Below are 55450 nucleotides of genomic sequence, written 5' to 3'. Positions count from 1 at the left end.
TCAGCGCGGTGGCGATGCTCGGCTACGTCGCGTTCCTGGTCGGACCGCCGGCGATCGGCTTCCTCGGCGAGCACTACGGACTGCTGAACGCCCTCTTCCTGGTGCTGGCCCTGGTGGTCGTGGCCGGGCTCGCCTCCCCCGCCGCCCGCAGCCGGCGGAGCTGACCGCCCCGCTCCACGCGCCTCCGCAAGCCCCCGTGGGGCCCGGGCGCCCCGGCGCGCCTCCCCCTAGGCTTCCCAGGACGGCGGTGGAGGGGGAGCGGATGCGGTACCGAGCGCGCGACGGCGCCCTGCTCCACGTCGACGAGCACGGAGCCGGTCAGGGGCGGCCCCTGGTAGTCGTCCCCGGTGAGCCGGAGCGCCACCCCTCCTACCTCGGCTCGTTCGCCTCGATCGCCTGCACGCGCCGCGTCCTCGTGCTGCACCCGCGCGGAGTGGGCGGCTCCGCGGAGCTGCCTCCCGCTCCCCCGGCCACGACGGCCGCCGACGTGGAGGACCTCCGCCGCCACCTCGGCGTCGACGAGCTCGATCTCGCCGCGCACGACTCCGGCTGCCGCGCCGTCCTGCTCGCCGCCGTAGACGCGCCCGAGCGCGTCGCCCACCTGCTCCTGATCGCCCCCGGCACCGCCTGGCTCGGGATCGACGACCGGGCTGCCGGTCACACGACTCCCGCCGGCTCCGACGACACCGCGGCGATCCGCGACGCTCTGCAGCGCCTCGACTGCCCCGCGGTCGTCCTCGGCGGCGAGGACGATCCGGTGACGGGCATCGCAGCCCTGGAGGCGCTCACCGCGCTCCTGCCGCAGGCGAGCCTGGCCGTCATCGAGTCGAGCGGCCACCACCCGTGGGCGGAGGCGCCGGCCGAGTTCGCGGTCGCGCTGCGCGCCTCGCTCTCGGTGCCGCCGCCCGCTCCTCCGCTCGGCCGCCGGCCTCCCGTCGCCGCGCGCTGAGCCGGGAGCCCGCCGGAGCCGCGCCGTCTATCCTCGACGGGTGCGTCTCGTCATCGCGCGCTGCTCCGTCGACTACACCGGCCGTCTCAGCGCCCACCTCCCGCTCGCCACCCGCCTCCTGCTCGTCAAGGCCGACGGGAGCGTCCTCATCCACTCCGACGGCGGCTCCTACAAGCCGCTGAACTGGATGAGCCCGCCCTGCACGCTGATCACGGGCGACCCTGACGAGGAGGCGCGCGCCGCGGGAGTGACGCAGCAGTGGACCGTCGCGCACCGCAAGACCGGCGACGCTCTCGTCGTCTCGATCCACGAGGTGCTGCACGATTCGGCGCACGAGCTCGGCGTCGATCCGGGACTCGTGAAGGACGGAGTGGAGTCGCATCTCCAGCGCCTTCTCGCCGAGCAGATCGGCCTCCTCGGAGAGGGGCACACTCTCGTCCGGCGCGAGTACATGACCGCGATCGGCCCGGTCGACATCCTCGCCCGCGATTCCTCGGGAGCCGCCGTCGCCGTCGAGATCAAGCGCCGCGGCGAGATCGACGGAGTGGAGCAGCTCACCCGCTATCTCGAGCTGATGAATCGCGATCCGCACCTCTTCCCGGTGACGGGAGTCTTCGCCGCTCAGGAGATCAAGCCGCAGGCGCGGACTCTCGCCGAGGACCGCGGAATCCGCTGCGTGGTGCTCGACTACGAGGCCATGCGCGGCACCGACGACTCCCACACGCGCCTGTTCTGACAGGCACGGCGACAGGCACGGCGAAGACGCGGCGACAGGCACGGCGAAGGCCCCCGCGATCGGATCACGGGGGCCTTCCGCTCACCGGGCGCGAGGCCCGGGAATGCGGCGTCTCACCGGGTCGAGAGCCCGGCGGCCGCTACTTGTGGGCGGCCTGGTAGGCGGCCTGGACCTCGGAGGGGATGCGTCCGCGGTCGGAGACGGGGTGGCCGTTGGCGTTCGCCCACTCGCGGATGGCCTTGAGCTGCTTGGGGTCGCTCTTGGAGGCGGTCGCGACGCTCGTGGCGGCCGCGGGGCGCGAGCCGACGCGGCGGGCGCTCGAGACGAACTTCTCGAGCGCCGAGTGGAGCTCGGCGATGTTGTCGGGGCCGAGATCGATCTCGTAGTTGGCGCCCTCGATGCTGAAGCGGACGGTACCGCCGTCACCGGAATCGATAAGGGTTCCGTCGATATCGTCGACAAGCGTGATCTTCTGGGCCACTTTTCCTCCTGGAGTTCGCGGGACCGGACTGTCTCGACCCGGACCTGAAGAGACATTACCCCCTTTCACAATCGAGTGCGCCATGAATGGCGCCATTCGTCCCTTTCTCGCGCCATGTCGAGGGGAATGTTCAGGATAAGCGGAGGCAATCAGGGCGGAATCGAGCTGTTCGCCACCAGCCGTCGAATAGAGGACACGGTGTCCGCAGACGGCCGTAACGATTCCGGACACCGATCGCGCGCATTCCCGGGAACCGGACCCGGCGATTCCGATCACGCCCCGGTCTTCGTTAGCGTGGAGTCATGGCACGACGAGGCGGACCCCCTGCACGCCCGGCGCGACCCGGTCCGTACCGCAATGCGGAGGCTCGGGAAGCACTGGAGGCGCTCGTCGCCGCTCCCACCGCCGAGGCCGTCGACCGGCTGCTCGAGGCCTGCCTCGACGGCTCCCTCGTGGTCGACGTCACGGGCTCCCAGCCCGGAGGCGTGCCGCACGTCCGCACCGTCGCGACGACCACCGGGGAGCAGGTCCTGCCGCTGTTCACCTCCACGGACGAGGTGCGCACCGCGGTCCCCCGGCAGCAGCATCCGCGGGTGCAGATGCTGGTCCTCCCCGGACGCGAGGCCTTCGCGCTGATCCGCACCGCCGACTTCGTCGCCGTGCAGCTCGACCCCGGCTCGATCGCCCAGGTCGTCACCCGTTCGTTCGTCGAACGGGCTCTGGACGCCGAACGGCCGTAGAGTGTGGCCCCCGGCGGGGCAGCGCCGGCGTCACCCCGTCCTCCGAGGTCAGGAGCCCGCCATGTCCGACACGACCCTCGCCGCCACCGGCCTCGACGCGCGAGCCGGCACCTGGTCCTGCATCCTGTTCGACCTCGACGGCACGATCACCGACTCGGCCCCCGGCATCACCGGCACCCTCGTCGAGACCTTCGTCGAGCTGGGCCGCCCCGTGCCCGCTCCGGCCGAGCTGCTGGCCTACGTCGGCCCTCCGCTGCTCGAGGCGTTCCGCGAGCTCGGCGGGATGACCGTCGAGGAGGCACAGGCCGCGCTCGTGGTCTACCGCCGCCGCTACAACGCGGGCGGACTGTTCGACTCCTCGGTCTACCCGGGGCTGCCCGAGGTGCTCGCGCGCATCGCCGAGGCCGGCGTGCCGCTCTCGCTCGCGACCTCCAAGCCGGAGTCGGCGGCCACGCGCATCCTCGAGCACTACGGCCTGGCGCAGTACTTCACGGTGATCTGCGGCGCCTCCGAGGACGAGGTCCGCAGCGCCAAGGCCGACGTCGTGGAGGAGGCGCTGCGCCGGCTACGCGAGCTCGGCGTCGACCTCTCGGCGCCGGTGATGGTGGGCGACCGCGAGCACGACGTGCAGGGCGCCGCCGCCCACGGCGTGCCGACGATCATGGTCGAGTGGGGCTACGGATCGCCGCTCGAGGCGGTCGGGACGATCGCGCTGGTGTCCGGCGCCGAGGAGCTCGCGGACCTCCTGCTCCCGTGACCTGCGTACGATGAGGGCATGACTGGTCTGGGCGTCGTCCTCTCGTTCGTGCTGTTCCTCGGCGGGATCCTCGTTCTCGGCAACTCGTTCCTGCTGCCCGACATCGCCGGATTCCTCTTCGTCGGCGGCATCCTGATGATCTCGGGATCGCTCGCCGTCGCGTTCCACGTCCTGCCGAAGTCGCAGTAGCCGGGTCGCTCCGGGCGGCCGCCTCCGCGGCTCGCCGCTCCGCTCAGCCCAGCGTGCTCGCGTCGAGGTTGATGACTGCATTGATGTAGACCGCCTCGCCGGCTCCGGCGATCGTCGGGTTCATCCGGAGCAGCTGCTGCACCGGGATCCCGAAGCGCTGCGCGATGTCGAAGAACGTGTCGCCCTGCACCACGGTGTAGCTCACGATGTCCCCCTCCCCGTCGCGGGTCGGCTCGCCGTTCGCCCCGGGAACCGCGCCGTTGTCGACCGCGAAGGCGGTCTCGGGGATGTCCGGTGTCGCGTTCGGCGTGAAGGTGACCGTCGCCTCGGGGACCGGCGCGAAGACCGTGGCCGTCGCTTGCGGGAGCGCCGCCGTGACGGTCGGGTCCGGCACCGGAGTCGGCGTCGCCGTGGCGAACACGGTGACCGTGACCGTCGGAGCCGGAGCGGGCGCCGAGCACCCCGCGAGCGCGAGCACACCGGCCAGTGCCGTCGCTCCGATGACCGTCCTGCGCATGTCCCCCGCCCTCCGCACGCCCCGCGGCGCCCGCTCCACCCTAGGAGACGGGGCGGCCGGGGGCACGTGCGCTGTCGCAGGAGGCCGGTGCTGCGGATCCACCGTCGTGCAGGGAGCTCCGCGGTCGCCGGGGCCGGGTCGGCCTCACCGGGACCGGGTCAGGACGGGGGCTCGGGGAGCAGGCGCAGCCCGCCGCCGCTGTTCGCCGCGTCCATCAGGAGCTCGACCCAGGCCGGGTTGATCGTCGGCTGCCGGCTCCCCGCGAAGTGGAACTGCAGGGCGATGTTCGGGTTCATCCAGAAGGAGTGGCGGCCGCGCGCGCCCTCGGGCATCGAGTCGAGGGTGAGGCTGAAGCGCTCGTCGCGGCGGAACTTCGCGTAGATCACGATCTGGAGGTGGGCCAGGGTCCGGTCCTCGATCTCGATGACGGCGGGAGGAGTGCCGTAGAGGAATTGACCCATGCCGCCAGACTATAGGCCCCCCGGCTTATTACTAGTCCGTCTAGCTATTTCGCTGCGGAGGGTTCCGCGTCGTCCGCTTCGTCCGTATCGTGCCCGTCGCCGTGCTCCGCGTCGATCTGGTCGACGGCCGCGCTCATCCGGCGGAGGAAGTTGACGACGACCTCGGCCTCGGGAGCGTCCAGGTCCTCGGCGATCTCGAGCATCCGGCGGTGCATCTCCTGGAGCGTGGCGCGCACCTCGTCGTCGCTGTCGACGGTCGCCTCCACGACGATCCCGCGCCGGTCGGTCGGGTTGGGCTTGCGCACGAGGTGGCCGCTGCGGACCAGGCGGTCGATGAGGACCGTGGTCGACGCGGACGAGATGGAGAGGTGCGAGGCCAGGTCCTTGCCGGTCACCAGCTCGCCCTTGCGCTGCTGGCGGAGCAGGTACTGGATGGCGATCAGGTCCGTCTCGCCCATCGCCATCCGCTCGCGCGTGCGGCGGCGCATCGAGACCTCGGAGACGCGGTACGTGCGCATGGCGCTCAGCACCTCGACCGCACGGCGGGTGGACGACTCGTCCGGGTACCAGTACCCGGCGCCGCTCCGCAGGCTCGTGTCGCTCATCCGCACATCCTAGACCGGCTGATCACCAGGCCGTCTAGCGAGTCGCCCGCGCCTACGCTGGACCGGTGACCGCCACCCTCGTCGCCAAGGGCCTCTCCGGAGGCTATGCGCACCGCACCCTGTTCGACGGACTCGACCTGACGGTCGCCCCCGGGGACGTGGTGGGCGTCGTGGGGGCGAACGGAGCCGGCAAGTCGACGCTCCTGCGCATCCTCGCGGGCGAGACGGCTCCGCTCGAGGGCTCCGTCGTGCTCTCGCCGGGCGACGCCTTCGTCGGCTGGCTGCCGCAGGAGCACGAGCGCCGCGAGGGCGAGACCGTGGCCGGCTACATCGCGCGCCGCACCGGCTGCGCCGAGGCCTCCGCCGAGCTCGACGCCGCCGCCTCCGCCCTGGCCGACCCCGATCCCGACGGCTCGATCGCGGACCGGTACGCCCTCGCGCTCGACCGCTGGCTCGCGAGCGGCGCGGCCGACCTCGACGAGCGCACCCCGGTCGTCCTGGCCGACCTGGGCCTGTCGCTCGGCGCCGCGGCCGCCTCCTCGACGATGACCTCCCTCTCCGGCGGGCAGGCGGCGCGGGTCGGCCTCGCGGCGCTGCTGCTCTCGCGCTTCGACGTGGTGCTGCTCGACGAGCCGACCAACGACCTCGACCTCGACGGCCTGGAGCGCCTGGAGGCCTTCGTCCGCGGGCTCCGCGGCGGCGCGGTCCTCGTGAGCCACGATCGCGAGTTCCTCGCCCGCAGCGTCACCCGCGTGCTCGAGCTCGATCTCGCGCAGGGCACCAACCGGGTCTACGGAGGCGGCTACGACGCGTTCCTGGAGGAGCGCGAGACCGCGCGCCGCCAGCGCCGCGAGAAGTACGAGGACTTCGCCGAGCAGAAGGCCGACCTGGTCTCCCGCGCCCGCACCCAGCGGGAGTGGTCGAGCCAGGGCGTGCGCAACGCGATGAAGAAGGCCCCCGACAACGACAAGATCCGCCGCAAGGCCTCGGCGGAGTCGAGCGAGAAGCAGGCGCAGAAGGTGCGCCAGATGGAGAGCCGGATCGCGCGGCTCGAGGAGGTCGAGGAGCCGCGCAAGGAGTGGCAGCTCGCCTTCACGATCGGCAGCGCCCCGCGCTCGAGCTCGGTCGTCTCGACGCTGAACGGCGCGGTCGCCCGCCGCGGCGCCTTCACGCTCGGGCCGGTGTCGCTCCAGGTCGACGCGGGCGACCGGATCGGCATCACCGGGCCCAACGGCGCCGGCAAGTCGACGCTGCTGTCGCTCCTCCTCGGCCGCGCCGAGCCGGAGGAGGGCGGCGCCTCTCTCGGAGCGAGCGTGGCGATCGGCGAGATCGATCAGGCCCGCGGGATGCTCGCCGCCGAGGTGCCGCTCGCGGACGCGTTCGAGGCGCTGGTGCCCGAGTGGCCGACCGCCGAGGTCCGCACGCTGCTGGCGAAGTTCGGGCTGAAGGCCGATCACGTCGGCCGCCGCGTCGGCGAGCTGTCGCCGGGCGAGCGGACGCGGGCCGCCCTGGCGCTCCTCCAGGCCCGCGGCACGAACCTTTTGGTGCTCGACGAGCCGACCAACCACCTCGACCTCGTCGCCATCGAGCAGCTGGAGGAGGCGCTCGAGGCGTACGAGGGCACCCTGCTGCTGGTCACCCACGACCGGCGGATGCTCGAGACGGTGCAGCTGACGCGGCACTGGCACGTCGAGGCGGGCGTCGTCACGGAGGCGTGACGCCCGCCGCCGCGTCAGTCCCCGGAGGCGCGGGCCGCCTCGTCCTCGCGCCAGCCGGCCTCCTTCTGCACGTACTCGTTGTCGGCGAACTCCGCGAAGTCGCTCTCGTCGGTGATCCGGCGCACCTCGAGGCGGTTGCCGGGCACCAGCGGGCAGCGCAGCGCCCACTCGCGGGCCTGCTCCTTCGAGTCGACCCCGATGATCCAGAAGCCGTTGAAGAGCGACTCGGTCGGGCCGTAGGCGCCGTCGACGACGGTCGGCGGCTCGGAGGAGAAGTCGACCACGAAGCCGGAGGAGGCGACGTCGTCGGCCAGGCCGTCGCCCGAGAGCAGCACGCCCGCCTCGATCATCGCCTCGTTGTACTGCCCCATCCGGGTGATGATCTCGTCGAACGGGATCGAGGCGTAGGCCTCCTTCGCCGCATCGGTCGCGCGCATGATCAGCATGTACTTCATCGGGTCTCCCTGGGGTCGGTGCGCGGGGGCGCACCGCTCACTCTGGCGCGTCGCGGGCACGAGCGGAACAGCGGATCCGGAGGCGCATCGTCCTCGGCGCGGCCGTGAGCCGCAACCCCCGCGCAGACCCTCGCCGAGCGGCGGAGAATGGCGACGGCCCGTTGCTCGACGGGCGCTCATCGACGGAAGGAACGACCCCATGGTGGATCTCGGAGGACTCGCGGACAAGGCGAAGAACGCCGTGAACAGCGACAAGGGCGAGGAGCTGACCGACAAGGGACTCGACAAGGCGGGCGACGCCGCCGACTCCGCGACCGGCGGGAAGTTCGCCGGCCAGGTCGACAAGGCCCAGGAGGCCGGCGACCAGCACGTCGGCAACGACTGACCGCCGGGCGGCCCTTCCGCGCTGTCGCGGAGGGCCGCCCGTCCGTCAGTCCCGGTCGCCGAGCCCGCGCAGCAGCGCCCGCACCACGGCGACGGAGCGATCGGCCGCGTCGTCGACGTGCGCCTCGAACTCGCCGGGGGCGCAGAGGTCCGAGATCCCGCGGACCGAGACGAACGGCAGCCCGTGCACGTGCGCCGTCTGCGCGAGGGCGACGGACTCCATGTCGGTGGCGAGCGCGCCGGGGAAGTCGTTCCGCACGCGGTCCACGCGGGCGCTCGAGACGAAGACGTCGCTCGAGACGATCAGGCCGCGGCGCACCGGCGGCCCCTCCAGCAGCTCGAGCTCCGCGGCGAGCGCCGCGTCGTCCCCGGAGTAGCGGGCGGGCATCCCCGGGACCTGCCCGAGCGCGTAGCCGAACGCCCGCGCATCGGCGTCGGTCTGCACGTACTCGGCGCCGATCACGACCTCGCCCACGCGGACGTCGGCGCCCAGGCCGCCGGCGGTCCCCGCGCTCACCACGAGCGGCCGCTCGCCGGCCGCCCGAAGGATCGCTGCGGTGAGACCGCCGGCCGCGTTGACGAGGCCGATGCCGGTGCGGACGAGCAGCACCGCGCGGGAGTCGAGCTCGAGCTCCCACTGCAGCGCGTTGCCGACGGCGCGCGGCTCGGAGGCTCTGGACGCGGCGACGAGGAACGGCGCGGCCTCCTCGTCCATCGCGACCAGGACGATCGCCGTGCTCACGCGGTGACCGTCTCCCACTCCGAGCGGTGCGCGAGGAACGTGCGCGCCGCCTCCTGCGCCCCCTCGAGGGAGTGGTTGGCGCCCCAGCCGCACTGGGTCTCGTTGGCGGCCGGGACCTCGTCGGCCTCGGTGATGTCCTGGAGCGTCGCCTCGACCAGGCCGAGCACCTCGGAGAGCTCGGGCTCGCCCGAGAGGAGCAGGTAGAAGCCGGTCTGGCAGCCCATCGGCGAGAAGTCGATCACGCGGTCGGAGTGGTTGCGGGACTTCTCGGCGAACAGGTGCTCGAGCGAGTGCACGGTGGGCATCTCGAGGTGCCCGCGGTTGGGCTGGGTGAAGCGCACGTCGTACTTGACGAGGTGGTCGCCTCCGGGCAGCGTCTTCGCGTCGGCGAGGCGCACGTACGGCGCTGCGACGGTGCGGTGGTCGAGGTTGAACGACTCGACGTTCATGCGCGGCTGATCCACGGTGGTCTCCTTCGCTGGGGGTCCCTCCATTGTCCTCCGCTCCGCGGAGCGGAGGCGGACCCCGGCGGATCCGGCTGCTTCTTCTCCGGGGCTGCGCCCGGATGCGAGGACGGAACGGAGATCCCCGATCGACCGGGCGGAGGGGCGGCCGGAGCGGGGCGGTCGTACGCGGGCGGGTAGCCGAGGGCCATCGAGCCGTCGTTCGCAGTCGTCTTCCCGGTCGTCGTTCCTCCTCCTCGGCGTGCGGGGCGGCGTCCTCGGTCCACTCGACCACGGACTGGTCGGGCACGGAGAGCCAGCGTGCCGTCGCGTCCGACGCGGCGGGGAATCGGGCCCCGGATCGGTGGAGAACGGGCCGCTCCGATCCCTGGGGAGGAGCCTCGGCCGCTCCTCAGAACAGGTCCGAGAACCCCATCGCGACGAGGTTCGCGTGCGAGGTCCGCAGGCAGTCGAGCGCGCTCCGCCCGTAGCACTCGTCCTGCTCGACGAGGAGATGGTCGACGCCGAGCGCGAGGCTCGTCCCGATGATCCCCGGGAAGTCGAGATTGCCCTCTCCCACCTCGGCGAACTGCACGTTCGAGGTGAAGGCGTGCACGGACCACCCGCCGGACATGTCGGCGGGCGGCCCGACCCGGTAGTCCTTCAGGTGCAACAGGGCGACGCGCTCCCCGTACCGGCGCAGCGTCGTCACGGGATCGAGCCCGCCCCGCTGCACCCAGTGCACGTCGAGCTCGAGCCCCAGCAGCGGAGCCCGGTCGGCGACGACGTCGAGCAGGAGGCGGCCGTCGTGCCGCGCGAACTCGTAGTGGTGGTTGTGGAGCAGCAACCGCAGCCCGTCGTCGCGGAGCCTCGCCGCGGCGGCCTGGCAGCGGTCGGCGAAGTCGAGCAGAGCGGCCGGCGAGGCCGCCGCGGAGGCGGGCAGCATGCCGATCCGGACCGTGCGCGTGCCGAGCGCGCAGGCGTCGGCGACGATCCCGGCGAGCCCGCCCTCGAGCGCGGCGCCCGGGGAATCCCCAGGTGCCAGGCCCGCCGAGATCGCCGCGATCTCGACGCCGAGCTCGTCCCGCGCCCGCTGCAGCTCGGCCACGGTGGCCGCCGTCAGCGGGATCTGCGAGATCTCCACCGACCGGTAGCCGATCGCTCGGACCTCCCGGAGCGTCGCGAAGGCGCCCGCCGAGGCGAACGCGTCCTTCAGCATCATCGCCTGCACGCCGATCCTGGTCACGGCAGTCCTCCCGGTCGCGGTGGGGGCCGGCGTCTCCGCGGCCCGGAACGCCCCCGACGGTAGAGGCGCGCCTCCGATCTTGTCAATCGGTTGCCAATACGCGTATGGTCGTGGCACGGCGGCGCTCCTGCCCGCCGGTTCCCGACGACGAGAACGAGGCACGCACCGTGACCACCGCACCCGCGAACCCCGCACCCTGGACCCTCTCCGGCTTCGGCGACGAGATCGACCCCGACCCGGTCGTCCAGGTCGCCGTCCTCCGAGCGCTCGGCGCGCACAGCATCGAGGTGCGCAGCGCCTGGGGCCGGAACGTCGTCGACCTCGACGACGAGCGCCTCGCCCGCCTGGCCGCCGTGCTCGAGCGCGGCGGCCAGTCCGTCTCGGCCGTCGCCTCGCCCATCGGCAAGGTCGACGTCGCCCTCGACCCCGAGCTCGAGGTGGCGCGCCTCGACCGCGTCATCCGCGCCGCGCACGCCCTCGGCACACCGAGCATCCGCGTCTTCTCGTTCTACCGGGGCGAGGGAGTGCCGGTCGAGAGCATCCGCGACGACGTCCTGCTGCGCATGCGCATGCTCGCCGATCGCGCCGAGCGCGAGGGCGTGATGCTGCTGCACGAGAACGAGAAGGACATCTACGGCGACGTCCCCGAGCGGATCCTCGACCTGGTCGAGTCCGTCGGCTCGCCCGCCCTGCGCCTCGCCTGGGACAACGCGAACTTCGTGCAGTGCGGGGTGCGGCCCTTCGACGACGGCTGGACGGCGCTGCGGCCCTACGTCGACTACCTGCAGGTGAAGGACGCGGTGGCGGCGACCGGCACCGTGGTGCCCGCCGGCGAGGGCGACGGCCAGCTGCGCGAGACGCTCACCGCCCTGCGAGACGACGGCTGGACGGGAGTCGCCTCGCTGGAGCCGCACCTCGCGATCACGGACGCCCTCGGCGGATTCTCCGGCCCCGAGTCGTTCGGAGTGGCCGCTCGGGCCTTCCGGGGGCTCGCCTCCTCGCTCGGGATCGACCTGCGATGAGCGTCCGCGCGGCGGTGATCGGCTGCGGCGACATCTCCTCCGTCCACCTCGCGGCGATCGGCACGGCGCCCGGCGCGGAGCTGGTGGCGGTCTGCGACACCGACCCGGGCCGGCTCGCCGCGGCCGCCGAGAGGCACGCGGTGCCGGGCTTCCCCGAGGCGGTCCGGATGCTCGACTCCGTCCGCCCCGACGTCGTGCACGTCTGCACTCCGCACAGCACGCACGCCGCGCTGGCGGTCGCGGCCCTGGACCGCGGCGTCGCGGTGCTCCTCGAGAAGCCGCTCGCCTCCTCCGTCGCCGAGGGCGAGCAGGTGATCGCCGCGGCCGAGCGGGGCGGGGCGCGCATCGGCGTCTGCTTCCAGAACCGCTACAACCCGCCCGTGCAGCGCCTCCGCGAGCTGCTGGCGTCCGGCTCCCTGGGCGCCGTGACGGGTGCAGCCGCGACCGTGCTCTGGCACCGCGCTCCCGGCTACTACCTCGACCGCCCCTGGCGCGGGATGCGGGCCGAGGGCGGCGGCGGGATGCTGATGAACCAGGCGATCCACACCGTCGACCTCCTGCAGTGGCTCCTCGGCGATGTGGTCGCGGTGAGCGGCTCCGCCTCCACGCGCCTGCTTCCGATCGAGGTCGAGGACACCGCCGACCTGGTGCTCACCCACGCCTCCGGCGCGCGCAGCGTCCTCTACGCGACCGTGGCGAACGCGTGGGACGAGCCGGTCGAGCTCCGCCTGCGCACCGAGCGCGCCACCGTCTCGCTGCGCGGTGCCCTCACCGTGCGGCGCGACGACGGATCCGTCGAGGTCGTCCCGGACACGGAGCGCCGATCCGGCGGGCGGTCGTACTGGGGCGCCTCGCACGAGCTGCTCGTGCACGACTTCTACGCCCGCCTCGGCGAGGACGAGCCCTTCTGGATCTCGCCCCGCGAGGCGGCGAGGTCGCTCGCGATCGTCCAGGCCGCGTACGCCCCGAGCGCGCCCGCGCGGATCCCCCACTCCACCCCGAACGAAGGACTCCTCCCATGACCACCGTCCGCCTCGGCATCATCGGATTCGGCGCCCAGGGCTCCTCCTACGCCCGCTTCCTCGCCGACGGCAGGGTGCGCGACCTCGTCGTCACGGCCGTCGCCGACGTCGACCCCGCCCGGGAGGCGGCGGCCGCCGCGCTCGCGCCCGGAGCATCCTTCCACGCCGACCACCGCTCCCTCCTCGCGAGCGGAGAGGTCGACGCCGTCGTCGTCTGCACTCCGCACTACCTCCACCCCGGGATCGGCATCGTCGCTCTCGAGCACGGGCTGCACGTGCTGGTCGACAAGCCGGCGGGCGTCTACGCCGCGCAGGTCGCGGAGCTGAACGAGGCCGCCGCCGCCCGTCCTGGTCAGCGCTTCGCGATCATGTTCAACCAGCGGGCGAACCCGCTCTACCGCCGGCTCAAGGAGGTCGTCGACGAGGGCGGGATCGGCCGGATCCTGCGCTCGAACTGGATCATCACGACCTGGTGGCGGCCGCAGGCCTACTTCGACCAGAGCGCGTGGCGCGCGACGTGGGGAGGCGAGGGCGGAGGCGTCCTGGTCAACCAGGCGCCCCACCAGCTCGACCTGTGGCAGTGGCTGTGCGGAGTGCCGGAGTCGGTGGTCGCGAAAGCCGGCTACGGGCGGTGCCGCGACATCGCGGTGGAGGACGAGGTCACGGTGCTCGCCGATTTCGGCGGGGGCACGACCGGAGTGCTGGTCACCACGACGCACGACCCGATCGGCACGGACCGCCTCGAGATCGTCGGCGACCGCGGCCGGATCGTCGTCGACGACTCCCGGGTCGCGACGATCACCCGGTTGACCGCCCCCGAGCGCGAGGTCAGCGCCGCCCTCAGCGCCGAGGACGTGGGTCTCCTGCTCAGCGGTCGCTACGACACCGCGGGCCTCTCCACGACGGAGCGGATCGAGTCGGCGTCGGTATGGGGCGAGCAGCACACGGCCGTCCTGCAGGACTTCGCGGACAGCATCCTGCACGGCACGCCGCTGCTCGCACCCGGGGCGGAGGGGATCCTCGGGGTCCGGCTCGCCAACGCCATCTACTACTCGAGCTGGACGGGACGCGAGGTACCGCTCGACCTCGACGAGGGCGTGTTCCTGGCGGCGCTCAACGAGCGCATCCGCGAGGAGGGGGCGTTCCCGGAGCGGAGCTGACGGGGCGGAGCCGTGCGGACCCGCGCTGGACGGGGCCGGAGCGATGGGCGGCAGGCCGGCGACGGCGGCCTCCCGGAGCGCGGGCTCCCCGATCCGGCCCGACCCGGACGCGAGCGACGGGCCGGGCGGGCTTCTCGGCCCTGTGGCAGCATGGGCGGCGGACGGCGCCCCGTCCGCCGCCGTGCCCCTCGAGAGAAGACCGCGATCGTGCCCAGCGAAGACGCGCCCACCGGCCCCTCCGCCGCGAGACGCCGCGGCCGCTCCGCGACGACGATCTACGACGTCGCCCGACTCGCCGGCGTCGCCCCCTCCACCGTCTCCCGCGGGCTGAGCACGCCCGGACGGCTGAACGCCGCGACCGAGCAGCGGATCCGCGCCGCCGCGAAGGAGCTGGGCTACCGGCTCAACCCGATGGCGCGCGCGCTGCCGACGGGCCGCACCTCGACCCTCGGGCTGCTGGTGGCCGACATCACCAACCCGGCCTTCTTCCCCGCCGTGCGCGGAGCGGAGCGGGCGGCGTCGCTCCGCGGCTTCACGATGATCCTCGCCGAGTCGCAGGAGTCCGGGGAGCGCGAGGCCGAGGCGGCCGACCGCATCGCCGCTTCCACCGACGGGCTCGTCCTCGTCAGCACCCGCCTCAGCGACGAGGAGATCATCGCGCTGGCCGGGCGCATCCCCGTCGTCGTCCTCAACCGCGTGGTCCCCGGCGTCGCGGGGATCGTGCCCGATCTCGCCTCCGGGATCGACGCCGCGCTCGACCACCTCGCTGCCCTCGGCCACCGCTCCCTCGCCTTCATCGCCGGTCCGCCCGACTCGTGGATGAGCGCCGCGCGATGGGAGCTCCTCCTCGACCGCGCTCCGCAGCGGGGCATGACGGTCGTCGAGATCGGGCCGGGCGTCTCGACCCTCGAGGGCGGGAGGAGCGCGCTCGCGAGGGTGACCGCCTCCGGCGTCGGCGCGGTGATCGCCTACAACGACCTGGTCGCCATCGGACTGATGCGCGCGGCTCAGGAGTCGGGCGTCGCGATCCCGGAGCAGCTCAGCATCATCGGCTTCGACGACATCTTCGGGAGCGACTTCACCTCGCCGCCGCTGTCGACCATCAGCGCCCCGCTGGGCCGGATGGGCGAGCGGGCGGTCCGCCGGGTGCTCGGCGACGAGGAGCCTCCGGAGCGGGCCGACGATCTGCCGACGGAGTTCGTCCCGCGCGCCTCGACGGGGCCCCGCCGCGACTCCTGACCCCGGTCCGCGCCCGGCGCGCCATCCGGTGCGACACCTCTGGCAATCGGTTGACACTCATCGACACCCATACTTGGATGGCCCCGTGCCGACGAAGCTGCTGAACGATCCCGACCGACTCCTGCCGATCGACCCGACGACCCGGGCGATCGCCCGCGATCTCCACGCGAGCGTCGCCGACCTGCCGATCCTCTCCCCGCACGGGCACGTGGATCCGCGCCTCCTGCTCGAGGACCGCCCCTTCGCCGACGCGGCCGAGCTCTTCCTCCGGCACGACCACTACGTCACCCGGCTGATCCACTCCGCCGGGATCGACCTCGGCGATCTCGGCATCCCCGGAGGCGAGCGCCTCGCCGGCCCGGAGGAGGTGTGGCGCACGTTCTGCGCGCACTGGCGGATCTTCGCGGGAACCGCCTCGGGCTACTGGCTCCAGTCGATCCTCGCCGAGCAGTTCGGCATCACCGAGCAGCCCGACGCCTCCACCGCCGACGCCCTCTTCGCGGCGATCGGGGTCCGGCTAGCGTCCGACGCCTTCCGCCCGCGGGCGCTCTTCGAGCGGTTCGGGATCGAGGTGCTGGCGACGACCGACGATCCGCTGGACGACCTGACCGTCCATCGGGCTCTGGCGGAGGATCCGGCGTTCCCGGGCCGCGTGCTGCCGACCTTCCGCCCCGACGCCTACCTCGATCCCTCCACCCCCGGCTGGCCCGAGCGCGTCGCCGCCCTGGCCGCCGCCACCGGAACGAAGGAGTCCAGCTTCCCCGGATTCCTCGAGGCCCTCCGCGCCCGTCGCCGGTACTTCCTCGACCACGGCGCCGTCTCCGCCGACCACGGAGTGCTGGAGCCGCTGACCGTCGACCTCGATCCCGCCGAGGCGCAGTCCCTCTTCGCCCGCGCCCGCGCCGGCACGATCGACGCCGAGGGCAGCCGCGTCCTCGCCGCGCACCTGCTGCTGCAGTCCGCCCGCATGAGCGTCGACGACGGCCTGGTGATGACCGTCCACGCCGGCGTGCTGCGCAACCACGATCGGCCGACCTTCGAGCGCTTCGGTCCCGACACCGGCCACGACATCCCCGTCGCGACCCGGTTCGCCGAGCCCCTCCGCCCGCTGCTGCAGGAGCTCGGCAACGCACCGGGCTTCCACCTCGTCCTCTTCGGGATCGACGAGAGCACCCACTCGCGCGAGCTCGCTCCCCTCGCCGGCTACTACCCGTCGGTGTTCCTCGGAGCGCCGTGGTGGTTCCTCGACGCGCCCGACGCGGTGCTGCGCTTCCGCGCCGCCGTGACGGAGACCGCCGGCTTCTCGCGGAGCTCCGGCTTCATCGACGACACCCGCGCGTTCCTCTCCATCCCGGCCCGTCACGACATGGCTCGGAGGCTGGACGCCGCGTTCCTCGCGCGCCTGGTCGCCGAGGGGCGCATCGACTCCGAGACGGCGAGCGCCGTCATCCTGGACCTCGTCGACTCCCAGCCGCGGAAGGTCTTCAAGCTGTGAGCGGGCACGGCGGAGGAGGCGCGCTCGATCGCGCATCCACGGGCCTGCCGGCGGCTCCCGTCCGCATCGTCCACCTCGGCCTCGGCGCCTTCCACCGAGCGCATCAGGCCTGGTACACGCACGCCGTCGACGACGACCACGAGTGGGGCATCGCCGCATTCACCGGCCGGAGCCCCCGCGCGGCCGAGGAGCTCGCCGCGCAGGACGGCCTGTTCACGCTGATCGAGCGCGGACCGGAGGGCGACTCGGCGACGGTCGTGGGCAGCATCGTCGAGGCGGTCGACGGCGCGGACGTCGCGCGTCTCGTCGAGCTCGTCGCGGCTCCGGCGACGGCGATCGTCATGCTGACGATCACGGAGGCCGGGTACCGTCTCGCCGCGGACGGCGGCCTCGACCTGGACGACCCCGCCGTCCGGAGCGACCTCGCCGCCCTCCGATCGGGAGGAGCGCCGACGACCGCGCTCGGCCGCCTCCTCCTCGGCCTCACCGCCCGGCGCGACGCCGGCTCCGGCCCGCTCGCCGTCGTCCCCTGCGACAACCTCTCCGGCAACGGCCCTCTCGTGCGCCGTGGGCTGCTCCTGCTCGCCGAGCGGCTCGACCCGTCGCTCGCCGACTGGATCGACCGAACCGTCTCGTTCGTGTCGACCTCCGTCGACCGGATCACTCCGGCCGCCACGGCGGCGGACCGGGAGGCGGCGGCCGAGCTCACCGGCATCAGCGACGCCGCGTCCGTCGTGACCGAGCCGTTCCGCGACTGGGTCCTCTGCGGCGGCTTCCCCGCCGGCCGACCCGCCTGGGAGCGCGCCGGAGCCCGCTTCGTGGACGACATCGAGCCCTTCGAGCGGCGCAAGCTGCGACTCCTCAACGGCGCGCACACGCTCCTCGCCGCCACCGGCCGCCGGCGGGGCCTCGCCACCGTCGCGGAGGCGATCGCCGACCCCGCCTGCCGGAGCGCCGTCGAGGCGTTCTGGGCGGAGGCGGCGGCCGGCCTCCCCGCCGGTCTCGACGCGGACGCCTACTGCGCCGCCCTCCTCGAGCGCTTCGGCAACCCCCGGATCGAGCACCGGCTCGAGCAGATCGGCGCCGACGCGACCGCCAAGCTCCGCATCCGGATCGCGCCCGTGCTCCTCGCCGAGCGCGCGGGCGGACACGACGGAGCCGCCTCCCTCCGCGCCGTCGCCGACTGGATCGCACTGCTGCTCCAGGGCGACCGCCTGCCCGACGCGCAGCGCCCCGCCCTCGACCGCGCCCTCGGCTCCGCCCGACCCGTCGAGGCACTGCTGCGGCTCGTCGACCCGCGCCTCGCCGACGACCCGGCCCTCGTCGCCGCGGTCGCCGCTCAGGCGGCCTAGACCTCCACCCCGCCCCTCCGCGCGGCGCCTTCCGGCGCCGTCGGCAACCGATTGCCACCCTCGCACCGTCTCGATGCGGCGCGGATCCCCGACGGGTCCGCGCCCGGGTAAAGGAGCCCGCATGATCCCCCGCACCACCGCGCCCGGAGCGCCCGCCGCTGAGAAGCTCTCGAAGCTGAGCATCGTGGGCTACGGCGCCGGCGACACGGCGAACAACCTCGCCTTCACCACCGCCACGATGTTCCTGCTCGTCTACTACACCGACGTCGCCGGGATCTCCGCGGCCGCGGCGGGCACGCTGCTGCTCGTCGTGCGGATCTTCGACGCGTTCGCCGACGTCTTCGCCGGCCGGGTCGTGGACCGCACCTACAGCAGGCGCTTCGGCAAGTTCCGGCCCTTCCTGATGTTCGGGTCGGTTCCGCTCCTGCTGCTCTCGGCCGCGACCTTCTCCGTCCCGCAGATCGGCGAGAGCGGAACCCTGCTCTACGCCTACCTGAGCTACGCCGCGCTCGGCCTCGCCTACAGCCTCGTCAACATCCCCTACGGCTCGCTCGCCGGAGCGATGACGCAGGTCGGCACCGAGCGCGCGAAGCTCGCCAGCGCCCGCGCCATCGGCGGCGCGATCGTGGGGGCCGGGCTCGGCACCTTCATGGCCCCGCTGGTCGTCCCCGGCGCCGATCTGCAGTCGCTCTTCTCGATCGTCACGCTGAGCTTCGTCGTCGTCGGCTCCGCGCTCTACCTCTTCACGATCCTGACCGCGAAGGAGCGCGTCCAGCGCGACGTCGCGCACGTCACGTTCCGTCAGAGCATGACGACCCTCCGCTCCAACCGGCCGCTGCTCTTCCTCTGCCTCAGCTCGTTCCTGTTCCTCACCGGGACGCTCGCGCTCCAGACCGTGCAGCTCTACTACCTGCGCGACGTGCTCGGATCGGTCCAGCTCTACGCCGCGATGTCGCTGATCCAGCTCGCCCTGACCTTCGGCCTGGCCGCCCTCGTCCCGACGATCGTGCGGCGGTTCGGCAAGCGCAACGCCTACATGGCCGGAGTCGCGGTCCTGATCAGCGGCGGGACGGTCGTCTTCCTCGCCCCGGGCGACGCGGTGGCGGTCGGCTTCGGCGGACTGGTCCTCGCCTACGTCGGCATCCAGCTCGTCAACATGCTCGTCTGGGCCATCGAGGCCGACACCGTCGAGTACGGGGAGTGGAAGACCGGCATCCGCTCCGAGGGCACGATCTACGCCCTGTTCTCCTTCACCCGCAAGACCGGCCAGGCGGTCGGAGGCGCCCTCGCCGCGTACGCGCTGGCCTGGGGCGGCTACGTGGCCGGAGCCGCGGAGCAGAGCGAGCACGCCGAGTGGGGCATCCGCGCCGCCGCCGGCCTCATCCCGGCCGTCGCGGCCCTGCTCGCGGTGCTGATCATGGCGTTCTACCCGCTGACCGACCGCCGGCACGCGCAGATCGTCGCCGAGATCGCCGAGCGCCGCGAGAGCACGGGACAGGCCGCGCCCGTGGCGCCCGGCCTCTCGACCGCCGCGTTCTCGATGGACCGCGCTCCCGGCCGGAACCCCTGACCCGATCCCCCACCACGAAAGGCATCCCATGAAGATCGACAAGGCCGAGGTCGTCGTCACCAGTCCCGACCGCAACTTCGTCACCCTCAAGCTCACGACCGACGACGGGCTGACCGGCCTCGGCGACGCGACCCTCAACGGCCGCGAGCTCGCCGTGGTCTCCTATCTCGCCGACCACGTCGTGCCGCTGCTCCTCGGTCGCGACGCCTCGCGCATCGAGGACACCTGGCAGTTCCTCTACCGGTCGTCCTACTGGCGCCGCGGGCCGGTCACGATGGCGGCGATCGCGGCGGTCGACACCGCCCTCTGGGACATCAAGGGCAAGGCCGCGGGCATGCCGCTCTACCAGCTGCTCGGAGGCGCGTCCCGCACCGGCCTGCTCGCCTACGGCCACGCGTCCGGGCGGACGGACGCGGAGCTGTTCGACAGCATCCGCGAGCACCAGGAGCAGGGGTACCGCGCGATCCGCGTGCAGACCGCGGTGCCGGGACTGACCTCGATCTACGGCATCGCCTCCAACGCCGTCCTCGAAGGCAACGCCGGCGTGCGCTACGACCACGAGCCGGCGCAGCGCGGCGGCCTGCCGACCGAGGAGGACTGGGACACCCGCGCCTACCTGCGCCACGTCCCCCGCGTCTTCGAGGCCGTCCGCAACGAGTTCGGGCCGGAGCTCCCCCTCCTCCACGACGGCCACCACCGGATGACGCCGATCCAGGCCGCGGCCCTCGGCAAGTCCCTCGAGCCGTACGACCTCTTCTGGCTCGAGGACTGCACGCCCGCCGAGAACCAGGAGGCCCTCCGCCTCGTCCGGCAGCACACCACCACGCCCCTGGCGATCGGCGAGGTCTTCAACACCGTCTGGGACTACCAGCTCCTCATCCGCGAGCAGCTGATCGACTACATCCGGAGCGCGGTCACGCACACCGGAGGCGTCTCCCACCTCCGGAGGATCCTCGACCACGCCGCGCAGTACCAGATCAAGTCCGGGATGCACGGACCCACCGACGTCTCCCCGGTGGGAATGGCGGCCGCGATGCACCTGGGCCTGGCGATCCACAACTTCGGGATCCAGGAGTACATGAAGCACGGCGAGCGGACCGACAGCGTCTTCCAGCAGTCGTTCACCTGGAGCGAGGGACGGCTGCACCCGGGCGACGCCCCCGGTCTGGGCGTGGAGCTCGACGTCGACACCGCCGGGAAGTACCCCTACGTGCGCGCGTACCTGCCCTTCAACCGACTCGCCGACGGCACCGTCCACGACTGGTGACCTGCCCCCCTCCGCCGAGGCGATCCCGGACCGTCGCGGGGGCCACGACCAGCGGGCCCCCTCGACGGTCCGGGGTTCCCCCGCTGAGCAGAGGCCGGTCAGGGCACGAAGCGGTAGCCCATGCCGGCCTCGGTCAGCAGGTGGCGCGGATGCGCGGGGTCGGGCTCGAGCTTCTTGCGCAGCTGGGCGAGGTAGAGGCGCAGGTAGCCGGTGTCGGTGACGTGCGCGGGGCCCCAGATCTCGGCCAGCAGCGAGCGACGGGTGACCAGCTTGCCGGCGTTGCGGATGAGGATCTCGAGCACCTGCCACTCCGTCGGAGTCAGCCGCACGGAGACGCCGTCCCGCGTCGCGCTCTTGGCCACCAGGTCCACGGTCACCTCGCCGATCACGACCAGCGGCTCGCCGTCGGCCGGCTGCACCCGCCGCGAGAGGGCCCGGATGCGCGCGAGCACCTCGTCCATCGAGAACGGCTTGGTGACGTAGTCGTCCGCGCCGGCGTCGAGCGCGCCCACCTTGTCGGCCGCGCCCGTCCGTCCCGACACCACCAGGATCGGCGCGCTCGTCCAGCCGCGCAGTCCGTGGATGACCTCGACCCCGTCGAGCCGTGGCATGCCGAGGTCGATCATGTAGAGGTCCGGATGCTCGTCCACCGCGCGGTTGATCGCCTCGGTGCCGTCGCCGGCCGTCACCACGTCGTATCCGCGGGCGGTGAGGGTGATGCGCAGGGCGCGCAGGATCTGCGGGTCGTCGTCGGCGATCAGGATCTTCATGCGGCTCCTCCGGAGTCCTCGTGCGGGGCGGCGCCCGACCCGCCGTCGTGCGGGGCGGCGGGAGCGACGTGAGCCGCAGGAGCAGCGGGAGCAGTCTCCGGCGCCAGCGGCAGCGTCACCACCATCGTCAGCCCGCCCCCCGGAGTGTCCTCCGTCTCGAGCGTGCCGCCCATCCCCTCCGTGAACCCCTTCGAGAGCGCGAGGCCGAGGCCGAGGCCCGTCAAGTTGTCGTCGTCGCCGAGTCGCTGGAACGGCACGAAGATCTCGGCGCGGCGCTCCCCGGGCACCCCGGGGCCGTGGTCGACGATCCGCAGCTGCGCGCTCCCGCCGAAGGCGCTGGCGGCCACGCGCACCCGGGTGCCGGACGGCGCGTAGCGGACGGCGTTCGCGAGCAGGTTGACCACGACGCGCTGCAGCAGCACGGCGTCGGCGAGCAGCGCCGGGCCCTCCGGATCGAGGTCGAGGTCGACCTCGCCGGGACCGAGCCCGAGCTCGTCGAGCGCGGGGAGCACCACGTCGGCGGCGTCGAGCGGAGCGAGCGCCACGGCGAGCGCCCCCGCCTCCAGCCGCGTCACGTCGAGCAGGTCGGTGACCAGCGCGGCGAGCACGGTGAGGCTCTCGTCGGCGGTGGCGAGCAGCTCCTCCCGGTCGCGCTCGCTCCAGACCACCTCGGGCGAGCGCAGTCCGCTGACGGCCGCGGTGGCCGCGGCGAGGGGCCGGCGCAGGTCGTGGCTGACGGCCGAGAGCAGGGCGCTGCGCACCCGGTCGGTCTCGGCCAGCGGAGCGAGGGAGCTGGCCGTCTCGCTGAGAGCCGCGTTCTCGAGCACCGAGTCCAGCTGGGCGGCGACGACCTGGAGCAGCCGCCGCTCGCTCCCCTCCAGTTCGCGGCCGTGCAGCTCGAGCACCGCGCCCTCGCCCACCGCGATGCGCGCGGGATCGCCCTCCGGCTGCGGCTCGCCGTCGGCCGCGACGAGCTCGCCGCCGCGCAGCAGCCGCACGCCGGTCAGCCCGAACGCCTCGCGCGAGCGCTCGAGGATCGCCTGCAGCGCCCCCTGCCCGCGGATCACGCCGCCCGCGATCGTCGCCAGCAGCTCCGACTCCGCCCCCGACCGCTTGGCGGCCCGCGCCCGCCGGGCCGCGCGGTCGACCACGGCGCTGACGAGCGCCGCGTTCAGCACGTAGAGCACCAGCGCGAGCGCGTGCAGAGGCTCGTCGACGGTGATCGTGTAGAGGGGATCGACGAAGAAGAAGTCGAGGGTCAGCCCCGAGAGCACCGCCGCGAAGAGGGCCGGCCAGAGCCCGCCGACCAGCGCGACCACCACCACCAGCAGCTGGTACGAGAGCACGTCGCTCGTGATCGACTCGTCGCTGCGGAGGCTCGAGAGCAGCCAGGTCACCAGCGGGCCGCCCACGAGGGCGAGGGCCAGTCCCAGGAGGCGGCGCCGCAGCGTCAGGGCCCCGTCGAGCCTCGGCAGCACCGCGGTGCGCCCGGCGGCGGAGTGGCTGACGATGTGCACGTCGATGTTGCCGGACTCGCGGATCACCGTCGACGCGGTGCCGGGCGTCAGCGCCGAGGCGAGACGGCTCCGCCTGCTCACGCCGATCACCAGCTGCGTCGCGTTCACCGAGCGGGCGAACTCGACCAGCGTGCGCGGCACGTCCTCGCCGACCACCTGGTGGTAGCTGCCGCCGAGCTTCTCGACCAGCACCCGCTGCGCCTCGAGCACGTGCGGGCGCGGGGTGCGGAGGCCGTCGGGGGTCACCACGTGCACGGCGAGCAGGTCGCCCCCGGAGGCACGGGCCGCGATCCGCGCGCCGCGCCGCAGCAGGGTCTCCCCCTCCGGCCCGCCGGTGAGGGTCACGACCACGCGCTCGCGCGCCTCCCAGGTGCTGTCGATGCCGTGCTCGACGCGGTAGTCGCGGAGCGCGCTGTCGACCTCGTCGGCGAGCCAGAGCAGCGCGAGCTCGCGCAGGGCGGTCAGGTTGCCGAGCCGGAAGTAGTTGGACAGCGCGGCGTCGATGCGCTCGGGCGGGTAGACGCGGCCGTCGGCGAGGCGGTCGCGCAGCGCCTGGGGCGCCAGGTCGACGACCTCGATCTGATCGGCGGCGCGGAGGACCGCGTCCGGGATCGTCTCGCGCTGCGGCGCTCCGGTGATCGCGTGCACCACGTCGTTGAGCGACTCGATGTGCTGGATGTTCACGGTCGAGAAGACGGTGATGCCGGCGTCGAGGAGCGTCCTGACGTCCTCCCAGCGCTTCTCGTGCCGGGAGCCGGGGGCGTTGGTGTGCGCGAGCTCGTCGACCAGCGCGACGTCGGGCCGGCGGGCGAGCACCGCGTCGAGGTCCATCTCGTCGAGCAGCACGCCGCGGTGCTCGACGGCCCTCCTCGGCACGACCTCCAGCCCCTCGACCATCGCGGCGGTGGCGGAGCGGCCGTGCGTCTCGACCACGGCCACCACGACGTCGCGGCCCTCGGCGGCGAGCCGGCGGCCCTCCTCGAGCATCGTGTAGGTCTTGCCCACTCCGGGCGCGGCTCCGAGGAGCACGCGCAGGCGGCCCTTCGTCATGCTCCCGGCCTCCCCTCGTGCTCGCGGCTCCGGGGCGTCCCGGGCTCGCGGGACCGGCGTCGATCCGCTCGATCGGACGGTCCCGACGAGCCGATCGCGATTCTACGAGCCGGAGGCGCCACCGGAGCGGTCACAGCCGCGCGAGAGCGGCGTTGAGCTCGAGCACGTCCACCGTCGGCTCGCCGAGGTACCCGAGCTCGCGGCCCGCGGTGTGCTCCTCGACCAGCGCGCGCACGGCGCTCACGTCGAGCCCGCGGGCGGCGGCGACGCGGGGCGCCTGCAGCTGCGCGTAGGCGGGGCTGATCGCGGGGTCGAGCCCCGAGGCGGAGGCGGTCAGCGCATCGGCCGGCACCGCGGCCGGGTCGACGCCCTCGAAGGCGGCGATCGCGGCCCGGCGCTCCTCGACGGACGCGACCAGGTCGGCGTTCTCGGGGCCGAGGTTGCTGCCGGTCGAGGCCGCGGCGTCGTAGCCCGCGGCGGAGGGACGCGACTGGAACCACTCCGGCAGGGGCGCTCCGTCGGCGTCCGTGAACGACTGCCCGATGAGCGACGAGCCGATCACCGCGCCGTCCTGGCGCAGCAGCGAGCCGTTCGCCTGGGCGGGCAGGGCGAGCTGCCCGATCCCGAGCACCGCGAGCGGGTACGCCGCTCCCAGCAGCACGGTGAGCACGATCATCGCGCGCAGCGCGACACCGTAGGGACGGAACATGGTCTCTTCTCTCTGTCTTCAGTGGTCGGGACGGGCGGGTCAGAAGCCGGGGATCGCGGCGACGACCAGGTCGACGAGCTTGATCCCGAGGAACGGAGCGATCACTCCGCCCAGCCCGTAGACCAGGAGGTTGCGGCTGAGGATGCGCGAGGCGGCGACCGGGCGGTACGCCACTCCCCGCAGCGCGAGCGGGATCAGCACGACGATCACCAGCGCGTTGAACACGATCGCCGAGAGGATCGCCGAGGCCGGCGAGTGCAGCTGCATCACGTTCAGCACCGCGAGCCCGGGGAAGACCCCCGCGAACATCGCCGGGATGATCGCGAAGTACTTCGCCACGTCGTTCGCGATCGAGAACGTGGTGAGCGCGCCGCGGGTGATCAGCAGCTGCTTGCCGATCCGCACGATGTCGATGAGCTTGGTGGGGTCGGAGTCGAGGTCGACCATGTTGCCCGCCTCCTTCGCCGCCGAGGTGCCGGTGTTCATCGCCACGCCCACGTCTGCCTGCGCGAGGGCCGGGGCGTCGTTGGTGCCGTCGCCGGTCATCGCGACCAGCGCGCCGCCCTCCTGCTCGCGCCGGATCAGGGCGAGCTTGTCCTCGGGGGTCGCCTCGGCGAGGTAGTCGTCGACTCCCGCCTCCGCCGCGATCGCCTTCGCGGTCAGCGGGTTGTCGCCCGTGATCATCACGGTGCGGATGCCCATCGCGCGCAGCTCCGAGAAGCGCTCGGCGAGCCCGTCCTTCACCACGTCCTTCAGGTGCACGACGCCGATTAGGCGGGCGCCTTGGGCGTCCTTCACCGCGACGACGAGGGGCGTGCCGCCGCTCTCCGAGACGCCGTCGACGAGCACCGTGAGGCGCGCCGCGACCGCGGACGGCAGCGGCCCCTCCTCCTCCACCCAGGCGCGCACGGCCGAGCCGGCGCCCTTGCGGATGGAGGAGCCGTCGGGGAGGTCGAGCCCGCTCATCCGGGTCTGCGCGGTGAACGGCACCACGGCGGCCTGAGCGGGCTCGACGGCGGGGCGGCCCGAGTCGCCCGCGAGGTCGACGATCGACTTCCCCTCGGGCGTCGGGTCGCTGAGCGAGGAGGAGGCGGCTGCGTCGACGAGGGCGGCCTGCGCCACTCCGTCGAGCGGGAGGAACGCCACCGCGCGGCGGTTGCCGTAGGTGATGGTCCCCGTCTTGTCGAGCAGGAGCGTCGTGACGTCGCCCGCCGCCTCCACGGCCCGGCCGGACATCGCGAGCACGTTGCGCTGCACGAGGCGGTCCATGCCGGCGATGCCGATGGCCGAGAGGAGGGCGCCGATGGTGGTCGGGATGAGGCAGACGAGCAGGGCGACCAGCACCGGGACGCTCACGGAGGCTCCCGCGAACGAGGCGATCGGGTTCAGGGTCAGCACGACCACGACGAACACGATCGAGAGGCTCGCCAGGAGGATGTCGAGCGCGATCTCGTTCGGCGTCTTCTGCCGCGACGCGCCCTCGACCAGGCCGATCATCCGGTCGACGAAGGTCTCGCCCGGCCGCGAGGTGATGCGCACCACGATCCGGTCCGAGAGCACTCGCGTGCCGCCCGTCACCGCGCTGCGGTCGCCCCCGCTCTCGCGGACGACCGGCGCCGACTCGCCCGTGATCGCCGACTCGTCGATGGAGGCGATGCCCCAGACGATGTCGCCGTCGCCGGGGACGAGGTCGCCCGCCTCCGCCACGACCACGTCGCCCAGCTGCAGCTCGGCCGAGGAGACCTCGACCAGGCGGGCCGACAGGGCGGAGGGGTCCGCGGGGTCGTAGTCGGCCACGCGCCGGGCCGGAGTGCTGGTGCGGGTGGCGCGCAGGCTCTCGGCCTGGGCCTTGCCGCGGCCCTCGGCCACCGACTCCGCGAGGTTCGCGAACACCACAGTGAGCCAGAGCCAGATCGCGATGCCGGCCGTGAAGGTGACGGGCACCGTCGATCCGCCCGACTCCTCCGGCCCCCCGAGGAACGGCTCGGCGATCGCCAGCACCGTGGTCAGCACGGCGCCGACCTCGACGATGAACATCACGGGGTTGCGCCACATCAGGCGCGGATCGAGCTTGCGCAGCGCTCCGGGGAGGGCGGCGGCGAGCTGGCGCGGCCCGAGGGCGGCGCGGGTGGGGCGCGCGGGTTCCGCGGGGGCCTCGGTGAGTGCAGTGGTCATCGGAGTCGCAGTCCTTCCGCCAGGGGGCCCAGCGCGAGTACGGGGAAGTAGGTGAGCGCGGTCACGACGACCGTGACGCCCACGAGGAGGCCGACGAACTGCGGCCGGTGGGTGGGCAGCGTGCCGGCGCTGGAGGGCACCGGCGACTGCGCCGCGAGCGAGCCGGCCAGGGCGAGCACCAGCAGGATCGGGAGGAAGCGGCCGAGGAGCATCGCGACGCCGAGCGCCGTGTTGAGCCAGGGCGTGTTCGCCGTCAGCCCCGCGAACGCCGAGCCGTTGTTGTTGGACGCGGAGGTGAAGGCGTAGAGCACCTCCGAGAGCCCGTGCAGCCCGGGGTTCAGGATCGACGTGCTCTCCACGTCCTCCCGCACCGCCGGGATCGCGAAGCTCAGGGCCGTGCCGGCCAGCACGAGCGTCGGCGTCACGAGGATGTAGAGGCTCGCGAGCTTGATCTCGCGCGGGCCGAGCTTCTTGCCCAGGTACTCGGGCGTCCGGCCGACCAGCAGCCCGCCGACGAACACGGCCAGCACCGCGAGCACGAGCATCCCGTAGAGGCCCGAGCCGACGCCGCCGGGGGCGACCTCGCCGAGCATCATGTTGAGCATCGGCAGCATGCCGCCGAGCGCGGTGAAGGAGTCGTGCATCGCGTTGACGGCGCCGGTCGAGGTGAGCGTCGAGGCGGTCGCGTAGAGGGCGGAGCCGGCGATGCCGAAGCGCGTCTCCTTGCCCTCCATCGCGGCTCCGGCGGCCTGCGCCGCGGATCCTCCGCCCGCCGCCTCCATCGCGGTGAGGGCCGCGAGCGACACGACGAAGATCGTCGCCATCGCCGCGAGGATCGCGCGCCCCTGCCGCACGTCGCCGACCATCCGGCCGAAGGTGCGCGGCAGCGAGAACGGGATCGCGAGGATCAGCACGATCTGCAGCAGCGACACCCACGCCGAGGGGTTCTCGAACGGGTGCGCGGAGTTGGCGTTGAAGTAGCCGCCGCCGTTGGTGCCGAGCAGCTTGATCGCCTCCTGCGAGGCCACCGCGCCGCCCGGGATGCTCTGCTCGCCGCCGGTGAGCGTGGTCACCGTCAGCGGGCCGTTCAGGTTCTGGATCACGCCGCCCGCGATCATCACGACCGCCGCCACCACCGCGAGGGGCAGCAGGAGGCGCAGCGTGCCGCGCACGAGGTCGACCCAGAAGTTGCCGAGCGTTCCGGAGGAGCGGCGCGCGAATCCGCGGATCAGCGCCACCGCCACGGCCAGGCCCACGGCCGCCGAGACGAAGTTCTGCACGGCGAGGCCGCCGAGCTGCACCGCGAAGCCGAGGGTCGCCTCCGGGGAGTAGGACTGCCAGTTGGTGTTGGTGACGAACGAGACGGCGGTGTTGAACGCCAGCCCCTCCGGCACCGCGGGCAGGCCGAGGGAGCCGGGCAGGACCGCCTGGAGGCGCTGCATCCCGTAGAGCAGGAGCACGCCGACGAGCGAGAAGGCCAGCACGGCCCGGAGGTAGGCGCGCCAGCTCTGCTCGCCCGCGGAGTCGACGCCGATGAGGCGGTAGACGCCGCGCTCGAGGGCGAGGTCGCGCGTCGAGGTGTAGATGCGGAACATGTGGTCGCCGAGGGGGCGGTGGAGGAGGGCGACGGCCAGGCCGACGGTCGCGACCTGGAGGACGGCGAGGAGCGGATCCATCAGAAGCGCTCCGGTCGGATCAGGGCCGCGACGAGGTAGACGACGGCGGCGAGCGCCAGCACGGCCGCGAGGGCGTCGAAGACGATCACCGGCCCGCCTCCTTCTCGCGGGTCCCGCGGGTCGCCGAGGGGGGCGGTCCGCCCAGCCGCTCGACCCCCTTCGCGGCGAGAGCGATGAGCGAGAAGAGGGCGAGCACGCCGAGGAGGTAGGCGAGGTCGAGCACGGAGGACTCCATCCGGGGAGCGGACGACGCCCGGGACCGGACGCCTGCCGGGAAGCGGCACAGGAAGCGATGCAACACCTCGCGGGGGCCCCTCGGAGCGGTCCTCACGGTTCCCCTACGGCCCGGCCCGGAGTCCTCGCGTTTCCCTCACGCGGACGGCGGCGGGCGCCCGGCGGAGGAGCGCGAGCCGGGCGGGAGCCGAGCGGTGAGAGCGTTCTCCCCCAGCAACGGCGGGGGTCGACGTCCCGAAGATCACATTTCGGCATCGCCTGGACAAATTCGCCGCCCGCGCTTTACTCCCCCCGATCGAAGGAATATGTTCTCTCCGTGGACAAAGCCCCTCGGGGCTCTCCCGCCCTCCCGGGCGACGACACGACGACGTGCGCCACACGTGCACGCCTCTTGTCGTCCTCTCCCTCGGACACTGCTTTCAGAGAGGAATGCACTCCATGAAGTTCTCCCGCGGCATCACCACGCTGGCCGCCGCCGGCATCATCTCCCTCGGCCTCGCGGCCTGTTCCGCGAGCCCCGCCAACTCCGGAGGCGCCGCTGCCGGCGCCGGCGCGGAAGGCGACTGCACCGTCGGCATCTCGATGCCCACGCGCAGCCTCGAGCGCTGGATCAACGACGGCGAAGGCCTCCAGTCGCAGCTCGAGGGCGACGGCTGCACCGTCGACCTCCAGTACGCCGACAACAAGACCGATCAGCAGATCTCGCAGATCCAGAACCAGATCGCCGGCGGCTCCAAGATCCTGGTCATCGCCGCGATCGACGGCGAGGCGCTCGCGCCCGTCCTCGCCGAGGCGAAGAAGCAGAACGCCACCGTCATCGCCTACGACCGTCTCATCAACGGCACCGCGGACGTCGACTACTACGCGACCTTCGACAACTACAAGGTCGGCCAGCTCCAGGGCCAGTACATCGAGTCGACCCTCGACCTGAAGAACGCCGCGGGCCCCTTCACCCTCGAGCCCTTCGCCGGCAGCCCCGACGACAACAACGCGAAGTTCTTCTTCTCCGGCGCGTGGGACGTCCTGCAGCCCTACATCGAGAGCGGCAAGCTCACCGTCCCCTCGGGCAAGTCGCCCGCGTCGGACGACGACTGGGCCTCGATCGGCATCCAGGGCTGGGCCTCCGACAAGGCGCAGTCCGAGATGGACAACCGCCTCTCCTCCTTCTACACCGGCGGCCAGAAGGTCGACGTCGTGCTCTCCCCCAACGACAGCCTGGCCATCGGCATCGAGGCCTCGCTGAAGTCGGCCGGCTACACCCCCGGCGCCGACTACCCGGTCATCACCGGCCAGGACGCCGACAAGGCCAACGTCAAGGCGATCCTCGCCGACGAGCAGTCCATGACGGTCTGGAAGGACACCCGCACCCTCGGCGACCGCGTCTTCCAGATGGTGCAGTCGATCGTCGCGGGCGAGGAGCCCGAGGTCAACGACACCGAGACCTACGACAACGGCGAGAAGGTCGTCCCGTCCTACCTGCTGGAGCCGCAGGTCGTCACGAAGGACGACGTGCAGTCGGTCCTCGTCGACTCCGGCTTCCTCAAGGCCGGCGACGTCGGACTCTGATCCGTCGGGCGGGGGCGGGGAGGAGCGATCCTCCCCGCCCCCGCCTCCCCGTCCGCACACCACTCCCCCCCCCCAACGAAGTGAGGCCCTGTTGGCCAGTCCCATCCTCATCATGCGCGACATCGTCAAGGAGTTCGGCGGCGGCGTCCGCGCCCTCGACGGCGTCTCGCTCTCGGTCCAGCCCGGCGAGGTCCACGCCATCTGCGGCGAGAACGGCGCCGGCAAGTCGACCCTGATGAAAGTCCTCTCCGGCGTGTACCCGTACGGCAGCTTCGAGGGCACCATCGAGTTCGAGGGCGAGGAGGCGCAGTACCGGTCGATCAACGACAGCGAGGCCGACGGCATCGTGATCATCCACCAGGAGCTCGCCCTCAGCCCCTACCTCTCCATCGCCGAGAACATCTTCCTCGGCAACGAGAAGTCGACCCGCGGCGTCATCAACTGGAACGCGACCAACGCGGAGGCGGCCAAGCTGCTCGCCCGCGTCGGCCTCGCCGAGAGCCCCGCGACCAAGATCCTCGAGCTGGGCGTCGGCAAGCAGCAGCTCGTCGAGATCGCCAAGGCCCTCGCCAAGGAGGTGAAGCTCCTCATCCTCGACGAGCCCACCGCCGCCCTCAACGACGAGGACAGCGACCACCTGCTCGGCCTGATCGACCAGCTCCGCAAGCAGGGCATCACCTGCATCATCATCAGCCACAAGCTGAAGGAGATCCGCGCCATCGCGGACACCGTCACGATCATCCGCGACGGCCGCACCATCGAGAGCTTCCCGATGGCCGGCGAGGAGGCGTCCGAGAGCCGGATCATCCGCGCGATGGTCGGCCGCGACCTCAACAGCATGTTCCCGCCGCGCGACCCGCAGATCGGCGAGGAGAAGCTGCGCGTCGAGAACTGGACGGTCCACCACCCGGTCGACATCAACCGCGTGGTCGTCGACGACGCCTCCTTCACCGTCCGCGCCGGCGAGATCGTCGGCTTCGCGGGCCTGATGGGCGCCGGACGCACCGAGCTCGCGATGAGCATCTTCGGGAGGAGCTACGGCACCGGGATCTCCGGCCGCGTCTACAAGGACGGCGAGGAGATCCAGACCCGCACCGTCGACGAGGCCATCCGCAACGGCCTCGCCTACGCGACCGAGGACCGCAAGCGCTACGGGCTCAACCTCATCGGCGACATCACCGTCAACGTCTCGGCCGCCGCGCTCTCGCGCCTGGCCCGGCTCGGCGTGATCGACAAGCACCGCGAGTACAAGGTCGCCGACTCGTACCGATCGAAGATGAACATCAAGGCGCCGACCGTCTCGGCCGTCACGGGGAAGCTCTCCGGCGGCAACCAGCAGAAGGTCGTCCTCTCGAAGTGGATCTTCTCCGGTCCCGACGTGCTGATCCTCGACGAGCCCACCCGCGGCATCGACGTGGGAGCCAAGTACGAGATCTACGGGATCATCAACGAGCTCGCGGCCCAGGGCAAGGCGGTCGTCGTCATCTCGTCCGAGCTGCCCGAGCTGATCGGCCTCGCCGACCGCATCTACACCATCTCCGAGGGACGGATCACGGGCGAGATCGATCGCGCCGACGCCACCCAGGAGCACCTCATGCACTACATGACCGCCGGAAAGGAACAGGCCCGATGAGCGCCACGACCACCACAGCGCCGGCGGACACGCCCGCCAACACGCCCTCCACCCCGCCCAAGCGCTCGCGCCGGCTGAACATCAACCTCCGGCAGTACGGCATCCTCGCCGCGCTGGCCATCATCATCCTGCTCTTCCAGGTGCTGACCGGCGGGCGCCTGCTCCTGCCCGGCAACGTCAACAACCTGATCCAGCAGAACGCCTACGTGCTGATCCTCGCGATCGGCATGGTGATGGTCATCATCGCCGGCCACATCGACCTCTCGGTCGGCTCGGTCGTGGCGATGGTCGGCGCCATCTCGGCGATCGCGATGAACAACTGGGGCCTGCCCTGGTGGGCGGCCGTCGTCGTCGCCCTCGTCACCGGCGCCGCCGTCGGAGCATGGCAGGGCTTCTGGGTCGCCTTCGTCGGCATACCGGCGTTCATCGTGACCCTCGCTGGCATGCTGATCTTCCGCGGCTTCACCCTCGTCCTCCTCACCGGCGGAACGATCAACGGCCTCCCCACCGAGTTCACCGCGATCGGCGCCGGCTGGCTCCCGGGCGTCCTCGGCGGCATCGCCGGGCGCGACGCGCTCACCCTGGTCCTCGGCCTGATCGTCTGCGTCGTCCTCGTGGCTCAGCAGCTCCGCAGCCGCGCGACCCTCCGCCGCCTCGAGCTGCCCCGCGAGCCCATCGGCTCGCTGGTGGCGAAGTCGGCCATCGCCGTCATCGCGATCATGGCCCTCTCCTGGCTGCTCGCCGGCTACAGCGGAACCCCGATCATCCTGATCGTGCTCGCCGTGCTGATCCTCGCCTACAGCTTCGTGCTCGGCCGGACGGTCTTCGGCCGCCACATCTACGCGATGGGCGGCAACCTGTTCGCCGCGATGATGTCCGGCGTCAAGACGAAGTGGGTCAACTTCTTCATCTTCGTCAACATGGGCGCACTGGCCGGAGTCGCGGGCATCGTCAGCACCGCCCGCGCCGGCGGTGCGGTCGCCTCGGCCGGACAGAACTACGAGCTGGACGCGATCGCCGCGGTCTTCATCGGCGGCGCCGCCGTCCAGGGAGGCGTGGGCACCGTCGTCGGAGCCGTCATCGGCGGACTCGTGATGGGCGTGCTCAACATGGGCCTGTCCATCCTCTCGGTCGACGCAGCCTGGCAGATGGCGATCAAGGGCTTCGTGCTCCTGCTCGCGGTGGCGTTCGACATCTTCAACAAGCGCCGCGCCGGCGGCCGCTAGGCGAACGTTGGGCGCCGCCCAGCGGCGCTCCTCGTCCTTCTCTTCTACAGTTCTCGGGCGCGGCTTCTCCTCGGGGGAGCCGCGCCCGAGTGCATCCGAGACCCGTCGGGGTCCAGCGACAGGCAGGCGATCATGGCAGGAGCAGTCGGAGCCTCCAGCAACGCGCTGCTGCGCCGCACGAACCTCGCGAGCCTCGCGACGCTGGTGCACCGCTCCGGTCCCACCAGCCGCGCCGAGCTCGGCCGCCTCACCGGGCTGAACCGCTCCGCCGTCGCGAACCTCGTCGGCGAGCTGAGCGAGCTCGGCTGGGTCGCGGAGGAGACCACCGCGCCCGACGGCCGCATCGGCCGCCCCAGCGCCACCGTCGTCCCCGGCGACCGGTTCGCGGCCGTGGGCGTCCACCTCGACACCGATGCGATCATCGTCGGCCTGGTCGGGCTGCACGGCGAGCTGCTCCGCCGCGTCCGCTTCGACACCCCCAAGCCCGCGAGCCCCGCCACGGTGGTCCGCGTCGTCACCGGGATCGTCGAGGGCTTCCGCTCCGAGCGGGAGTCGCTGCGCACGCTGGTCGGCGCGGGCGTCGCCGTCCCCGGCCTCGTCCAGGCCGACTCCGGCTTCGTCCACCGCGCCCCGCACCTGGGCTGGCGCGACGTCGACCTCGCCACCCAGCTCAGCCGCGCCCTCGACCTCCCGGTCGCCGTCGGCAACGACGCGACCCTCGGCGCCATCGGCGAGTCCCTCTTCGGAGCCGCGCACGGCGTGGCCGACGTCGTCTACGTCACCGGCGGCGCGGGCGGCATCGGCGGAGGAGTCATCATCGGCGGCGTCCCGCTCCAGGGCTCCTCGGGATTCGCGGCCGAGCTGGGCCACACCCTCGTCGCCACGAACGGCCGCCTCTGCGGCTGCGGCCGGCGCGGCTGCCTCGAGGCCGAGGTCCGGATGCGCTCCCTCCTCGACGTCCTCGGCGCCCGCGTCCTCGACCAGGACGAGCTCGACATCGCCCTGGGCACCTCCCGCGACCCCGCCGTCCTCGGCGAGGTCGCCCGCCAGGTCGACCTGCTCTCGGAGGGCCTGTCCACCTACATCAACCTCTTCAACCCCACCGCGGTCGTGCTCGGCGGCTTCCTCGGCTCGCTGCTCACCGTCGACCGCGAGCGCCTCGCCGCCCGCGTCTCCGCCCGGGCTCTGAGCGACCTCGCACGCGGCGTGCGGATCGAGCGGGCCGCCCTGCGCTCGAGGCTGGAACTCGTCGGCGCCGCGGAGCTACCCTGGCGGCGGGCGCTGGCGGATCCCGCCGCCGTCACCGCGGGCGCACAGCCGCCGGGTGGGAGCAGCAGCCGCGAGGACGCTCTGGGCGCCCGCGCCTGACCCCGGCACTCGAGTGCCGGCACCGCGTCGAGGAGGACGAGCATGGCCGACTGGAACGACACGATCATCGAGGAGTTCCGCGCGAACGGCGGGACCGTGACCACGGGCGGCTTCGGGAGGAGCCTCGTGCTGGTGCACCACCGCGGCGCCCGCTCCGGCGAGGAGCGCGTGACTCCGCTGATGGCGCTGCACCCCTCCGAGGACGTCTGGCTGCTCGCCGCGTCCGCCGCCGGTGCGCCGAAGCACCCCGCCTGGTTCCACAACATGATCGCCCACCCGGACCTGGCGATCGAGACCCCCGACGACGGCACCGTCGACGTCCGGGCGCGCGTCCTCGCCGGGGAGGAGCGCGACGCTGGCTGGGCCCGCTTCACCACCGCCTCCGCCGGCTTCCTCGACTACGAGAAGCGCACCACCCGCACCATCCCCGTCGTGGAGCTCACCCGCCGTTGCTTCGACCTCAACAATGAGACGGTTGGCAAGAAGAAGAATTGATGGATATCAGCTTGTGGGCAGCCTCGGCGTATAGGTGGATCACCACGCCGCCATGGTTCCTTTACTTCCTTCAGGACGAGACGTTTTGGGATTGGTGCAGGCCCGCCCTTGCTGCGCTCGTGACGTTCACGCTCACTCAACTCAATCAACGCAATACAGCGCAGAACCAATTGAGGGCACAGGGCATAGCTGGAACTCTGCAACTTGCACGAGACAAGGAAGCGTGGGAACGGGATAAAATGGCCCGCCTCCGAGAAAGCAACCAAAAAGATATTCGACTGCTCTACGCGCGCTACACTCAAGTTTACCGCGACCTCCTTGCAGCAAGACCCTCACTAGCAGAGACGATCAGAGGTGCGAGTTGGCAGCCTAAATGGAGCGCAATCTGGACTGAGGAGCGAAGCCTTGAGGCCGACGTTCTCGGAGAACTCCTGCTCGACCCTGAAGCAAGATCAAAGCTGAAGAAGATTAATCGGCTCCTCGACGGAGCGGCGGACATCGCTGCCGACACGGGAGGCCGTGCGCCCACATCTGCCATCGACCTTCGCGAGCTGGGAAAGAAACTCACCTCGTCTGCCGTCGACCTACTCGCGGCGTATCTTCGCGGAGAGAAAGTCGGCCACGGCGACGATCCGGCACTGAACACCCTGGAGAACCTTTTATCCGGCGTTGAAGAGTGGGATGCAGCCGAGGAACTTCGACAGATGCAAGCAGAAGAAGCAGAAGCAGAAGCAGAAGCAGAGGCGGCTGAAGAAACGGCGAAAAATATAAAACAAGAAGAATAGAAGCTTTTACAGGCAGAGGGGTACGTTTGGCGGCATTAACAGCACCTCCCCTAAAAGTCACCGTCGGATGAGTACCTCAGACGCGAGATTTGCGCGTAGATTCGCGAAGGCGTGGCCGAATGCAGGCAACGGCTCAAAGATTACTAGGGGAAATCAGAGATCAATTATTGACCCCGGGTCATCCGCGCTAGGTCAGCGGCACCTTCGCTAGCAGAACCCTTAGCGCAGGCACGGGACCCGAGGCTCAGTCCTGCCGGCAGCTCGAACTTCAGCAAGTACTTCCGGCCGGGAACGGGAGAAGCCCCCGACCGGACATCCGATCGAGGGCTTCTTCTCCGGTTCTCTCGAACCCGGTTCTCATGAACTCTGGTGCGCGAGGGGGGAGTTGAACCCCCACGCCCTTTCGGGCACACGGACCTGAACCGTGCGCGTCTGCCTATTCCGCCACTCGCGCTCACCAGCGGCACCGAAGCGCCGACGAGAAATCGTAGCATCCCCCGGCCCCCGAGCCGAACCGGCGCTCACCGTCCCGGGCCGCCGCTCCCCCGGGAGCCGCCACCGGGCCGCCCCGGTGAGAGCGCGCACACGGCACTCCGGCCGCGAAACCACTGCGGAGGATCGCGCATCCAGACCATCCCAGTAACATGCCCGTAGCCGTGCGCGGCGCAGACCAAGAAGAGGAAGCGGCGACGGGCGCGCAGACATCTCGATCCGTGCGCGACCGCCGAGAAGGCGAAGAACCGGAAGATCGGAAGACTGTGGGCATACTGGACAACTTCGAGAAGGGACTCGAGCGCGTCGTCAACGGCGCGTTCGCGCGGACCTTCAAGTCGGGTCTGCAGCCGGTCGAGCTCGCCTCCGCCCTCCGCCGGGAGCTCGACACCTCCGCCGCCGTGGTCAGCCGCGACCGCATCCTCGTCCCCAACAGCCTGGTCCTGCGGATGTCCGCGACCGACCTCGACCGGATGCAGCGCCTCGGCGCCACGCTGATCGACGAGCTCACCACGGTCGCCACCGAGCACGCCACCAAGCAGGGCTTCCGCTTCCCCGGCCCGATCGACATCTCCCTCGCCGTCGATCCGGCGCTCAGCGACGGCATGGTCGAGGTCGACTCCCGCAGCGTGAAGGGCACCGTCGCCTACACGCCCGTCCTCGACATCGACGGCCGGCGCCACCCGATCACGAAGGCGCGCACCGTCATCGGCCGCGGCAGCGACGCCGACATCACCGTCGACGACTCGGGCACGTCCCGCAAGCACGTCGAGATCCTCTGGGACGGCTCCCGCGCCCAGGTGCACGACCTCGGGTCCACGAACGGCTCCAAGCTCGACGGCCGGCCCGTCACGCAGGCGCCCCTGGCCCCCGAGCAGACCATCACGATCGGGCGCACCTCGATCGTCTACCGCGTCGTGCAGGGCTCCGCGCCCGCACGCACCGACCGCCCGTCGTCCGGCAGGGCAGCCGGACGCGGCTCCGAGGGATTCTGGGACGACCGGCTATGAGCGAGCTCACTCTCTTCCTCCTGCGCATCGCGTTCCTCGCGCTGCTGTGGTTCTTCGTGTTCGGCATCGTCTACGCGCTGCGCTCCGACCTGTTCGGGCAGCGCGTGCGCAAGCTGCCGCCCGGCGCGCAGGCCGCGTCCCCCGAGGCCCCGTTCGTGACGGCGGCCCAGCCCGTGGTCGCCGCGGCCGCCCCGGCTCCCGCGCCCGCGCAGCCCGCCTCCCCGTCGGCCCCCTCGGCCCGGAGGAGCCGCGAGGCCGCCGCCGAGCGCGCCGAGCAGGGAGGTACCGCCACGGTCCACACGGCGCAGCGCCTCGTGATCACCTCGGGCCCCAAGCGGGGCACCGAGCTCGAGCTGACCGGCGACCCGCTGACGATCGGCCGCTCCGCGGAGTCGACGCTGGTCATCCGCGACGACTACACCTCGACCCACCACGCGCGCCTTCTCCTCTGGAACGACGAGTGGATGATCCAGGACCTCGACTCCACCAACGGCACCTTCCTCGACGGCCGCCGTGTCGGCGCGCCCACCAAGGTGCCGCTGGACACGCCCGTGAAGGTCGGCACCACCACCTTCGAACTGCGGCGGTCGTAGCGCGTGGCCCCCACTCCGGAGAGCGGCTCCGGCCACGGCGCGGTGCGCGAGAGCGCCGCCGTCTCGCACGTCGGCAGGATCCGCTCGAACAACCAGGACTCCGGCTACGCGGGCCGGCAGCTCTTCGTCGTCGCCGACGGCATGGGCGGTCACGCGGGCGGCGACGTCGCCTCCTCCATCGCGATCAAGCGCATCGCGGAGGCGGACCGCGTCTACGCCTCCACCTACGAGGCCGAGGACGAGCTCAAGCGCACCCTGCTGGCGGCCAACACCCTGCTGGCCGACGCCGTGGTCGACCACCCCGAGCTCACCGGCATGGGCACCACCGTCAGCGCGATCGCCCGCGTCGGCGAGTCGGTGGCGATCGCGCACATCGGCGACTCCCGCATCTACGTCCTCCGCGACGGCCGGCTCGAGCAGGTCACGACCGACCACACCTTCGTGCAGCGCCTCGTCGACTCCGGCCGCATCACGGAAGAGGAGGCGATGACGCATCCGCGCCGCTCCGTCCTGATGCGGGTCCTCGGCGACGTGCACACCAACCCCGAGATCGACACGCTCACGCTCGAGACCGAGCCGCACGACCGCTGGCTGATCTGCTCCGACGGCCTCTCCGGCGTCGTCCCGCACGACGAGATCCTCAAGGAGCTCAGCCGCGACGAGACCGCGCAGCAGGTGGCCGACCGCCTGATCCGCGACAGCCTCTCGCACGGCGCCCCGGACAACGTCACCGTCGTCGTCCTCGACATCCCCGGGGCGGGCGACACCGCGCGCATCCTCGCCCCCGTGGAGGAGCCGGTCGTCGTCGGATCCGCCGCCGCGCCCACGCCCTTCAGCACCGACGACTCGCAGAACCGCGTCCGGATCCCCGGCCTCCGCCTGCACACCCGGGCTCCCGCCGCGCAGGGCCCCACCCACTTCGAGCCCGCGTCCGAGGACTACCTCGACGAGCTGATCGAGGAGGACCGCCGCCGGCACCTGCGCCGCCGCATCACCTGGCTCGTCGGCCTGTCCCTCGTGCTCATCATCGGATTCCTCGGGATCCTCTTCGCCTACGACTGGACGCAGTCGCGCTTCTACGTCGGCACCGACGGGGACACCGTGATCATCTACCAGGGCATCCAGCAGTCGGTCGGCCCGCTCTCGCTCTCGGAGGTGAAGGAGGACACGGGCATCCCGCTCGACTCCCTCCGCGCCTACGACGTCGAGCAGCTGGAGCAGACGATCAGCGCCGACTCCTACGCCGGCGCAGTCGACATCGTCGAGCGCCTCACGGACGCGAACGGAGCACCATGACGGACGCCGCCACGGCCACCGCCCGCCCCGCCCCCGAGCGGCAGGGCTTCTTCCGCCAGAAGCTGCGCAATCTCGAGCTCCTGCTCCTGATCGGCGCATGCCTCATCGATGCCGGCGCGATCGTGCTCGTGCAGCTCGGCGCCCTCGGCTCGATCGACACCACGCTGGTCTCGCTGGGCGCCGGCCTCTCGGCGCTCGTGCTCGCCGTGCACGTCGTGCTGCGCTTCGCGGCCCCGGCGGCCGACCCCTTCCTCCTCCCGATCGCCACCGTGCTGAACGGCCTGGGCGTCGCCGAGATCTACCGGATCGACATCGCCGACGGCGCGACCGGCTGGGAGTCGGTGGCGGTGCGGCAGATCTTCTGGAGCGCCCTGGCCGTCGTCGCGGCGATCGTGGTGCTGCTGGTCATCCGCAACCACCGCGTGCTGTTCCGCTACACCTACGTCGCCGGGTTCGCGGCGATCGTGCTGCTCCTGCTGCCGCTCCTGCCCTTCATCGGCCGCGAGGTCAGCGGCGCGCGCGTCTGGATCGGGATCGGCGACGTGGCGAGCTTCCAGCCCGGCGAGATCGCCAAGATCGCCCTCGCGGTCTTCTTCGCCGGCTACCTCGTGCGCAACCGCGACTCCCTCTCGATGGTGGGCCGCACCGTCCTCGGGATGCGCTTCCCGCGCCTGCGCGACCTCGGCCCGATCCTGGTGGTCTGGGCGGTCACGATGGGCGTCATCGTCTTCCAGCGCGACCTGGGGACGGCTCTGCTCTACTTCGGCCTGTTCCTGGTCATGCTCTACGTCGCGACCGGGCGCACCAGCTGGGTCCTCATCGGCGTCGGCCTGTTCCTCGGCGGCGCGCTGCTGGCGAGCCAGACGCTCGACTACGTGGGCAACCGCTTCGCCAACTGGCTCGAGCCCTTCAGCGCCGAGCGCTACGGGGCGGATCCGGGCGGCAGCTACCAGCTCGTGCAGGGCCTCTTCGGCCTCGCGCACGGCGGGCTGCTCGGCACGGGCCTCGGCCAGGGGATGCCGGATCTCACGCCGGTCCCGCAGTCCGACTACATCATCGCCAGCCTCGGCGAGGAGCTGGGCCTCGCCGGGCTCTTCGCGATCTTCGGCCTCTACCTCCTGCTGGTCTCGCGCGGGTTCCGCATCGGCTTCGCCGGGCAGGACGACTTCGGGCGCCTCCTGGGAGTCGGCCTCTCGTTCGTGATCGCCCTGCAGTGCTTCATCGTCATCGGAGGCGTCACCCGTGTCATCCCGCTGACCGGCCTGACCACGCCGTTCCTCGCCGCCGGCGGCTCCTCCCTCGTGGCGAACTGGATGATCGTGGCGGTGCTGCTGCGCCTGTCCGACACAGTCCGCAGTCAGCCTCGTCTGGTGGTGTGATCCGTCGATGAACCGAGAACTCAAACGGGTGAGCCTCGTCGTGCTGACGATGTTCGTGGCCCTCTTCCTCTCCACCACCACCATCCAGGTGATCCAGGCCGACTCCCTCGACGAGGACGGCCGCAACACGCGGACCCTCTACGAGAGCTTCTCGACCGAGCGCGGTGCGATCCTCGCCGGCGGTCAGCCGATCGCCTCATCGACGCCGTCGGACGACCTCTACAAGTTCCAGCGGCAGTACGCGAACGGCCCGCTCTACTCCGCCGTGACCGGCTACTTCACCCTGAACCAGGGCACCACCGGCATCGAGCGCACGCTCAACGACTACCTCTCGGGCACCTCGAACTCGCAGTTCTTCGACGAGATCAACAACCTCGTCACGGGCCAGGACCCGAAGGGCGCGTCGGTCGAGCTCTCGATCGACCCTGTCGCCCAGCAGGCCGCCTTCGACGCGCTCGGCGACTACACGGGGGCCGTCGTCGTGACCGAGCCGGCCACCGGCCGCATCCTCGCGATGGTCTCGAAGCCCACCTTCGATCCCACCGCGCTGGCCTCCCACGACACCGACGACGTTCTCGCCGCCTACCGGGCGCTGAACGACGACTCCTCCGAGCCCCTCGTGAACCGGGCCATCGGCGGCTCGCTCAATCCGCCCGGCTCCGTCTTCAAGCTCGTCGTGGCCTCGGCCGCCCTCGAGTCCGGCCGCTTCACCGCCGACTCGAGCTTTCCCAACGTCGAGTCGTACACGCTGCCCGGCTCCTCGTCGCAGGTGATCAACTCCGGAGGCGGTCTCTGCGGCTCCGGAGAGACGGTCACGCTGGCCACCGCCGTCTCGCTCTCCTGCAACGTCCCGATGGCCGAGATGGGCGTGCAGCTCGGAGCGGACGCGATCCGCTCGCAGGCCGAGAAGTTCGGCTTCGACACCGAGCTCGAGATCCCGATGTCGGTCGAGGCGAGCACCTACCCGACGAAGACGGACGACGCCCAGACGGCCCTCACCGCCTTCGGGCAGTACGAGGTGCGCGCGACGCCGCTGCAGATCGCCATGGTCTCCGCGGCGATCGCGAACGGCGGCGAGGTGATGCAGCCGAACCTGGTCGACTCGATCCGCTCGCAGGACCTCAGCGTGCTGCAGCAGTTCCAGGAGAAGTCGCTCGGCCGGGCGGTGAGCACGCAGACCGCGGACGCCGTCAAGGCGATGATGGTCGCCAGCGTCCAGGGCGGCGCGGCGACGAATGCAACAATAGGGGGCGTCACTGTGGCCGGTAAGACCGGTACCGCCGAGAACGGCGGGGACGACCCGTACACCCTCTGGTTCACCGGCTTCGCGCCTGCGGACGACCCGCAGTACGCCATCACCGTGCTCGTGGAGAACGGTGGAGGGCTCGGCCAGACCGGGTACGGCAATCTGATCGCCGCACCCATCGGACAACAGGTACTAGAGGCGGTGCTGAACAAATGAGACCCACGACAGGCCTCACCTTCGGGGGACGCTACGAGCTGCAGTCCCGGATCGCCATCGGCGGCATGGGAGAGGTGTGGCAGGCGACCGATCTGGTCATCGGCCGCACCATCGCGATCAAGATCCTGAAGGACGAGTACCTCGGCGACCCCGGCTTCCTCGAGCGCTTCCGCGCCGAGGCCCGCCACGCGGCGCTGGTCAACCACGAGGGCATCGCCAACGTCTACGACTACGGCGAGGAGGACGGGTCGGCCTACCTGGTCATGGAGCTCGTCCCCGGCGAGGCGCTCTCGACCGTCCTCGAGCGCGAGCGCGTCCTCTCGACCGACAAGGTCCTCGACATCGTCGCGCAGACCGCGCTCGCCCTGCACGCCGCGCACGCCGCGGGCCTCGTGCACCGCGATGTGAAGCCGGGCAACCTGCTCATCACGCCGGACGGCCGCGTCAAGATCACCGACTTCGGCATCGCGCGCATCGCCGACCAGGTCCCGCTGACGGCGACCGGGCAGGTCATGGGCACGGTCCAGTACCTGTCCCCGGAGCAGGCGAGCGGCCAGCCCGCCTCCCCCGCCACCGACATCTACTCGCTGGGCATCGTCGCGTACGAGTGCCTGGCCGGGCGCCGCCCCTTCACGGGCGAGTCGCAGGTCGCCATCGCGATGGCGCAGATCAACGACACCCCGCCGGAGCTGCCGGTCACGGTCGCGGAGCCGGTGCGCAACCTCGTCTACTCCTGCATCGCCAAGAAGCCGGCCGACCGCCCCGCCACCGCCGCGCACCTCGCGCGGGCGGCCCAGGCGCTGCGCTCGGGCGACGTGCGCGGAGCGGCGCTGGCCGTCCCCGCGGTCCTCAGCGACCTTCCCGCGACGCAGGCGACCACGGTCCTCCCCTCCAACCAGGGCGCGACGCAGGCGACCACGGTGCTGCCCTCCGGCGCGCCCGCGGCCGCGGCCGCCGCTCCGTTCGTGCCGATCGAGGAGCCGCTCGAGCCGGTCGAGGAGCCGCGCAGGCGCAGCCCCTGGACCTGGCCGCTGATCGCCCTCATCGTGATCCTCGCCGTCGTCATCGCGGGCACGATCTTCGCCCTGACGACCGGCGGGAGCAGCGACCCGGCTGCCTCCCCCACCGCGCCGACCAGCACGGCCCCGTCGCCGACGCCGTCCGAGACTCCGAGCCCCACGCCGACACCGACCTCGAACACGGTGGTCATCGACAAGGCCGACTACGTCGGGCGCTCCTTCGACGACGTCGAGACCGAGCTCGAGGCCCTGGGCATGGGCGTCCGCCGCGCGGACGGCCCGAGCGCCCCCACCGCCGAGCAGGTCGGACTCGTCGAGGACGTGAACCCCACCGCGAACGTGGTGAAGGGCACGACCATCGAGGTCTCCGTCTTCACCGAGGTCGCGACCCCGGACGCACCGACCGCCGTGCCGACCGTCACCCCCGCCGCCTCCAGCGTCGAGGCGGGCGCGACGTTCAACGTCACCTGGAGCAACTACAACCAGTGCCCGAGCGGAACCTCCGTGAGCGGTTACCGGGTGACCGCGACCGGCGAGGGCGCGAGCGTGACGAGCACCAACCCGTCGAACTCGACGACCGCGACGATCCAGGCCGGCACCACGGCGGGCACGATCGACGTCACGTACACCGTGCTCTGCGGCGAGTCGGAGTCGGCGGCCTCGCCCACCCTCTCCGTCACCGTCGAGGAGCCGGCTCCGACCCCGGCGCCGACCCCCACCTCGAAGGCCACCTCGACGCCCACCCCCTCCGAGTAGCGGCGGCGCGCCGGGCCGGGGCACCGCTCCGGCCCAGCGCCTCGCGGCCGTCGCGTCGCGCCCCCGCCCGGAACACCAGGGGCCCATAGGTACACTTGCCGTGGCTCCTCGGGGCCGCACCACACGGAAGTACAGGGCGGGAGCGTGCGCGTGACGGATGAGGGTCGCCTGATCGCGGGACGGTACCAGGTCGGGCCCCGGCTCGGCCGCGGCGGGATGTCCGAGGTGTACCTCGGCACCGACACCCGGCTCGGCCGCACCGTCGCCATCAAGGAGCTGAAGCTCTCCCTCTCCTCCGACTCCGCCTTCCGCCTGCGGTTCCGGCAGGAGGCGCAGTCCGCGTCGCGCATGTCGCACCCCACGATCGTCCGGGTCTTCGACGCGGGCGAGGAGGTCTCGCTCGACGACAACGGCGCCGAATCGCGCCGGCCCTTCATCGTCATGGAGCACATCGAGGGCCGCCTCCTCAAGGACCTGATCGCCGAGGGCCCCCTCGACGTGGACGAGGCCGTCCGCATCACGGAGGGCATCCTCACCGCCCTCGAGTACTCGCACCGCGCAGGCGTCGTCCACCGCGACATCAAGCCCGGCAACATCATGCTGACCCCGTCGGGCCAGGTGAAGGTGATGGACTTCGGGATCGCCCGCGCCGTCTCCGACTCCGCCGCCACGGTCGCTCAGACCACGGCGATCCTCGGCACCGCGGCCTACTTCTCCCCCGAGCAGGCGAAGGGCGAGCAGGTCGACGCCCGCAGCGACCTCTACTCCGCCGGCATCGTGCTCTTCGAGCTCCTCACCGGCCGTGCGCCCTTCCGCGGCGACACCCCGGTGGCCGTCGCCTACCAGCACGTCAGCGAGACGCCGCCGGCGCCGAGCTCCATCAACCCGGCCGTCACCCCCGCACTCGACGCGGTCGTCGCCCGAGCACTCTCCAAGGACCGCTACGAGCGCTTCCAGGGAGCTGCGGAGTTCCGCGACGACCTGCGCGACGCCGCCGCCGGACGCCTCCCCGACCACCGCCCGATCGACGAGCTGACCACCTCGCTCTTCGCGGCCCGCAGCCAGGGCGGAGTCAACGACTCCGAGCTCGCCCTCCGCCAGCTGGCCGAGGACAACTCGATCGTCCGCACCCAGCGCCGCCCGCCGGTCCTCTGGATCTGGTCCTCGATCGTCGTGCTGGCCGTGATCGTCGCCGCACTCGTGATCTGGGTGCTGACGCTCCAGCCCGCGTCGACCCTGCCGTCGCAGTCGCGCGAGGTTCCCACCCTCACCGAGACCACCTACGACAGCGCGCAGTCGACCCTGACCGAGCTCGATCTCGTGCCGAGCCAGGTCGCGGAGTACAGCTCGACCGTCCCCGAGGGCGAGGTGATCCGCACGGATCCGGGATCCGGCACGATCGTCGCACCCGAGACGGTCATCCGCATCGTCGTGTCCCAGGGACCGCAGCCCGTCGCCGTGCCGGACACCGTCGGGCAGAGCCTCGCCGAAGCCATCGACGCGCTCACCGCCGTCGGCTTCGTCGAGGGCTCCCAGACCCGCGAGAACTCGCCGACCGTCCCGGGCGACGTCGTGCTCTCCGCCTCCCCCGGAGCGGGACAGCAGGTCGCCCCGGGCACGCCGGTCGACCTCACGGTCTCCTCCGGCCAGGTCACGCTCCCCGACCTCGTCGGGACGTCCCTCAGCAGCGCGCTGGCCACCCTCGCCTCCGAGAAGCTGCAGCTCGTGGGGGTCGAGGTCCCGGACGAGACCTGCGACGCGACCCGGGCGAACCCGCCCATCACGACTCAGTCCCTGGCTCCGGGCGACGTCCCGCAGGGATCGACCGTCCAGCTCGGCTACTGCGCGGGCTGACCCGGCCTGCAGCCCGCTGCGGCTGCGGCGTCGGCCGACGGTGCCCGGTGGAGGCCGGGCCGCTGCTCTGCGCGCCGAGAAGGGCTCGTCCGGACGTCGCTCGTCGGGGTCGATGCTCCGCGAGGCCGACGGCCCCGAGGTGAACGGCTACGCCCGGCGCGCGTCGGCGAGCGGGGGCTGGAGCCGCACGACCTCGCCGGCTGCCGATCCGTCGGCGGGGCGCGCGATCCTGCCGCGGATGTCGCTCGGGGTGAGCCCCTCGCGGCGCTTGAGCGCACGGCGGAGGTGGTCCGCCGAGGAGAATCCGGACGCGGCGGCGATCGCCTCGAGCGGGACCTCCCGCGGGCGGCGGCGCAGGAGCTCCACGGCGCTGGCGACCCGGGAGCGCTCGATCTCGCTCGCGACGGTGGTGCCCGCGTCCTCGAAGAGCCGCTGGAGGGAGCGGGTGGACACGTTGACCGCGTCGGCCACCGCCTCCGGGGTGCAGCGTGGCGTGCGGTGCGTCCGGTCGATGACCGTGCGCGCGCGCCCGAGCGTGGCGGCCCGGACGCTCGTGGTGCCGGGCTGCGAGCTCGCCGCCGCGAGGAACGCGCTGGTGAGGAGCTGCTTGACAACGTGGGCGAAGCCGGTGACCTCGCCCTCACCGGGCAGCCCCGTCCCGGACTCCGCCGCGAGGGCGAAGGCGGTCGTGAAGGCGTATGCGGCGCGGGTGGACCGGGCGTCGGGATCGAGCGCGTAGACCGGGGCCGACGTGTCGAAGCCGTAGCGGCGCATCTCGTCGGCGCGCAGCGAGAGGTGGAGGATCGTGGCCGGAGTCGTCGACTCGGTCGTGAACGTCGTCGTCCCCTGCTGGTACGAGATCGAGCCCGGACGCAGCAGCACCGTTCGGTCCGGGGCGACCATGCGCACGAAGCCGTCGATGAGGAAGCTGAAGGTGAGGAAGGAGGTGTCGTCGGCCGGCCACGTCCCGCGGAGGACGCGCAACGGCGAGACCGTCATCAGCACGACGCTCAGATCGGCGGTGCCGAATCCCGAACCGGTGATGCTCGGAACGGTGCCGGGTTTGACGACGATGCGCGGTCCGAGATTCTCGAGTTCTCGGATTCCCGAGAAAGCCCAGGAGATCGATGCGACCATGAGGTCCCCCCGGACTTCTCTTCTGCGGCGCCGACCCCCTGTCGGCGCCCTCTGATTATGCAGGGAAAAGGTGCCGCATCCTCCGCCGGGAGCCCGTCAAATCCCGCCACCTGATCGGGGGGTGCGCAAGGGGGTGGACAAGGTCACGCTCATACCCTGTCTCGGCTTTCTCCTCCGCCCACCGTCATTTAGCCGTCAGATGGCGGATTTCTACGTGAGAACGCACTCAGGGCGGCATCCCCGTTCGGGGGACGGTGGTCGCTGATCATTCTCAATGCTTTCGACTCGATAACGAGCCCGATAAGCCCGGCGAATTCCGCCTCACCGAGCCGGGATCGAGAGTCCGGGCGTGTCGTCGGCCGATACGGACGACCGGATCGACGTCACCTCGCGCAGCCAGTTCTCGAGAAGGCGCCGCCCGCCCTCGGTGAGGACCGACTCCGGATGGAACTGCACGCCCACGAGCGGAGCACTCCGGTGCCGGACGGCCATGACCACTCCCTCCGGTGTCCGCGCCGTCACCCGCAGCTCCTCGGGAAGGCTCTCGCCGTCGACCGCGAGCGAGTGGTACCGCATCGCGGCGAATCCGGTGGGCAGGCCGTCGAAGAGCGGATCTCCGTCATGGAGGACCGCGGACGTCCGGCCGTGCAACAGCTCCGGCGCCTCCGTGACGCGGGCGCCGAGAGCATGGGCGAGCACCTGGTGGCCGAGGCAGACTCCGAGCAGCGGCCGCCCGGTCGCCTCCGCCCGCTGCACGAGCGCCGTCGACGCGGGGACGTCCTCAGGACGGCCCGGCCCGGGAGAGACCAGGACCCCGTCCGCCTCCTCCGCGCGAGCCAGGAGCGCCGTCGTCCCGAGGTCGTCGCCCTCGACCACGTCGACCTCGGCACCGAGCTCGCGGAGATACGAGACGAGCGTGAAGACGAAGCTGTCGTGGTGGTCGACGACCAGGATCCGCGGGGCCGCGCCGGCGGTCACGAGCCGACGGTCACGTTCCGGTCGAGCACGAGCGACTGCACCCAGGGGAACACCCACTCGTCGAGCGCGACCAGGACCGCCGCGACGAGGACGAGGACGATCAGGAGCCGGACCCACCACGGCCCGGGCAGGAGCCGCCACAGCGCTGCATACACGGTCAGCCCTCCTGAGCCAGCGAGGCGGCGATCTCGGCGGGGGCGCCCGCGGACCGAGGCTGGAACGAGTCGAAGACGCCGTACGCGATGATCCGCTCGGCCGTCGAGTAGAGCGGGTTGCAGCTCGTCAGCGTGATCAGGCGATCGGTCGGAGCCGCGTCCGGAGTCCACGGAACCGGGTCGATCACCTGGACGTCGGAGGGCTGGACGTACTCGAGATTGCGGAAGCGGTAGGTGTACCAGCCGTCCGCCGTCTCGATGTAGATCGGGTCGCCGAGCTGGAGCTCGTCGATCAGGTGCATGCCTCCGCCGTACGCGCTGCGGTGCGCGGCGAGCGCGAAGTTGCCGGCCTGGCCGGGCATCTGCGTCCCGGGGTAGTGGCCGATGCTCCCCTCGTCGAGCACGTTCTCGGCGTCGATGCCCTCGGCGATCGTGCGCACCCACCCCTCGCCGTAGCGCGGGATGTAGAGGTTGCCGAAGGAGGTGTCGAGGGCGGCGACCGACGCGACGACCGGCTCCGCCGGGGCGGCCTCGGTCGGCTGCGGTGCCGGAGAGGAGTCGCCCCAGGTCTCGCGGAGCTCCGCGGCCTGCGTCGTCTGCCGGCCCGCGATCACCGCGTCGTTCCACCAGAGCTGCCAGGCCAGGAAGAGCAGGACCAGGACGCCGGCGGTCATCAGGAGCTCACCGACGACTCCGAAGAACGAGAGTCGTCGGACCGGGCGGGCCCTCCGTCGCTTCGCTCGCGGCCGCAGAGCCGCCCCGTCGGGGTTCTGGGCGGTCATGCGACGAGTCTAGGCGCGAGCCGTGACCGGCTGTGGCGCACGATCCGGACCTGTGGAGAGCCCTCCAGAATCGCCGCCTGAGGAGGCCCGATGGGATCACTCGAGCGCCCGCACCGGCCGCTGCGCGAGTCCGCACAGCACCCGCGCAGCCCTGGCGCTCCCGGCCCGGAGCCTCCGCCCGGTACAGTGGTCAGCATGGCACGAGCGACGAAGAGCCCGAAGCCCGAGCGCGACGAGGCCCGGACCGGCGAGAACGCACCGAATCCGGTCTGGTTCAAGCCGGTGATGTTCGGCTTCATGCTGCTCGGACTCGCCTGGATCATCGTCTTCTACGTGAGCCAGGGCACCCTGCCGATCCCCGATCTCGGCAACCTCAACATCCTGATCGGCTTCGGCATCGCGTTCATCGGCTTCCTGATGACGACGCGCTGGCGCTGAGCCTCCCCCAGTCGTGAACGACGCCCCGTCCGGTCCGCCGACGGGGCGTTCGTCGTCGGTGGAGCGTCTGCGCACCGCCGGCTGCGTCTTCGCCGAGGAGGAGGCGGGCCTGCTCGAGGAGGCCGCCGACTCCTCCTCCGACCTCGAGCTGCTGCTCCGCCGCCGCGAGACGGGCGAGCCCCTCGAGCAGATCCTCGGCTGGGTCGCCTTCCGCGGCCTGCGCGTCCCCGTCGCACCCGGCGTCTTCGTGCCCCGCGTGCGCACCGAGTGGCTGGTCGACTGCGCCCTGGAGGTCCTCCCGGGCGGCGCCGTGGTGCTCGACCTCTGCTGCGGATCCGGCGCCCTCGCCCGGTCGATCGCGGAGGAGCGGCCGGACGTCCGCCTACTCGCGGCCGACCTCTCTCCCGCCGCCGTCGCCTGCGCGCGCCGCACGCTCGCAGGCCGCGCCGACGTCCACGAGGGCGACCTCTTCGACGCGCTCCCCCGGAGTGAGCGCGGGCGGATCGACGTCGTGGTCGTCAACGCCCCCTACGTCCCCACCGCGGCGATCGCGCTCATGCCGCCGGAGGCCCGGGTGCACGAGCCGATGCTCACGCTCGACGGCGGGTCGGACGGGCTCGCCCTGCACCGCCGCATCGCTCAGGAGGCGGGGGCGTGGCTCGCACCCCACGGCGTCGTCGTGATCGAGGTCGGCGCGGATCAGGCCGCGGCGAGTGCCTCGGCGTTCCAGGCGGCCGGGTTCGCCACCTCGCTGCACCGCGACGACGACCGTGAGGCGACGGCCCTGGTGGCCTTCCGCCGGAGAACTACACCGCTGTAATTATCCCCAGCTGTGGAATCTCCTGTGGAGAACTCCGCGGTCCCCGCCGCGCTGGCCTGCTCCAGGCGAGGAGGGCCCGGATCCGCACCAGTCCGCCGGTCCTCGGACGCGCCGCCGTCCCCGGATCGTCCTCCCGAGGAGGACACCCGGGACGTTCTCCCCAGTGTTAACAACTCTGTGGATAACTTCCTCCCCACCTGTTGAGAGCACCTGTGGACAGCGGTGGAGACGGTCGCCGCGGAAACGACGAAGCGGCGGGCCCGGGAGTGCGCGAGGCACTGCCGGACCCGCCGCTGCGGGAGGGGGAGGGATCAGCCGAGGACGTAGGCGCCGGCGGTGATCGCGACCAGTCCGACTCCGATGAGCCCGACGAGGAGGTTCTGCGTGCGCCGCTGGGCGCGCTGCCGCGTCTTCGTGAAGACCAGCCCGATGAGCGCGCCCGCCACCAGACCGCCGACGTGCGCCTGCCACGCCACGTTCATCCCGGGCAGGAAGCCGATGACGAGGTTCAGTCCGACCAGCACCAGCAGCTGCGACGCCTGACCGCCCAGGTGCCGGAGGATCACCAGGTACGCGCCCATCAGCCCGAAGATCGCACCGGAGGCGCCGATCACCGGGGTCAGCGGGTTCGCGAGGAGCAGGACGCCCACCGACCCGGCGAAACCGCTCAGGAGGAAGAGGGTGAGGTACCGCCCGCGGCCCAGCATCCGCTCGAGCACCATGCCGAACACCCACAGCGTGTACATGTTCAGCACCAGGTGGAACGGGATGACGATGAAGAGCGACGTGCTGTGGAGGAACACCGAGGTGAGCATCCGCCACGGCTCGAAGCCGGCGCCGAAGCCGGGGAGCGTGTAGGCGGGGGCGTACAGGAGCGCGTTGACCGCCGGCCCGCCGACGAAGGGGAGGATCTCGACGATCCACAGCACGATGCAGAGCGCGATGATCGCGTAGGTCACCGTCGGCTGGTCGGCGCGGGTCATGGCCCGCACGCGGGAGAGGAGGGGACCGCGGGTGCGCGGCGCGGTGGCGCGCTGCTGCGCCATGTCGTCCGGGCAGATCACTCCGACCGGAGCGGGAGTCTGGCACTCGCCGCAGATGGTGCGGCCGCACCGCTGGCAGCGCACGAAGCTCTGCCGGTCGGGGTGTCGGTAGCAGGAGTAGGTGCTGCTCGGCGGGACCTGGGTCACGGACGTGCCTCCGGGGAGAACGAGGGCCGGGCCCTGACGGACCCGGCCCTCGAATGAGTGGTGGATGAGGCGATCAGACCTCGGTGATCTCGACGCTCTCGATCACGACGTCCTCGAGCGGCTTGTCACGGCCGTCGGTGGGGACCGCCGAGAGCGACTGCACGAGCTTCTTCGACTCCTCGTCGGCGACGGCGCCGAAGATGGTGTGCTTGCCCTGGAGCCAGGTCGTCGGCGCCACGGTGATGAAGAACTGCGAGCCGTTGGTGCCGCGGCCCGCCTGCTTGCCGGCGTTCGCCATCGCGAGGATGTAGGGCTGGGTGAAGTCGAGCTCCGAGTTGATCTCGTCGTCGAACTGGTAGCCCGGGCCGCCGATGCCCTGACCGAGCGGGTCGCCGCCCTGGAGCATGAAGTCGGGGATGATGCGGTGGAAGACGGTGCCGTTGTAGAGCGGCTCCTTGGTCTTCGCACCCGTGGCGGGGTGGGTCCACTCGATGTCGCCGGTCGCGAGACCGACGAAGTTGCGGACCGTCTTGGGAGCGTGGTTCCCGTAGAGGTTGACGACGATGTCGCCCTTGTTGGTGTGGAACGTCGCGACTGCGGTGTGCAAAGGCATGCTCGGATTCTCGCACAGCGCGTCTGTAGGCCCCTGCAACGCCCGGTGTCAATGCGCTGGGTGCGCGATGCGGACGCCGATCGATGAGTGGCAGTATTGAGGCGTTCGCTGCTCGTAGCCGATGGAGGACCAACATGGGTCTGTCACGTAAGCACAAGAAGGACCTCAAGCGTCTTCGCAAGAACGCCGAGGCGGTCTGGGGCGAGCAGCAGGAGGTGCTGGCGCACGCGGCCTCCGTGCTCGAGAAGAGCCGCCGCCACGCGTCGAAGTACGCCAAGAAGGAGCTCGTCCCCTTCGTCAAGGACACGTACGACTCGCGCGTCAAGCCGGTCTACGACAACGGCGTCTCGGCCGTCGAGGGCACGTACTCCTCGGCACGCAACGCCTACAAGCACAAGGTCGTCCCGACCTTCGCCGCTGTGGGCGGCACGGCCGCCGCCGCCTTCGAGGCCGCCAAGGACTCGAAGAACCGCGCGAAGCTCGCCGAGATCTCGAAGGCGCGCTGGGAGGAGCTCACCACTCCGCCGAAGAAGAAGAGCAAGGTCGGCACGGTCTTCGCGATCGGCGCCGCGCTGGTCGCCGTCGGCGGCATCGGCTACGCCGTCTGGCAGACGTTCCGCGCCGACGACGAACTGTGGGTCGCCGAGGACGAGCCGCAGAGCGCCGCGCAGAACGCCGCCTCGACCGCTTCCTGACGTTCTCGTCGCTGGAGCCGGGCCCCTCAGGGGGTCCGGCTCCTTCGCATGCCCGGGTTAGGCTTCTGCGGTGGACATCCGGGTCGCCGCGTACGGCATGATCATCGACGGTGGGCGGATGCTGCTCGCGCACTGGAGCCAGGGCCCCTGGTCGGCCTGGACGCTTCCGGGCGGCGGGATCGACGAGGGCGAGTCGCCCGCCGACGCCGCGGTCCGCGAGATCTTCGAGGAGACGGGCTACCGTGCCGAGCTCGAGGCCCTCATCGGCGTGGACTCGCACGTGATCCCCGCGCACCGCCGCAGCGACCCCGAGGCCGGCCCCCTGCACGCCATCCGCGTCGTGTACCGCGCCCGCATCGTGGGCGGCGAGCTCACGCACGAGGTGGACGGCTCCACGGACGCCGCCGCCTGGTTCCCCCTGAGCGACGTCGAGGAGCTGGAGCGCGTCGAGCTCGTCGACGCGGCCCTCACCATGAACGAGGCCTGGCTCCTCCGCTGACGGTGGCCGGGAATCCCCGGCCGCGCCCCGGTGTTCCCTTCGTCGTGATCGTCGAGCTCTACACCTCCGCCTTCTGCGGCGCCTGCCATGCCGCGCGCTCGGTGCTGGAGCGCGCCGCGGAGCTCGTCCCCGCCGCCGAGATCCGCGAGCGCGACGTGGCCTTCCACCCCGTCGAGGCCGAGGCCGCCGGCATCCGCTCGACCCCCACGGTCGTCGTGCGGGACACGGCCGGAGAGGTGGTCTTCCGAGCGGAGGGCGCTCCCTCCCTTCCGCAGGCTCTCGCCGCTCTGGCCCTCGCCCTGCCCGCGTAGGGTGGCCGCGGGAGGACCCATGCACCGTCGTGCCGCGCTCGCGAGCACCGTCGTTCTGCTCGGCGCCCTCGCGCTCTCGGGATGCGCCTCCGAGGAGCCGGTGACCACGGCCGCGGTCGGGCTCGGACGGGGCGGCGAGCGAGGCGAGGTCCTCGGGGTCGTCGTCGTGTGCTCGGGGTCCGTCGACGGCCTCGACCTCGCCGCCTCCGACTCCGCCCCCCTGACCATCGGCGACGGGCTGCGGAGGGTCACCCGCTGGGTCTCCCCGTCCCCGGTCACGCAGCTGGGCGCGACCGACCTCTCCGGATCCACGGTCTGGCCGGCCGACACGGTGATCGAGCGGTTCCCGCTCGGCGTCGACCTCGCGCTGGGCGCCTACGCGACCGACCGCTCCGTGCTCGCCCGCCCGGTCGTCTTCACGGCCGAGCAGTTCGACACGCTCTCCGTCGGCGAGATCATCGTCGGCGACATCCGCGACGGCACGTCCGAGACCCTCTCGGTCCAGCAGTTCCTCGGCCTCGCCTGCGTGGACCGCTGAGCGGGCGGCTCGGCCGTCCGAGTGGCGACCTCGATCGCACGACCCCGCGGTCGGCGACAGGAGAGGCCGCCGAAGACCTCGTCACGGTGACCCCGCGACGGCGGAGGACCCGGAGTGCCGTGGGCCGGGAGACCAGAAGGGCCTGTGAGGGGAGCACCCGCGAGCGGGGAGGAAGTGTGGAGCCTAGGAGATTCGAACTCCTGACATCCTGCTTGCAAAGCAGGCGCTCTACCAACTGAGCTAAGGCCCCGGGCCGGAGACGGGGCGATCCGTCTCCGAGAGTCGAACGGCCCGCCACCGCGAGGTGACGGGCCGTTCGGACCGGGTGGGGGTACCAGGACTTGAACCTGGGACCTCTTCATTATCAGTGAAGCGCTCTAACCGCCTGAGCTATACCCCCGGAATGGCCAGAGGAGACTCTACCCGACATCGAGCAGGAATCCCAATCGGCCGGACCGTGCGCCCTACTGGTTGGTGAAGCCCACCAGGAGGCCGCCGGTGATCTTGACGCTGAGGTTGTACAGCAGCGCCACGATCGCGCCGAGCGCGGTGGTGACGATGGTGTTCAGCACCGCGACGACGATCGCGAAGCCCATGACCTGCGGCAGCGAGATGATCGTGTTGAGGTCGAACGCCTCGGCGCCGGCGATGTCCTGCACGAGGCCGTTGACCTCGTCGAACACTCCCGTCTGGGCCAGGACCGTGTAGACCAGGTAGACGACGACGATCGTGATGATCGCGAGCGTCAGGCCCAGCAGGAACGAGAGCTTCACGGCCGACCAGAAGTCGACGTAGACGAGCTTCAGGCGGACCTGCTTCGCCGCCGGGCTCTTCGCGGACTTCCTGGCGAGCTTCTCGGCGACGGTGCTACTCATCTACGGACCCATCCTCCTCCGACACCGGGGCGGACTCGGCCGGCGCCGCGGCGTCGGGATCCTCGTCCTGGGCGTCGAGATTGCGTTCGGTGTTCTTGGCGAGTGCGATGATGCGGTCGTCCTCAGCGAATCGTGCGAAGACGACTCCCATGGTGTCGCGACCCTTGGCCGGTACCTCGGCCACCGCAGAGCGTACCACCTTGCCGCTGGCGAGCACGACGAGCACCTCGTCGTCCTCTCCGGTGATGATGGCGCCCACGAGGTCGCCGCGCTTCTCCTCGAGCTTGGCCACCTTGATGCCCAGCCCGCCGCGTCCCTGGAGGCGGTACTGGTCGACCGCGGTGCGCTTGGCGTAGCCGCCCTCGGTGACCACGAAGACGAAGCCCTCGTCGCTGACGACGTTGGCGTCGAGGAGGCGGTCCTCCCCGCGGAACGACATGCCGCGGACTCCGGAGGTCGAGCGGCCCATCGGACGAAGCGCCTCGTCGGACGCGGTGAAGCGGATCGACATGCCCTTGCGGGAGACCAGCAGCACGTCGCTGTCCTCCTCGACCAGGAGCGCCGAGACGAGCTCGTCGCCGTCGCGCAGCTTGATCGCGATGATGCCGCCGGAGCGGTTCGTGTCGTACTCCGAGAGGGCCGTCTTCTTCACGAGGCCGTCGCGCGTGGCGAGCACGAGGTAGCGGGCCACCTCGTAGTCGCGGATGTCGAGGATCTGCGCGATCTGCTCCCCCGGCTCGAGCGCGAGCAGGTTCGCGATGTGCTGGCCCTTGGCGTCGCGGCCGGCCTCCTGCAGCTCGTAGG

The 55450-nt window shown here is 71.7% G+C and carries 58 protein-coding genes and 3 tRNA genes (2 of these 61 cut by a window edge); 35 read left to right on the top strand and 26 right to left on the bottom strand.

Annotated features, from left to right (window positions below; genetic code table 11):
* The 3 genes from C5C55_RS04305 to nucS all read left to right on the top strand — a co-directional run.
* On the top strand, window positions 1-164 hold the 3' end of the coding sequence (locus tag C5C55_RS04305) for a sugar MFS transporter (protein WP_104233017.1). The gene continues 1048 nt to the left of window position 1, outside the view; 164 of the gene's 1212 nt are visible here — the last part of the coding sequence; its start codon lies beyond the left edge, outside the window; the stop codon is at window positions 162-164.
* Window positions 165-262: 98 nt separating this feature from the next.
* The gene (locus tag C5C55_RS04300) at window positions 263-949 is read left to right on the top strand and encodes an alpha/beta fold hydrolase (protein WP_104233016.1); all 687 of its coding nucleotides are present in this window, start codon (window positions 263-265) and stop codon (window positions 947-949) included.
* Between the two features lie 40 nt (window positions 950-989).
* Window positions 990-1685 (top strand): endonuclease NucS, encoded by a 696-nt coding sequence (gene nucS, locus C5C55_RS04295; RefSeq protein ID WP_104233015.1) that lies wholly within the window; start codon window positions 990-992, stop codon window positions 1683-1685.
* Between the two features lie 139 nt (window positions 1686-1824).
* Here the strand turns inward: nucS and C5C55_RS04290 are convergent, their stop codons facing one another.
* A complete protein-coding gene (locus tag C5C55_RS04290; RefSeq protein WP_104222624.1) occupies window positions 1825-2166 on the bottom strand; it encodes an Lsr2 family protein in 342 nt (113 codons plus the stop codon).
* A gap of 302 nt (window positions 2167-2468) precedes the next feature.
* Here C5C55_RS04290 and C5C55_RS04285 point away from each other — a divergent pair, with 302 nt between their 5' ends.
* The 3 genes from C5C55_RS04285 (at window position 2469) to C5C55_RS16480 (ending at window position 3852) form a co-directional block, all read left to right on the top strand.
* Complete coding sequence (locus tag C5C55_RS04285) at window positions 2469-2906, top strand: SseB family protein (protein ID WP_104222625.1); 438 nt, start codon at window positions 2469-2471, stop codon at window positions 2904-2906.
* Window positions 2907-2967: 61 nt separating this feature from the next.
* On the top strand, window positions 2968-3663 hold the full coding sequence (locus C5C55_RS04280) for an HAD hydrolase-like protein (protein WP_104222626.1): 696 nt from the start codon (window positions 2968-2970) through the stop codon (window positions 3661-3663).
* Between the two features lie 18 nt (window positions 3664-3681).
* The gene (locus C5C55_RS16480) at window positions 3682-3852 is read left to right on the top strand and encodes a hypothetical protein (protein WP_159911733.1); all 171 of its coding nucleotides are present in this window, start codon (window positions 3682-3684) and stop codon (window positions 3850-3852) included.
* 43 nt (window positions 3853-3895) lie between these two features.
* On the opposite strand, the gene C5C55_RS04275 is transcribed toward C5C55_RS16480, so the two are convergent.
* The 3 genes from C5C55_RS04275 to C5C55_RS04265 all read right to left on the bottom strand — a co-directional run bounded on the left by C5C55_RS04275 (window position 3896) and on the right by C5C55_RS04265 (window position 5435).
* Window positions 3896-4369, bottom strand: coding sequence for a LysM domain-containing protein (locus C5C55_RS04275; protein WP_104222627.1), 474 nt, complete (start codon window positions 4367-4369; stop codon window positions 3896-3898).
* Between the two features lie 158 nt (window positions 4370-4527).
* Window positions 4528-4830, bottom strand: coding sequence for an ATP-dependent DNA ligase (locus tag C5C55_RS04270; protein WP_104233014.1), 303 nt, complete (start codon window positions 4828-4830; stop codon window positions 4528-4530).
* A 44-nt stretch (window positions 4831-4874) separates the two neighbouring features.
* Window positions 4875-5435: a MarR family winged helix-turn-helix transcriptional regulator gene (locus tag C5C55_RS04265; protein WP_104233013.1), complete on the bottom strand. Its 561-nt coding sequence runs from the start codon at window positions 5433-5435 to the stop codon at window positions 4875-4877.
* A gap of 65 nt (window positions 5436-5500) precedes the next feature.
* On the opposite strand from C5C55_RS04265, the gene C5C55_RS04260 reads away from it, so the two are divergent.
* Window positions 5501-7153: an ABC-F family ATP-binding cassette domain-containing protein gene (locus C5C55_RS04260; protein WP_104222629.1), complete on the top strand. Its 1653-nt coding sequence runs from the start codon at window positions 5501-5503 to the stop codon at window positions 7151-7153.
* Window positions 7154-7167: 14 nt separating this feature from the next.
* Here C5C55_RS04260 and C5C55_RS04255 read toward each other — a convergent pair whose 3' ends face one another.
* The gene (locus C5C55_RS04255) at window positions 7168-7608 is read right to left on the bottom strand and encodes a YciI family protein (RefSeq protein WP_104222630.1); all 441 of its coding nucleotides are present in this window, start codon (window positions 7606-7608) and stop codon (window positions 7168-7170) included.
* Window positions 7609-7807: 199 nt separating this feature from the next.
* Here C5C55_RS04255 and C5C55_RS04250 point away from each other — a divergent pair, with 199 nt between their 5' ends.
* A complete protein-coding gene (locus C5C55_RS04250) occupies window positions 7808-7993 on the top strand; it encodes an antitoxin (RefSeq protein ID WP_104222638.1) in 186 nt (61 codons plus the stop codon).
* Window positions 7994-8038: 45 nt separating this feature from the next.
* On the opposite strand, the gene mtnN is transcribed toward C5C55_RS04250, so the two are convergent.
* The 3 genes from mtnN to C5C55_RS04235 all read right to left on the bottom strand — a co-directional run bounded on the left by mtnN (window position 8039) and on the right by C5C55_RS04235 (window position 10423).
* The gene (gene mtnN, locus C5C55_RS04245; RefSeq protein ID WP_258072490.1) at window positions 8039-8734 is read right to left on the bottom strand and encodes a 5'-methylthioadenosine/S-adenosylhomocysteine nucleosidase; all 696 of its coding nucleotides are present in this window, start codon (window positions 8732-8734) and stop codon (window positions 8039-8041) included.
* Window positions 8731-9228, bottom strand: a complete 498-nt coding sequence (locus C5C55_RS04240; protein ID WP_308470742.1) for an S-ribosylhomocysteine lyase — start codon at window positions 9226-9228, stop codon at window positions 8731-8733. The genes mtnN and C5C55_RS04240 overlap by 4 nt, the downstream gene beginning before the upstream one ends.
* A gap of 361 nt (window positions 9229-9589) precedes the next feature.
* Window positions 9590-10423 (bottom strand): sugar phosphate isomerase/epimerase, encoded by an 834-nt coding sequence (locus C5C55_RS04235; RefSeq protein WP_258072489.1) that lies wholly within the window; start codon window positions 10421-10423, stop codon window positions 9590-9592.
* Between the two features lie 167 nt (window positions 10424-10590).
* On the opposite strand from C5C55_RS04235, the gene C5C55_RS04230 reads away from it, so the two are divergent.
* From C5C55_RS04230 to manD, 8 genes are all read left to right on the top strand, one after another.
* Entirely contained in the window at window positions 10591-11445 is an 855-nt protein-coding gene (locus tag C5C55_RS04230; RefSeq protein ID WP_258065778.1) for a sugar phosphate isomerase/epimerase, read from the top strand.
* Complete coding sequence (locus tag C5C55_RS04225; protein ID WP_104233011.1) at window positions 11442-12467, top strand: Gfo/Idh/MocA family protein; 1026 nt, start codon at window positions 11442-11444, stop codon at window positions 12465-12467. Before C5C55_RS04230 ends, C5C55_RS04225 begins: the two co-directional genes overlap by 4 nt.
* Window positions 12464-13627, top strand: a complete 1164-nt coding sequence (locus C5C55_RS04220) for a Gfo/Idh/MocA family protein (protein WP_104233010.1) — start codon at window positions 12464-12466, stop codon at window positions 13625-13627. The genes C5C55_RS04225 and C5C55_RS04220 overlap by 4 nt, the downstream gene beginning before the upstream one ends.
* Window positions 13628-13834: 207 nt before the next feature.
* A complete protein-coding gene (locus tag C5C55_RS04215; protein WP_181067769.1) occupies window positions 13835-14866 on the top strand; it encodes a LacI family DNA-binding transcriptional regulator in 1032 nt (343 codons plus the stop codon).
* 85 nt (window positions 14867-14951) lie between these two features.
* Window positions 14952-16361 carry a glucuronate isomerase gene (gene uxaC, locus C5C55_RS04210; RefSeq protein WP_104233008.1) on the top strand — a complete coding sequence of 470 codons (1410 nt, stop codon included), beginning with the start codon at window positions 14952-14954 and terminating at the stop codon, window positions 16359-16361.
* The gene (locus C5C55_RS04205; RefSeq protein ID WP_258072488.1) at window positions 16358-17713 is read left to right on the top strand and encodes a mannitol dehydrogenase family protein; all 1356 of its coding nucleotides are present in this window, start codon (window positions 16358-16360) and stop codon (window positions 17711-17713) included. Before uxaC ends, C5C55_RS04205 begins: the two co-directional genes overlap by 4 nt.
* 121 nt (window positions 17714-17834) lie before the next feature.
* Window positions 17835-19283, top strand: coding sequence for a glucuronide transporter (uidB, locus tag C5C55_RS04200; RefSeq protein ID WP_104233007.1), 1449 nt, complete (start codon window positions 17835-17837; stop codon window positions 19281-19283).
* 28 nt (window positions 19284-19311) lie between these two features.
* The gene (gene manD, locus C5C55_RS04195) at window positions 19312-20550 is read left to right on the top strand and encodes a D-mannonate dehydratase ManD (RefSeq protein ID WP_104233006.1); all 1239 of its coding nucleotides are present in this window, start codon (window positions 19312-19314) and stop codon (window positions 20548-20550) included.
* A gap of 98 nt (window positions 20551-20648) precedes the next feature.
* Here manD and C5C55_RS04190 read toward each other — a convergent pair whose 3' ends face one another.
* The 7 genes from C5C55_RS04190 to C5C55_RS16475 form a co-directional block, all read right to left on the bottom strand.
* Window positions 20649-21320, bottom strand: coding sequence for a response regulator (locus tag C5C55_RS04190; RefSeq protein WP_104222647.1), 672 nt, complete (start codon window positions 21318-21320; stop codon window positions 20649-20651).
* Window positions 21317-23887, bottom strand: coding sequence for a DUF4118 domain-containing protein (locus C5C55_RS04185; protein WP_104233005.1), 2571 nt, complete (start codon window positions 23885-23887; stop codon window positions 21317-21319). The genes C5C55_RS04190 and C5C55_RS04185 overlap by 4 nt, the downstream gene beginning before the upstream one ends.
* 130 nt (window positions 23888-24017) lie before the next feature.
* Window positions 24018-24596, bottom strand: a complete 579-nt coding sequence (gene kdpC, locus C5C55_RS04180) for a K(+)-transporting ATPase subunit C (RefSeq protein WP_104225770.1) — start codon at window positions 24594-24596, stop codon at window positions 24018-24020.
* A gap of 39 nt (window positions 24597-24635) precedes the next feature.
* Window positions 24636-26771, bottom strand: coding sequence for a potassium-transporting ATPase subunit KdpB (gene kdpB / locus C5C55_RS04175; RefSeq protein ID WP_104233004.1), 2136 nt, complete (start codon window positions 26769-26771; stop codon window positions 24636-24638).
* Window positions 26768-28447, bottom strand: a complete 1680-nt coding sequence (gene kdpA / locus C5C55_RS04170; RefSeq protein ID WP_104233003.1) for a potassium-transporting ATPase subunit KdpA — start codon at window positions 28445-28447, stop codon at window positions 26768-26770. Before kdpA ends, kdpB begins: the two co-directional genes overlap by 4 nt.
* Window positions 28447-28536, bottom strand: a complete 90-nt coding sequence (gene kdpF, locus C5C55_RS04165; protein WP_068209492.1) for a K(+)-transporting ATPase subunit F — start codon at window positions 28534-28536, stop codon at window positions 28447-28449. The genes kdpA and kdpF overlap by 1 nt, the downstream gene beginning before the upstream one ends.
* A complete protein-coding gene (locus tag C5C55_RS16475) occupies window positions 28533-28682 on the bottom strand; it encodes a hypothetical protein (protein WP_167299012.1) in 150 nt (49 codons plus the stop codon). The genes kdpF and C5C55_RS16475 overlap by 4 nt, the downstream gene beginning before the upstream one ends.
* 437 nt (window positions 28683-29119) lie before the next feature.
* Between C5C55_RS16475 and chvE the strand changes: the two genes are divergently transcribed.
* The 6 genes from chvE to C5C55_RS16260 all read left to right on the top strand — a co-directional run bounded on the left by chvE (window position 29120) and on the right by C5C55_RS16260 (window position 35754).
* The gene (gene chvE / locus C5C55_RS04160) at window positions 29120-30247 is read left to right on the top strand and encodes a multiple monosaccharide ABC transporter substrate-binding protein (protein ID WP_374952918.1); all 1128 of its coding nucleotides are present in this window, start codon (window positions 29120-29122) and stop codon (window positions 30245-30247) included.
* Window positions 30248-30359: 112 nt separating this feature from the next.
* Complete coding sequence (gene mmsA, locus C5C55_RS04155; RefSeq protein WP_104222653.1) at window positions 30360-31880, top strand: multiple monosaccharide ABC transporter ATP-binding protein; 1521 nt, start codon at window positions 30360-30362, stop codon at window positions 31878-31880.
* Entirely contained in the window at window positions 31877-33106 is a 1230-nt protein-coding gene (gene mmsB, locus C5C55_RS04150) for a multiple monosaccharide ABC transporter permease (RefSeq protein ID WP_104222654.1), read from the top strand. The genes mmsA and mmsB overlap by 4 nt, the downstream gene beginning before the upstream one ends.
* A 132-nt stretch (window positions 33107-33238) precedes the next feature.
* On the top strand, window positions 33239-34474 hold the full coding sequence (locus C5C55_RS04145) for an ROK family transcriptional regulator (RefSeq protein ID WP_104233002.1): 1236 nt from the start codon (window positions 33239-33241) through the stop codon (window positions 34472-34474).
* 42 nt (window positions 34475-34516) lie between these two features.
* Complete coding sequence (locus C5C55_RS04140) at window positions 34517-34969, top strand: nitroreductase/quinone reductase family protein (protein ID WP_104233001.1); 453 nt, start codon at window positions 34517-34519, stop codon at window positions 34967-34969.
* Window positions 34969-35754, top strand: a complete 786-nt coding sequence (locus tag C5C55_RS16260) for a hypothetical protein (protein ID WP_146080884.1) — start codon at window positions 34969-34971, stop codon at window positions 35752-35754. Before C5C55_RS04140 ends, C5C55_RS16260 begins: the two co-directional genes overlap by 1 nt.
* A 367-nt stretch (window positions 35755-36121) precedes the next feature.
* Here C5C55_RS16260 and C5C55_RS04135 read toward each other — a convergent pair.
* A tRNA-Leu gene (locus C5C55_RS04135) sits at window positions 36122-36208 on the bottom strand.
* Between the two features lie 304 nt (window positions 36209-36512).
* Here C5C55_RS04135 and C5C55_RS04130 point away from each other — a divergent pair.
* From C5C55_RS04130 to pknB, 7 genes are all read left to right on the top strand, one after another.
* The gene (locus C5C55_RS04130) at window positions 36513-37256 is read left to right on the top strand and encodes a DUF3662 and FHA domain-containing protein (protein ID WP_104225775.1); all 744 of its coding nucleotides are present in this window, start codon (window positions 36513-36515) and stop codon (window positions 37254-37256) included.
* Complete coding sequence (locus C5C55_RS04125) at window positions 37253-37849, top strand: FHA domain-containing protein (protein ID WP_104233000.1); 597 nt, start codon at window positions 37253-37255, stop codon at window positions 37847-37849. Before C5C55_RS04130 ends, C5C55_RS04125 begins: the two co-directional genes overlap by 4 nt.
* 3 nt (window positions 37850-37852) lie before the next feature.
* Complete coding sequence (locus C5C55_RS04120; RefSeq protein ID WP_244229533.1) at window positions 37853-39145, top strand: Stp1/IreP family PP2C-type Ser/Thr phosphatase; 1293 nt, start codon at window positions 37853-37855, stop codon at window positions 39143-39145.
* A complete protein-coding gene (locus C5C55_RS04115) occupies window positions 39142-40524 on the top strand; it encodes an FtsW/RodA/SpoVE family cell cycle protein (protein ID WP_104225777.1) in 1383 nt (460 codons plus the stop codon). Before C5C55_RS04120 ends, C5C55_RS04115 begins: the two co-directional genes overlap by 4 nt.
* Before the next feature lie 7 nt (window positions 40525-40531).
* Window positions 40532-41986 carry a penicillin-binding protein 2 gene (locus C5C55_RS04110; protein WP_104232999.1) on the top strand — a complete coding sequence of 485 codons (1455 nt, stop codon included), beginning with the start codon at window positions 40532-40534 and terminating at the stop codon, window positions 41984-41986.
* On the top strand, window positions 41983-43761 hold the full coding sequence (locus tag C5C55_RS04105) for a protein kinase (RefSeq protein WP_104225779.1): 1779 nt from the start codon (window positions 41983-41985) through the stop codon (window positions 43759-43761). The genes C5C55_RS04110 and C5C55_RS04105 overlap by 4 nt, the downstream gene beginning before the upstream one ends.
* Before the next feature lie 150 nt (window positions 43762-43911).
* Entirely contained in the window at window positions 43912-45615 is a 1704-nt protein-coding gene (pknB, locus tag C5C55_RS04100) for a Stk1 family PASTA domain-containing Ser/Thr kinase (RefSeq protein WP_104222663.1), read from the top strand.
* 147 nt (window positions 45616-45762) lie between these two features.
* Here the strand turns inward: pknB and C5C55_RS04095 are convergent, their stop codons facing one another.
* The 4 genes from C5C55_RS04095 to C5C55_RS04085 all read right to left on the bottom strand — a co-directional run bounded on the left by C5C55_RS04095 (window position 45763) and on the right by C5C55_RS04085 (window position 48667).
* The gene (locus C5C55_RS04095) at window positions 45763-46752 is read right to left on the bottom strand and encodes a helix-turn-helix domain-containing protein (RefSeq protein WP_104222664.1); all 990 of its coding nucleotides are present in this window, start codon (window positions 46750-46752) and stop codon (window positions 45763-45765) included.
* Window positions 46753-47073: 321 nt separating this feature from the next.
* Entirely contained in the window at window positions 47074-47730 is a 657-nt protein-coding gene (locus C5C55_RS04090; protein WP_104232998.1) for an aminodeoxychorismate/anthranilate synthase component II, read from the bottom strand.
* Entirely contained in the window at window positions 47727-47885 is a 159-nt protein-coding gene (locus C5C55_RS16470) for a hypothetical protein (protein ID WP_167299010.1), read from the bottom strand. Before C5C55_RS16470 ends, C5C55_RS04090 begins: the two co-directional genes overlap by 4 nt.
* 2 nt (window positions 47886-47887) lie before the next feature.
* Window positions 47888-48667: a class E sortase gene (locus C5C55_RS04085; protein WP_104232997.1), complete on the bottom strand. Its 780-nt coding sequence runs from the start codon at window positions 48665-48667 to the stop codon at window positions 47888-47890.
* 195 nt (window positions 48668-48862) lie between these two features.
* Here C5C55_RS04085 and C5C55_RS04080 point away from each other — a divergent pair, with 195 nt between their 5' ends.
* Window positions 48863-49105 carry a cell division protein CrgA gene (locus C5C55_RS04080; RefSeq protein WP_104222667.1) on the top strand — a complete coding sequence of 81 codons (243 nt, stop codon included), beginning with the start codon at window positions 48863-48865 and terminating at the stop codon, window positions 49103-49105.
* Between the two features lie 58 nt (window positions 49106-49163).
* Entirely contained in the window at window positions 49164-49925 is a 762-nt protein-coding gene (locus C5C55_RS04075; protein WP_104232996.1) for a putative protein N(5)-glutamine methyltransferase, read from the top strand.
* Window positions 49926-50236: 311 nt separating this feature from the next.
* Here the strand turns inward: C5C55_RS04075 and C5C55_RS04070 are convergent, their stop codons facing one another.
* Window positions 50237-51115, bottom strand: a complete 879-nt coding sequence (locus tag C5C55_RS04070; protein ID WP_104222668.1) for a rhomboid family intramembrane serine protease — start codon at window positions 51113-51115, stop codon at window positions 50237-50239.
* Window positions 51116-51188: 73 nt separating this feature from the next.
* Window positions 51189-51728: a peptidylprolyl isomerase gene (locus tag C5C55_RS04065; RefSeq protein WP_104222669.1), complete on the bottom strand. Its 540-nt coding sequence runs from the start codon at window positions 51726-51728 to the stop codon at window positions 51189-51191.
* 134 nt (window positions 51729-51862) lie between these two features.
* Here C5C55_RS04065 and C5C55_RS04060 point away from each other — a divergent pair, with 134 nt between their 5' ends.
* The 4 genes from C5C55_RS04060 to C5C55_RS04045 all read left to right on the top strand — a co-directional run bounded on the left by C5C55_RS04060 (window position 51863) and on the right by C5C55_RS04045 (window position 53771).
* Window positions 51863-52423 (top strand): hypothetical protein, encoded by a 561-nt coding sequence (locus C5C55_RS04060; RefSeq protein WP_104232995.1) that lies wholly within the window; start codon window positions 51863-51865, stop codon window positions 52421-52423.
* 70 nt (window positions 52424-52493) lie between these two features.
* Window positions 52494-52922 carry an NUDIX hydrolase gene (locus tag C5C55_RS04055; protein WP_104232994.1) on the top strand — a complete coding sequence of 143 codons (429 nt, stop codon included), beginning with the start codon at window positions 52494-52496 and terminating at the stop codon, window positions 52920-52922.
* A gap of 2 nt (window positions 52923-52924) precedes the next feature.
* A complete protein-coding gene (locus tag C5C55_RS04050; protein WP_258072487.1) occupies window positions 52925-53233 on the top strand; it encodes a thioredoxin family protein in 309 nt (102 codons plus the stop codon).
* A 19-nt stretch (window positions 53234-53252) separates the two neighbouring features.
* The gene (locus C5C55_RS04045) at window positions 53253-53771 is read left to right on the top strand and encodes a hypothetical protein (protein ID WP_104222672.1); all 519 of its coding nucleotides are present in this window, start codon (window positions 53253-53255) and stop codon (window positions 53769-53771) included.
* A gap of 177 nt (window positions 53772-53948) precedes the next feature.
* Here the strand turns inward: C5C55_RS04045 and C5C55_RS04040 are convergent.
* The 4 genes from C5C55_RS04040 to gyrA form a co-directional block, all read right to left on the bottom strand.
* Window positions 53949-54021: transfer RNA gene (locus tag C5C55_RS04040), tRNA-Ala, on the bottom strand.
* Between the two features lie 76 nt (window positions 54022-54097).
* A tRNA-Ile gene (locus C5C55_RS04035) sits at window positions 54098-54171 on the bottom strand.
* A gap of 64 nt (window positions 54172-54235) precedes the next feature.
* Complete coding sequence (locus C5C55_RS04030) at window positions 54236-54646, bottom strand: DUF3566 domain-containing protein (RefSeq protein WP_104222673.1); 411 nt, start codon at window positions 54644-54646, stop codon at window positions 54236-54238.
* Window positions 54639-55450: the 3' portion of a DNA gyrase subunit A gene (gene gyrA / locus C5C55_RS04025; RefSeq protein ID WP_104232993.1), read on the bottom strand. The gene runs 1789 nt beyond the window's last position; only the last 812 of its 2601 coding nucleotides appear in the window; its start codon lies beyond the right edge, outside the window — the gene reads right to left on this strand; the stop codon is at window positions 54639-54641. The genes C5C55_RS04030 and gyrA overlap by 8 nt, the downstream gene beginning before the upstream one ends.

The sequence above is a fragment of the Rathayibacter sp. AY1C2 genome, from assembly GCF_002931195.1.
Taxonomy (GTDB): domain Bacteria; phylum Actinomycetota; class Actinomycetes; order Actinomycetales; family Microbacteriaceae; genus Rathayibacter.
Note: the sequence above shows the minus strand (reverse complement) of the source record. Positions and strands in the feature narration are given on the sequence as shown.

Coding starts and splice junctions, on each gene's coding strand:
- C5C55_RS04300 (WP_104233016.1), top strand. CDS start 263: ATGCGGTACCGAGCGCGCGACGGCGCCCTGCTCCACGTCGACGAGCAC.
- C5C55_RS04285 (WP_104222625.1), top strand. CDS start 2,469: ATGGCACGACGAGGCGGACCCCCTGCACGCCCGGCGCGACCCGGTCCG.
- C5C55_RS04280 (WP_104222626.1), top strand. CDS start 2,968: ATGTCCGACACGACCCTCGCCGCCACCGGCCTCGACGCGCGAGCCGGC.
- C5C55_RS16480 (WP_159911733.1), top strand. CDS start 3,682: ATGACTGGTCTGGGCGTCGTCCTCTCGTTCGTGCTGTTCCTCGGCGGG.
- C5C55_RS04275 (WP_104222627.1), bottom strand. CDS start 4,369: ATGCGCAGGACGGTCATCGGAGCGACGGCACTGGCCGGTGTGCTCGCG.
- C5C55_RS04270 (WP_104233014.1), bottom strand. CDS start 4,830: ATGGGTCAATTCCTCTACGGCACTCCTCCCGCCGTCATCGAGATCGAG.
- C5C55_RS04265 (WP_104233013.1), bottom strand. CDS start 5,435: ATGAGCGACACGAGCCTGCGGAGCGGCGCCGGGTACTGGTACCCGGAC.
- C5C55_RS04255 (WP_104222630.1), bottom strand. CDS start 7,608: ATGAAGTACATGCTGATCATGCGCGCGACCGATGCGGCGAAGGAGGCC.
- C5C55_RS04250 (WP_104222638.1), top strand. CDS start 7,808: ATGGTGGATCTCGGAGGACTCGCGGACAAGGCGAAGAACGCCGTGAAC.
- C5C55_RS04240 (WP_308470742.1), bottom strand. CDS start 9,228: ATGGAGGGACCCCCAGCGAAGGAGACCACCGTGGATCAGCCGCGCATG.
- C5C55_RS04225 (WP_104233011.1), top strand. CDS start 11,442: ATGAGCGTCCGCGCGGCGGTGATCGGCTGCGGCGACATCTCCTCCGTC.
- C5C55_RS04220 (WP_104233010.1), top strand. CDS start 12,464: ATGACCACCGTCCGCCTCGGCATCATCGGATTCGGCGCCCAGGGCTCC.
- uidB (WP_104233007.1), top strand. CDS start 17,835: ATGATCCCCCGCACCACCGCGCCCGGAGCGCCCGCCGCTGAGAAGCTC.
- manD (WP_104233006.1), top strand. CDS start 19,312: ATGAAGATCGACAAGGCCGAGGTCGTCGTCACCAGTCCCGACCGCAAC.
- C5C55_RS04190 (WP_104222647.1), bottom strand. CDS start 21,320: ATGAAGATCCTGATCGCCGACGACGACCCGCAGATCCTGCGCGCCCTG.
- C5C55_RS04185 (WP_104233005.1), bottom strand. CDS start 23,887: ATGACGAAGGGCCGCCTGCGCGTGCTCCTCGGAGCCGCGCCCGGAGTG.
- kdpC (WP_104225770.1), bottom strand. CDS start 24,596: ATGTTCCGTCCCTACGGTGTCGCGCTGCGCGCGATGATCGTGCTCACC.
- kdpB (WP_104233004.1), bottom strand. CDS start 26,771: ATGACCACTGCACTCACCGAGGCCCCCGCGGAACCCGCGCGCCCCACC.
- kdpA (WP_104233003.1), bottom strand. CDS start 28,447: ATGGATCCGCTCCTCGCCGTCCTCCAGGTCGCGACCGTCGGCCTGGCC.
- C5C55_RS16475 (WP_167299012.1), bottom strand. CDS start 28,682: ATGGAGTCCTCCGTGCTCGACCTCGCCTACCTCCTCGGCGTGCTCGCC.
- chvE (WP_374952918.1), top strand. CDS start 29,120: ATGAAGTTCTCCCGCGGCATCACCACGCTGGCCGCCGCCGGCATCATC.
- mmsA (WP_104222653.1), top strand. CDS start 30,360: ATGCGCGACATCGTCAAGGAGTTCGGCGGCGGCGTCCGCGCCCTCGAC.
- mmsB (WP_104222654.1), top strand. CDS start 31,877: ATGAGCGCCACGACCACCACAGCGCCGGCGGACACGCCCGCCAACACG.
- C5C55_RS04145 (WP_104233002.1), top strand. CDS start 33,239: ATGGCAGGAGCAGTCGGAGCCTCCAGCAACGCGCTGCTGCGCCGCACG.
- C5C55_RS04140 (WP_104233001.1), top strand. CDS start 34,517: ATGGCCGACTGGAACGACACGATCATCGAGGAGTTCCGCGCGAACGGC.
- C5C55_RS16260 (WP_146080884.1), top strand. CDS start 34,969: ATGGATATCAGCTTGTGGGCAGCCTCGGCGTATAGGTGGATCACCACG.
- C5C55_RS04125 (WP_104233000.1), top strand. CDS start 37,253: ATGAGCGAGCTCACTCTCTTCCTCCTGCGCATCGCGTTCCTCGCGCTG.
- C5C55_RS04115 (WP_104225777.1), top strand. CDS start 39,142: ATGACGGACGCCGCCACGGCCACCGCCCGCCCCGCCCCCGAGCGGCAG.
- C5C55_RS04110 (WP_104232999.1), top strand. CDS start 40,532: ATGAACCGAGAACTCAAACGGGTGAGCCTCGTCGTGCTGACGATGTTC.
- C5C55_RS04105 (WP_104225779.1), top strand. CDS start 41,983: ATGAGACCCACGACAGGCCTCACCTTCGGGGGACGCTACGAGCTGCAG.
- C5C55_RS04095 (WP_104222664.1), bottom strand. CDS start 46,752: ATGGTCGCATCGATCTCCTGGGCTTTCTCGGGAATCCGAGAACTCGAG.
- C5C55_RS04085 (WP_104232997.1), bottom strand. CDS start 48,667: ATGACCGCCCAGAACCCCGACGGGGCGGCTCTGCGGCCGCGAGCGAAG.
- C5C55_RS04080 (WP_104222667.1), top strand. CDS start 48,863: ATGGCACGAGCGACGAAGAGCCCGAAGCCCGAGCGCGACGAGGCCCGG.
- C5C55_RS04065 (WP_104222669.1), bottom strand. CDS start 51,728: ATGCCTTTGCACACCGCAGTCGCGACGTTCCACACCAACAAGGGCGAC.
- C5C55_RS04060 (WP_104232995.1), top strand. CDS start 51,863: ATGGGTCTGTCACGTAAGCACAAGAAGGACCTCAAGCGTCTTCGCAAG.
- C5C55_RS04045 (WP_104222672.1), top strand. CDS start 53,253: ATGCACCGTCGTGCCGCGCTCGCGAGCACCGTCGTTCTGCTCGGCGCC.
- C5C55_RS04030 (WP_104222673.1), bottom strand. CDS start 54,646: ATGAGTAGCACCGTCGCCGAGAAGCTCGCCAGGAAGTCCGCGAAGAGC.